Annotated in this window: 49 protein-coding genes, 1 tRNA gene and 1 riboswitch (1 of these 51 cut by a window edge); of the genes, 26 read left to right on the top strand and 24 right to left on the bottom strand. The window is 62.8% G+C overall.

The window, feature by feature from the left end; all coding sequences use genetic code 11:
- Both BHMPCIPO_RS10070 and BHMPCIPO_RS10065 read right to left on the bottom strand, forming a co-directional pair.
- Nucleotides 1–732, bottom strand: partial view of a P1 family peptidase gene (locus BHMPCIPO_RS10070; protein ID WP_173516598.1) — the 5' portion only. It extends 276 nt beyond the left edge of the window; only the first 732 of its 1008 coding nucleotides appear in the window; its start codon is at nt 730–732; its stop codon lies beyond the left edge, outside the window.
- Nucleotides 729–1817 (bottom strand): branched-chain amino acid ABC transporter substrate-binding protein, encoded by a 1089-nt coding sequence (locus BHMPCIPO_RS10065; RefSeq protein ID WP_173516597.1) that lies wholly within the window; start codon nt 1815–1817, stop codon nt 729–731. Before BHMPCIPO_RS10065 ends, BHMPCIPO_RS10070 begins: the two co-directional genes overlap by 4 nt.
- Before the next feature lie 328 nt (nt 1818–2145).
- Between BHMPCIPO_RS10065 and BHMPCIPO_RS10060 the strand changes: the two genes are divergently transcribed.
- From BHMPCIPO_RS10060 to BHMPCIPO_RS10030, 7 genes are all read left to right on the top strand, one after another.
- Nucleotides 2146–2595 (top strand): flavin reductase family protein, encoded by a 450-nt coding sequence (locus BHMPCIPO_RS10060; protein ID WP_173518138.1) that lies wholly within the window; start codon nt 2146–2148, stop codon nt 2593–2595.
- A 126-nt stretch (nt 2596–2721) separates the two neighbouring features.
- Nucleotides 2722–3651, top strand: a complete 930-nt coding sequence (locus BHMPCIPO_RS10055) for an AAA family ATPase (protein WP_173516596.1) — start codon at nt 2722–2724, stop codon at nt 3649–3651.
- Between the two features lies 1 nt (nt 3652).
- Nucleotides 3653–4909, top strand: a complete 1257-nt coding sequence (locus BHMPCIPO_RS10050; protein ID WP_376741632.1) for a vWA domain-containing protein — start codon at nt 3653–3655, stop codon at nt 4907–4909.
- A gap of 23 nt (nt 4910–4932) precedes the next feature.
- Nucleotides 4933–5265 carry an XdhC family protein gene (locus tag BHMPCIPO_RS10045; protein WP_173516595.1) on the top strand — a complete coding sequence of 111 codons (333 nt, stop codon included), beginning with the start codon at nt 4933–4935 and terminating at the stop codon, nt 5263–5265.
- Between the two features lie 2 nt (nt 5266–5267).
- Nucleotides 5268–5975 (top strand): XdhC family protein, encoded by a 708-nt coding sequence (locus tag BHMPCIPO_RS10040; protein WP_173516594.1) that lies wholly within the window; start codon nt 5268–5270, stop codon nt 5973–5975.
- Nucleotides 5972–7588, top strand: coding sequence for an NTP transferase domain-containing protein (locus BHMPCIPO_RS10035; RefSeq protein WP_173516593.1), 1617 nt, complete (start codon nt 5972–5974; stop codon nt 7586–7588). The genes BHMPCIPO_RS10040 and BHMPCIPO_RS10035 overlap by 4 nt, the downstream gene beginning before the upstream one ends.
- Nucleotides 7589–7592: 4 nt before the next feature.
- Nucleotides 7593–7910, top strand: a complete 318-nt coding sequence (locus BHMPCIPO_RS10030) for a TfoX/Sxy family protein (protein WP_173516592.1) — start codon at nt 7593–7595, stop codon at nt 7908–7910.
- A gap of 67 nt (nt 7911–7977) precedes the next feature.
- On the opposite strand, the gene BHMPCIPO_RS10025 is transcribed toward BHMPCIPO_RS10030, so the two are convergent.
- The 5 genes from BHMPCIPO_RS10025 to BHMPCIPO_RS10005 form a co-directional block, all read right to left on the bottom strand.
- On the bottom strand, nt 7978–8409 hold the full coding sequence (locus tag BHMPCIPO_RS10025) for an NUDIX domain-containing protein (RefSeq protein WP_173516591.1): 432 nt from the start codon (nt 8407–8409) through the stop codon (nt 7978–7980).
- A gap of 8 nt (nt 8410–8417) precedes the next feature.
- Entirely contained in the window at nt 8418–9926 is a 1509-nt protein-coding gene (locus tag BHMPCIPO_RS10020) for a DEAD/DEAH box helicase (protein WP_173516590.1), read from the bottom strand.
- Nucleotides 9927–10126: 200 nt separating this feature from the next.
- The gene (locus tag BHMPCIPO_RS10015; protein WP_312033018.1) at nt 10127–11461 is read right to left on the bottom strand and encodes a M23 family metallopeptidase; all 1335 of its coding nucleotides are present in this window, start codon (nt 11459–11461) and stop codon (nt 10127–10129) included.
- Nucleotides 11462–11563: 102 nt separating this feature from the next.
- Nucleotides 11564–12391 carry a ferritin-like domain-containing protein gene (locus BHMPCIPO_RS10010; RefSeq protein ID WP_173516589.1) on the bottom strand — a complete coding sequence of 276 codons (828 nt, stop codon included), beginning with the start codon at nt 12389–12391 and terminating at the stop codon, nt 11564–11566.
- Nucleotides 12388–12867 carry a peroxiredoxin gene (locus tag BHMPCIPO_RS10005; RefSeq protein WP_173516588.1) on the bottom strand — a complete coding sequence of 160 codons (480 nt, stop codon included), beginning with the start codon at nt 12865–12867 and terminating at the stop codon, nt 12388–12390. The genes BHMPCIPO_RS10010 and BHMPCIPO_RS10005 overlap by 4 nt, the downstream gene beginning before the upstream one ends.
- 412 nt (nt 12868–13279) lie before the next feature.
- Between BHMPCIPO_RS10005 and BHMPCIPO_RS10000 the strand changes: the two genes are divergently transcribed.
- The gene (locus tag BHMPCIPO_RS10000; RefSeq protein WP_173516587.1) at nt 13280–16672 is read left to right on the top strand and encodes a YhdP family protein; all 3393 of its coding nucleotides are present in this window, start codon (nt 13280–13282) and stop codon (nt 16670–16672) included.
- Nucleotides 16673–16825: 153 nt separating this feature from the next.
- On the opposite strand, the gene tyrS is transcribed toward BHMPCIPO_RS10000, so the two are convergent.
- A complete protein-coding gene (tyrS, locus tag BHMPCIPO_RS09995) occupies nt 16826–18079 on the bottom strand; it encodes a tyrosine--tRNA ligase (RefSeq protein WP_173516586.1) in 1254 nt (417 codons plus the stop codon).
- A 98-nt stretch (nt 18080–18177) separates the two neighbouring features.
- Between tyrS and BHMPCIPO_RS09990 the strand changes: the two genes are divergently transcribed.
- Together BHMPCIPO_RS09990 and BHMPCIPO_RS09985 are read left to right on the top strand one after the other, a co-directional pair.
- Nucleotides 18178–19326 carry an anhydro-N-acetylmuramic acid kinase gene (locus BHMPCIPO_RS09990; protein ID WP_173516585.1) on the top strand — a complete coding sequence of 383 codons (1149 nt, stop codon included), beginning with the start codon at nt 18178–18180 and terminating at the stop codon, nt 19324–19326.
- 118 nt (nt 19327–19444) lie between these two features.
- On the top strand, nt 19445–20650 hold the full coding sequence (locus BHMPCIPO_RS09985) for a GGDEF domain-containing protein (RefSeq protein ID WP_173518135.1): 1206 nt from the start codon (nt 19445–19447) through the stop codon (nt 20648–20650).
- 65 nt (nt 20651–20715) lie between these two features.
- Here BHMPCIPO_RS09985 and BHMPCIPO_RS09980 read toward each other — a convergent pair whose 3' ends face one another.
- Nucleotides 20716–21393 (bottom strand): alpha/beta hydrolase, encoded by a 678-nt coding sequence (locus BHMPCIPO_RS09980; RefSeq protein WP_173516584.1) that lies wholly within the window; start codon nt 21391–21393, stop codon nt 20716–20718.
- A gap of 224 nt (nt 21394–21617) precedes the next feature.
- Here BHMPCIPO_RS09980 and BHMPCIPO_RS09975 point away from each other — a divergent pair, with 224 nt between their 5' ends.
- From BHMPCIPO_RS09975 to BHMPCIPO_RS09935, 9 genes are all read left to right on the top strand, one after another.
- Nucleotides 21618–22784, top strand: coding sequence for a cysteine desulfurase family protein (locus tag BHMPCIPO_RS09975; protein WP_173516583.1), 1167 nt, complete (start codon nt 21618–21620; stop codon nt 22782–22784).
- Nucleotides 22785–22936: 152 nt separating this feature from the next.
- A complete protein-coding gene (sufB, locus tag BHMPCIPO_RS09970; protein WP_173516582.1) occupies nt 22937–24406 on the top strand; it encodes a Fe-S cluster assembly protein SufB in 1470 nt (489 codons plus the stop codon).
- 78 nt (nt 24407–24484) lie between these two features.
- Nucleotides 24485–25240, top strand: a complete 756-nt coding sequence (sufC, locus tag BHMPCIPO_RS09965) for a Fe-S cluster assembly ATPase SufC (RefSeq protein ID WP_173516581.1) — start codon at nt 24485–24487, stop codon at nt 25238–25240.
- A gap of 22 nt (nt 25241–25262) precedes the next feature.
- Nucleotides 25263–26543: a Fe-S cluster assembly protein SufD gene (sufD, locus tag BHMPCIPO_RS09960; RefSeq protein ID WP_173516580.1), complete on the top strand. Its 1281-nt coding sequence runs from the start codon at nt 25263–25265 to the stop codon at nt 26541–26543.
- A gap of 129 nt (nt 26544–26672) precedes the next feature.
- Nucleotides 26673–27914: a cysteine desulfurase gene (locus tag BHMPCIPO_RS09955; protein WP_173516579.1), complete on the top strand. Its 1242-nt coding sequence runs from the start codon at nt 26673–26675 to the stop codon at nt 27912–27914.
- 69 nt (nt 27915–27983) lie between these two features.
- Nucleotides 27984–28364: an SUF system Fe-S cluster assembly protein gene (locus BHMPCIPO_RS09950; RefSeq protein ID WP_173516578.1), complete on the top strand. Its 381-nt coding sequence runs from the start codon at nt 27984–27986 to the stop codon at nt 28362–28364.
- Nucleotides 28365–28462: 98 nt separating this feature from the next.
- Nucleotides 28463–28855, top strand: a complete 393-nt coding sequence (gene sufA / locus BHMPCIPO_RS09945; RefSeq protein ID WP_173516577.1) for a Fe-S cluster assembly scaffold SufA — start codon at nt 28463–28465, stop codon at nt 28853–28855.
- Between the two features lie 92 nt (nt 28856–28947).
- The gene (locus tag BHMPCIPO_RS09940; RefSeq protein ID WP_173516576.1) at nt 28948–30453 is read left to right on the top strand and encodes a sensor histidine kinase; all 1506 of its coding nucleotides are present in this window, start codon (nt 28948–28950) and stop codon (nt 30451–30453) included.
- 10 nt (nt 30454–30463) lie between these two features.
- Nucleotides 30464–30892, top strand: coding sequence for a response regulator (locus BHMPCIPO_RS09935; protein ID WP_173516575.1), 429 nt, complete (start codon nt 30464–30466; stop codon nt 30890–30892).
- Nucleotides 30893–31059: 167 nt separating this feature from the next.
- Here the strand turns inward: BHMPCIPO_RS09935 and gcvP are convergent, their stop codons facing one another.
- Genes gcvP through gcvT form a run of 3 tightly spaced genes read right to left on the bottom strand, consistent with a single transcriptional unit; the run spans nt 31060 to nt 35442 of the window.
- A complete protein-coding gene (gene gcvP / locus BHMPCIPO_RS09930; protein ID WP_173516574.1) occupies nt 31060–33924 on the bottom strand; it encodes an aminomethyl-transferring glycine dehydrogenase in 2865 nt (954 codons plus the stop codon).
- The gene (gene gcvH, locus BHMPCIPO_RS09925) at nt 33924–34286 is read right to left on the bottom strand and encodes a glycine cleavage system protein GcvH (protein ID WP_173516573.1); all 363 of its coding nucleotides are present in this window, start codon (nt 34284–34286) and stop codon (nt 33924–33926) included. Before gcvH ends, gcvP begins: the two co-directional genes overlap by 1 nt.
- 16 nt (nt 34287–34302) lie before the next feature.
- On the bottom strand, nt 34303–35442 hold the full coding sequence (gene gcvT / locus BHMPCIPO_RS09920) for a glycine cleavage system aminomethyltransferase GcvT (RefSeq protein ID WP_173516572.1): 1140 nt from the start codon (nt 35440–35442) through the stop codon (nt 34303–34305).
- Between the two features lie 141 nt (nt 35443–35583).
- Nucleotides 35584–35671, bottom strand: a riboswitch (glycine riboswitch).
- A gap of 221 nt (nt 35672–35892) precedes the next feature.
- Here gcvT and BHMPCIPO_RS09915 point away from each other — a divergent pair.
- Both BHMPCIPO_RS09915 and BHMPCIPO_RS09910 read left to right on the top strand, forming a co-directional pair.
- The gene (locus BHMPCIPO_RS09915; RefSeq protein WP_173516571.1) at nt 35893–36282 is read left to right on the top strand and encodes a hypothetical protein; all 390 of its coding nucleotides are present in this window, start codon (nt 35893–35895) and stop codon (nt 36280–36282) included.
- 96 nt (nt 36283–36378) lie between these two features.
- The gene (locus tag BHMPCIPO_RS09910; protein WP_173516570.1) at nt 36379–37377 is read left to right on the top strand and encodes a DUF1775 domain-containing protein; all 999 of its coding nucleotides are present in this window, start codon (nt 36379–36381) and stop codon (nt 37375–37377) included.
- A 22-nt stretch (nt 37378–37399) separates the two neighbouring features.
- Here the strand turns inward: BHMPCIPO_RS09910 and BHMPCIPO_RS09905 are convergent, their stop codons facing one another.
- Nucleotides 37400–37756: a hypothetical protein gene (locus BHMPCIPO_RS09905; RefSeq protein ID WP_173516569.1), complete on the bottom strand. Its 357-nt coding sequence runs from the start codon at nt 37754–37756 to the stop codon at nt 37400–37402.
- Nucleotides 37757–37964: 208 nt separating this feature from the next.
- Between BHMPCIPO_RS09905 and BHMPCIPO_RS09900 the strand changes: the two genes are divergently transcribed.
- Nucleotides 37965–38417: a nuclear transport factor 2 family protein gene (locus tag BHMPCIPO_RS09900; RefSeq protein ID WP_173516568.1), complete on the top strand. Its 453-nt coding sequence runs from the start codon at nt 37965–37967 to the stop codon at nt 38415–38417.
- Here BHMPCIPO_RS09900 and BHMPCIPO_RS09895 read toward each other — a convergent pair.
- The gene (locus BHMPCIPO_RS09895) at nt 38381–38695 is read right to left on the bottom strand and encodes a chaperone modulator CbpM (protein WP_173516567.1); all 315 of its coding nucleotides are present in this window, start codon (nt 38693–38695) and stop codon (nt 38381–38383) included. The two genes, BHMPCIPO_RS09900 and BHMPCIPO_RS09895, sit on opposite strands and share 37 nt — an antisense overlap.
- A complete protein-coding gene (locus BHMPCIPO_RS09890) occupies nt 38692–39612 on the bottom strand; it encodes a DnaJ C-terminal domain-containing protein (protein ID WP_173516566.1) in 921 nt (306 codons plus the stop codon). Before BHMPCIPO_RS09890 ends, BHMPCIPO_RS09895 begins: the two co-directional genes overlap by 4 nt.
- Before the next feature lie 267 nt (nt 39613–39879).
- Between BHMPCIPO_RS09890 and BHMPCIPO_RS09885 the strand changes: the two genes are divergently transcribed.
- Both BHMPCIPO_RS09885 and BHMPCIPO_RS33430 read left to right on the top strand, forming a co-directional pair.
- Nucleotides 39880–40122, top strand: coding sequence for a hypothetical protein (locus tag BHMPCIPO_RS09885; RefSeq protein ID WP_173516565.1), 243 nt, complete (start codon nt 39880–39882; stop codon nt 40120–40122).
- Between the two features lie 217 nt (nt 40123–40339).
- Nucleotides 40340–40462, top strand: coding sequence for a hypothetical protein (locus BHMPCIPO_RS33430; RefSeq protein ID WP_282439023.1), 123 nt, complete (start codon nt 40340–40342; stop codon nt 40460–40462).
- Nucleotides 40463–40762: 300 nt separating this feature from the next.
- On the opposite strand, the gene BHMPCIPO_RS09880 is transcribed toward BHMPCIPO_RS33430, so the two are convergent.
- The 6 genes from BHMPCIPO_RS09880 to BHMPCIPO_RS09855 form a co-directional block, all read right to left on the bottom strand.
- Nucleotides 40763–42082, bottom strand: coding sequence for a glucoamylase family protein (locus tag BHMPCIPO_RS09880; RefSeq protein WP_173516564.1), 1320 nt, complete (start codon nt 42080–42082; stop codon nt 40763–40765).
- A gap of 95 nt (nt 42083–42177) precedes the next feature.
- Nucleotides 42178–44640, bottom strand: a complete 2463-nt coding sequence (locus BHMPCIPO_RS09875) for a phosphoketolase family protein (protein ID WP_173516563.1) — start codon at nt 44638–44640, stop codon at nt 42178–42180.
- A 211-nt stretch (nt 44641–44851) separates the two neighbouring features.
- Complete coding sequence (locus tag BHMPCIPO_RS09870) at nt 44852–45517, bottom strand: CBS domain-containing protein (protein ID WP_173516562.1); 666 nt, start codon at nt 45515–45517, stop codon at nt 44852–44854.
- Between the two features lie 230 nt (nt 45518–45747).
- Nucleotides 45748–45823 (bottom strand) — tRNA-Ala (locus BHMPCIPO_RS09865).
- 330 nt (nt 45824–46153) lie between these two features.
- On the bottom strand, nt 46154–46621 hold the full coding sequence (locus tag BHMPCIPO_RS09860) for a hypothetical protein (RefSeq protein WP_173516561.1): 468 nt from the start codon (nt 46619–46621) through the stop codon (nt 46154–46156).
- Nucleotides 46622–46741: 120 nt separating this feature from the next.
- On the bottom strand, nt 46742–50539 hold the full coding sequence (locus BHMPCIPO_RS09855; protein WP_173516560.1) for a vitamin B12-dependent ribonucleotide reductase: 3798 nt from the start codon (nt 50537–50539) through the stop codon (nt 46742–46744).
- A gap of 246 nt (nt 50540–50785) precedes the next feature.
- Between BHMPCIPO_RS09855 and BHMPCIPO_RS09850 the strand changes: the two genes are divergently transcribed.
- Complete coding sequence (locus BHMPCIPO_RS09850; protein WP_173516559.1) at nt 50786–50938, top strand: hypothetical protein; 153 nt, start codon at nt 50786–50788, stop codon at nt 50936–50938.
- 384 nt (nt 50939–51322) lie between these two features.
- Here the strand turns inward: BHMPCIPO_RS09850 and BHMPCIPO_RS09845 are convergent, their stop codons facing one another.
- The 3 genes from BHMPCIPO_RS09845 to uvrA are packed head-to-tail and all read right to left on the bottom strand — an operon-like array spanning nt 51323 to nt 55588.
- The gene (locus BHMPCIPO_RS09845; protein ID WP_173516558.1) at nt 51323–52126 is read right to left on the bottom strand and encodes a DUF72 domain-containing protein; all 804 of its coding nucleotides are present in this window, start codon (nt 52124–52126) and stop codon (nt 51323–51325) included.
- Between the two features lie 42 nt (nt 52127–52168).
- On the bottom strand, nt 52169–52621 hold the full coding sequence (locus BHMPCIPO_RS09840; RefSeq protein WP_173518134.1) for a GNAT family N-acetyltransferase: 453 nt from the start codon (nt 52619–52621) through the stop codon (nt 52169–52171).
- Between the two features lie 45 nt (nt 52622–52666).
- Nucleotides 52667–55588 (bottom strand): excinuclease ABC subunit UvrA, encoded by a 2922-nt coding sequence (gene uvrA / locus BHMPCIPO_RS09835; protein ID WP_173516557.1) that lies wholly within the window; start codon nt 55586–55588, stop codon nt 52667–52669.
- A 279-nt stretch (nt 55589–55867) separates the two neighbouring features.
- On the opposite strand from uvrA, the gene BHMPCIPO_RS09830 reads away from it, so the two are divergent.
- Nucleotides 55868–56416, top strand: coding sequence for a single-stranded DNA-binding protein (locus BHMPCIPO_RS09830; protein ID WP_173516556.1), 549 nt, complete (start codon nt 55868–55870; stop codon nt 56414–56416).

The raw sequence follows: 56416 nt of genomic DNA, 5'->3' as shown, positions 1-56416 counted from the left end.
CGCGATCACGGCGATGGTCGTATTCGCCGCCGCGGACTGCCGGTCGCGGAACTTGATGCGAATGTCAGCGGCGTCGGCGGGCAGGGGATGCGGCAGGCCAAGCGCACCGAATTCACCGTCCATCTCGAAGGGCGCGGACCAGAAGTGCCTGCCGTCACCGACGGTTGCCGAACCGAGCGCGTTGACGGCAACGAGCGCGCCAATGGTGATACCGTTTGGCAGGACGGTCGACGCCGAGCCGAGACCGCCCTTGAAGGTGGCGGTCAGGGCGCCGGTTCCGGCGCCCGCGGTCCCGGTTGCGAACTTGGGGCCGGCGCGGCGAACCGCCTCGAAGCCGAGCTCGCGATAGGGCGGGTAGCGTCCCCAATCCTTGTCGCCGCCATTGATCAGGTCGAACAGGATGGCGGTCGGCACGATCGGTATCCGGTGCGGACCGACGGCAAAGCCACGGCCCATTTCTCTCAGCGCTGCCTGGGCCCCGGACGCGGCGTCGAGGCCGAAGGCCGAACCACCCGAAAGCACGAGGGCGTCGACCGTCTGCACCGTGTTGTGCGGGTCGAGCAGATCGGTCTCACGCGTTCCCGGCGCACCGCCCAGGACCTGAACCGCAGCCGTCGCCGGCGGGTCGCAGACGATGGCGGTGACGCCCGATTTCAGCCGGTGATCCTCGGCATTGCCGACCGCCAGGCCCGCGACGTCGGTAATCAGGTTCAGCGGTCCGGTACGCATCATCGGGCGGCTCCTTCGGCGGGCGCCAGCACGAAGCGGCTGCCTTGCCACTGCATCAGGCGATAGGGATTTTCGGCGCGCTCGTGCTGCGCATTGAAGGCAATGGGGCCGAGCACGGTCGGGTAGGGTCCCTTGGCGAATGCGTCGAGCAGGGGCTTGTCGTCCTTCTCGGCCTGGTCCTTGGCCTGTTCGAGCAGGGAGACGGCGGCAAAGGCCGGCAAGACGTAGCCATCCGGCTCGGTTCCGGCGGCGCGAAGCGCATCCGCGACCGGCTTGCCCTCCGGCGATTGCGATGCGTCCGGCAGGGTTACGGCAAGCACGCCATCGGCAAGCGGCACAGTGAGATCGGCGGCGTTCAGCGTGTCGCCGCCGAGCAGAGTGAGGCTCGCGCCTTGGCCCTGCGCATCGCGCGCGATCACCGCCGTGTCCTGTCTGTCGCCACCAGTAAAGACATGCGTCGCGCCGCTCTTCACCAGTCGCCGCACCAGGCTGATCTGCTGCTCCTGAGCGGGCCGATAGGTGTCGGTGAAGACCGGGGTCAGTCCTATGTCGCCGAGGGCAGAACGAACGCTCTCGACCAGTTCCCTGCTGTGGATGGTGCCGTCGTCGATCAATGCGATCGGCTTGCCCTTCCAACGTTGAGTGATGGTGTCGACGATGCTCGAAGCCTCGGCATTACCGCTCGGCGCAAGGCGGAAGAGCGGCCACTTCTTCTTCAGCGCATCTTCCATCAGGATGTCGGAACGCACGCTGAGAGTGATGGCGGGAAGGCCCGCTTCGGCGAGCGCCGGAAGCGTGGCGTCGAGGCTTTCGGTGCAGAGGAACCCGATCGCCGCTTCGGCGCCGGCCGCAAGCAACGCCTTCGTCAGTGCCTCGTTGCCGGCGGTATCGCAGGTCTCGGGAATGACGACGATCTCACTGCCGCGATCACCGGCCTGGAACGCGGCACCATCGATAATCTGCTTGCCGAGAAGCGCAAACGGACCTTCGACCGGTGCGACGACCGCGACCTTGATACCGGCTGCCGCGGCAGGTGCGGCCTGTACCAGTCCGGCCACGACGAGGCTGGCGACGATCGATCGAAGCATTCACTTTCTCCGCTGCCGCATCTTCCGGATCGGAGGGATCCTGAATCCACGGCGAGCCCAAACATTGCCTTATCCGTGCCGGTTACCACGGGCGCGCGGCACGGTAGTGGCCGCATGTTTTAAGGATGTGCCCTGCCGCGTCAAAGGAAAAGATGTGACTTCGGATGCGGATGGCACTATCCGCGTCGCAGCCATGTCGCAGATCTGCAAGATTCTCCTTGCAGCGGGTTTCATATTTTCCGGTACTGTCTATGTATGTGGCTGACTTCGCTCGGAGAAAGAAGTGTTGGACAAGACCAGGCTGGACCCCATCAGTTTCCGCGACGCGATGAGTCGCCTGGCCGGTCACGTGCAGATCATCACCGTGGCGGACGGCGCCGAGCGCCGCGGTGTCACCGTCACCGCATCCTGCTCCGTGTCCGACAGTCCGCCGACGGTTCTCGCCTGCCTGAACGGCGCCAACCCGCGCAACGAGATCTTCACGCGCAGCGACAGTTTCGCGCTCAACCTGCTGGGTGACGAGCATCGCGCCGTGGCACACGCCTTTTCAGGCCGTGACCAGCTCGACATGGAATTGCGCTTTGCCCTTGCGCGGTGGACCAAGTTGACGACAGGCTCTCCGATCCTCGCCAACGCGATCGCTTCGTTCGATTGCCGGCTCATCGAAGTAAAGACGATCGCCACACATCTGGTGCTCTTCGGCGAGGTCGTTGATGTCGCGATCGGGCCGCCGCGGCCACCGCTCATTTATGTGGACCGCGGATACCACTCGCTATAAGTTTTACGTGGCGAGGTTTCGTGCCCATCGCGACATGAAAAGATCGCCGTAAGTCTTTGAGTTGGCCGGGCGAATTCATTCTCTCGCCAGCATCGAGCGATCGATTCGAGCCATCGCGGAGGAGACATGGCGACACAGGCGACAACAGGCCTGCCGCAGTCCATCGAAGAGACGATGGCGCTTCTGGAGGCGCACGACTATCTTGCCGGCACGGCGCTCGCGACCGTGCTGTTTCTCGCGCTCAGGATGAAGCGCCCGCTATTTCTCGAGGGCGAAGCCGGCGTCGGCAAGACCGAGATCGCCAAGGTTCTGGCAAAGGCGCTCGATCGGCCGCTGATCCGGCTGCAATGCTACGAGGGCCTCGATGTCGCCTCGGCCGTCTACGAATGGAACTATCCGGCACAGATGCTGGAAATCCGCCTGTCGGAAGCAACCGGCAAGGTCGACCGCAAGCGCGTCGAAAGCGATATCTTTTCCGAACGTTTCCTGATCCGCCGCCCGGTTCTCCAGGCAATTTCGTCCAATGCGGGCCGCGCACCGGTCTTTCTCATCGACGAGCTCGACCGGACAGATGAAGCCTTCGAAGCCTTCCTGCTGGAAGTTTTGTCCGATTTCCAGGTCACCATACCGGAACTCGGCACGATCCGGGCGGACGAACCGCCAATCGTCATCATCACGACCAACCGCACGCGCGAAATCCATGACGCGCTCAAGCGGCGCTGCCTCTATCATTGGGTCGATTACCCCAAGGCGGCGCAGGAGCTGGAAATCATCCGCCGCAAGGTTCCCGGCTGCAACGCGACACTCTCGCGGGAAGTGATCGCCTATGTACAGCGGCTGCGCACGATCGATCTTTTCAAGAACCCGGGCGTCGCCGAAACGATCGATTGGGCAACGGCGCTGACGGAGCTCGACCGGCTGGCGCTGGACCCGGAGACGATTGCCGATACGCTCGGAACGTTGCTCAAGTACCAGGACGACATCGCCAGGATAGAGGGGGCCGAAGGGCGCAAGCTGCTCGCCGAAGTCAAGGCGGAATTGCTGGCGGCGGGCTGACATGGAGGAGCGGGAGCAGCACAGGGATGGCGCCATTCTCCCGCCGATGGGGGGAGGTGACGGGCGGCTCGCCGACAACATCGTCTTCTTTGCGCGGGCGCTGCGTCGCGCCGGCATCAAGATCGGGCCCGGGGCGATTGCCGACGCCATCGATGCGGTGGCGCTGATCGGCATCGGCGGCCGGGACGCCTTCTACGCCGCGCTGCAATGTGTCTTCGTGAAGCGCCATGAGGACCAGCCGGTGTTCGATGAGGCTTTTCGGCTGTTCTGGCGCTCACGTGGCCTCGTCGAGAAGATGATCGCGATGATGTCGCCGCTGGCGCCCGAGCGCGAGAGCGAGCGGCAACAGCGGCGGGCGGGTGAGACCCGCGTCAGTGATGCGCTGCTTTCCGGGCACGAAATGGATCGGCCATCGCGTGACGAGCCCGAGATCGATATCGACGCGCGCTTCACGGTTTCGGGCCACGAACTGTTGCGCAGGGCCGATTTCGCCCAGATGAGCGCTGCCGAGCTCGCCGAGGCGAAGCGCGCGCTTGCGGCGCTGACGCTGCCGCTGGACCGGGTCGTCACGCGCCGCTTTCGTCCGTCGACGCGGCAGATCCGCATCGACCCTCGCACCACCATGCGCGACGCCATGCGTTTCGGCGGGGAACTGATCCTTCCGCGCTTCCGGGAGCGGCGTGTCGTGCACCCGCCGCTCGTCGTGCTTGCCGATATCTCCGGCTCGATGAGCCAGTACACCCGCATCTTTCTGCATTTCCTGCACGCGCTGACCGAGGAGCGGCGGCGGGTGCACACCTTCCTGTTCGGCACACGGCTGACGAACGTCACCCGCCAGTTACGCAATCGCGATCCCGATGCCGCAATCGACGACTGCGTTGCCGCAGTCAGGGACTGGTCGGGCGGCACGCGCATCGGCGAAACGCTGCATGAATTCAACAGACGCTGGTCGCGGCGTGTCCTTGGGCAAGGCGCCATCGTGCTGATGATCACCGATGGCCTCGAGCGTGACGACGTCGGCGATCTTGAAGTCGAAATCGACCGGTTGCACCGGTCCTGCCGTCGGCTGATCTGGCTCAATCCGTTGCTGCGCTTCGAGGGCTTCGAGGCCCGTGCTCGCGGCGTCAGGGCGATGCTGCCGCATGTTGACGAATTCCGGGCGGTGCACAATCTTGAATCGATTGGGGAACTGGTGAAGGCGCTTTCCGGGCGAAGCTCCCGGCAGGCAGACCCGCGGCGGTTCCTCGGATCACGGTGATCGATCCGGCGGGAGGGTGGAAGATGCTGGCAGCTAAAAATGTTCTGGATCCCCTCGATATCGCCGAAGCCTGGGTGAGGGAGGGGCGGGAGGTGGCGATTGCGACCGTGATCGAAACCTGGGGTTCGGCGCCGCGTCCCGTCGGCAGCCATCTGGTGATCGACGGCGAGGGCAATTTTCAGGGCTCGGTTTCCGGCGGCTGCGTCGAAGGCGCCGTCATCACCGAAGCGGCAGACGTGATCGCTTCGGGCGCGCCAAAGGTTCTCGACTTCGGCGTCGCCGATGAGACCGCCTGGCGCGTCGGGCTTTCCTGCGGCGGCCGAATCCGGGTCCTTGTCGAACGGGTCGATGGTTAGCAATGGAACGGAAGATCCTCGAGGCACTCAATGCGGCGCGTTCGGCGCGTCGGGCCGCCGTTACCGTCAGCGACCTCGCCGGCGGCAGCGGCCTGATCTATCTTGAGGGCGATGACTGTCCCGAAACCTGGCGCGCCGCGGTCGGGCGCGCTCTGCAATCCGGCAAGGCCGGGATCGTGGACACGGAGCAGGGCTCCTTCTTTCTCAACGTCTATTTGCCGCCGCCACGCATTGTCGTCATCGGCGCCGTCCATATTTCGCAAGCCTTGGCGCAACTGGCGCCGGTTGCCGGTTTCGACCTGACAATCATCGACCCGCGCACGGCCTTCGCAACGCCGGAACGCTTCGCAGGCGTCGAACTCATCGCCGAATGGCCCGAGGATGCCTTGAAGGAGAGGCCGCTTGATCGCTTCACTGCGCTCGTGGCCGTCACCCATGATCCGAAGATCGATGACGAGCCGATCCGCGCGGCCCTTGCAGCGGGCTGCTTCTACGTCGGCGCGCTCGGAAGCCGGAAAACCCATGCGACGCGGGTCGAGCGGTTGCGGCGGGCCGGCGCTTCCGATGCCGAGATCGGCCGCATCCGTGCGCCGATCGGCCTCGATATCGCTGCGGCGAGCCCGGCCGAGATCGCCGTCGCAATCCTCGCCGAGATCATCGAAGCGCTACGGCGCCGTGATACCAGCCAGATCAAAGGAGCGATCGCGTGAGGTTCGGGCCGGTCAAGACCAGCGAAGCGGAGGGCGCCATCCTGGCGCATGCGGTGAAAACCGATGAATCCCGGCTGGCGAAGGGCCGCCGGCTTTCGTCCGCCGATGTCGCCGCCTTGACCGCTTGCGGCACGCTGGAAGTGGTCGTCGCGCGCCTCGATGCCGGCGACCTCATGGAAGACGAGGCCGCCACGCGCATTGCAGCGGCAATTGCACCCGATCACCTGCGTTTCTCCCAGGCGGCGACCGGGCGGGTCAACGTCTACTCACGGGTTGCCGGCCTCTTCGTCGCCATACGCGAGACCGTCGACCGATTGAACCGCATCGATCCGGCGATCACGCTTGCCTGCCTTGCCGACCATGTGCCGGTGCAGGCCGGCGATATGGTCGCGACGATCAAGATCATTCCGCTCGCAGTCGCCGGTCGTTTCGTCGAGGAAGCCCAGAGATTGCTCCGGAGCCATGCCGCTTTCGAGGTGAAACCCTTCGCGGCGCGGCGGGCGGCCCTGATTGCAACTCAGTTGCCGACGCTGAAGCCTCAAGTGATGGACAAGACGAAAGCCATCCTGGCAGCGCGCCTGCGGCAATCTGGAAGCGAGCTTCTGACCGAGCGGCGCGTCGCCCACACCGAGAGCGCGGTCGCCGCGGCAATCGACGAGTTGCAGGCGGATCATGACCTGCTGGTGGTCTTCGGCGCTTCCGCCGTCGCCGACCCGGACGATGTGATTCCCGCGGCCGTCCGGCGGGTAGGCGGCATCGTCGATCACGTCGGCATGCCCGTCGATCCGGGCAATCTTCTCGTACTTGGCCGTGTCGGCGAGATCCCGGTGATCGGCGCGCCCGGATGCGCCCGCAGCCCGCGTGAAAACGGCTTTGACTGGATTCTCGACCGCATTCTCGCAGGCGAGTGGCCGAGCTTCGACGACATTACCGGCCTTGGCGTCGGTGGCTTGCTGGGCGAAATTCCGACCCGACCGCAACCGCGCGAAAAAGCAACGGCGTTGCCGACAGGGCCGGTCGAGATCGTGGTTCTGGCTGCCGGCCGCGCCAGCCGCATGGGAGCGGACTGTGGACACAAGCTGCTGGCGACCTTTGACGGCGTGCCGCTGGTCCGCCGCAGTGTCGAGGCGGCGATCGCAGCCGCGCCCGGCAGGGTTATCGTGGTCACCGGCCGTCGCGAGACCGATATCCGCGCCGCGCTGGAGAACCTGCCGGCGAAGTTCGTCTCGAATCCCGACTACTTATCCGGGATGGCCTCCTCTCTGACGGCCGGTCTTTCGGCGATCGACGAGCGGGCCGCCGGCATGTTGGTGATGCTTGCCGACATGCCAGATGTCTCCACCGACGACCTGCGTAAGCTCCTCAATCGTTTTTCTGCCGAAGGCGGCCGTGCCGTCATTCGGGCAACGGCCGACGGCCAACGCGGCAATCCGGTCATCCTGCCGAGACAAACCTTCTCCGCCGTCAGGCAGTTGGTTGGAGACGTTGGCGCAAGGCACATCATCGAGAAATGCGGCCTACCGGTCATCGATGTCGAGCTGGGTCCGGCCGCCCGCCTTGACCTCGACACGCCGGAGCAAATCATGGCTGCGGGCGGTATCCTGGAGGAATGAACGCGTGGACAATGCTGCGATCGAGGAGATGTTCGAGACGCTCGGCCCGGTGACCATCAAACGGATGTTTGGTGGCAAGGGCATCTATTGCCAAGGCGTGATCTTCGCCCTCGAAGTCGACGGTGAAATCCTGCTGAAAGGCGACGAGCAGACGGCCCCAACCTTCGAAGCGGCCGGTTCCCGGCAATGGGCCTATGAAGGCAAGGGGAAGCCGGTGAAGATGCCCTATTGGAGCATCCCGGACGACGCCCTCGACGATCCCGACGAAATGGCGCGCTGGGCGCGGCGTGCCTATGACGCGGCGCTACGATCGAAAAAGTAGAGCGATCAGCCTTGGGTCGCGCTTGCGGTCCGGTTCCAGGAAAGCCATTGGCTCAGACAACGTCTGGTTAGGTGGTAGCGCCGCGTTCCGTCTTCCGCAGCGCATCGACGGCATCGGCCGCAAAACGTGACAGCGGCTGGGGCAGGGCATCGAGGTCGAACCAGCCGAAAGCGGAGAGCTTGTGCGGCTCGGTAAGTTCAGGCTCGCCGGCAAAATCCCGGGACACGTAGATCATCGAAATCCAGTGCTGGCGGTCAGCCTCGATCACCTGTTCGCTGAGGCACAGGAACTCGCTCGAACGGATATTGAGGCCGCTTTCCTCTTCGGCCTCGCGCCGCGCGGCGGCGTCCGAGCGCTCCATGTGATCGACCTTGCCGCCGACGATGTTCCAATGTTCGGCTTCCGGCGCGTTAACGCGCTTGTAAAGCAGGATTTTGCCATCGCGCACGATCGCAAGTCCGCAGCCGAAACCCGGAAAATCGATGCCCGGCAGGCCCATGGGATCAATCAGGCCTTGCCGGCAATCAGCATGAAGGCGGGGATTTCGTCGCCGAATCCGACCGGAGTCGGGCCGTCGTCATAGTCGCGGCGGTGACGGTTGCGGCGGTCGCGATTGTCATCATTGGCAGGGTTCGATGCGCGCACCGGACGATCGGCGCGGTTGTTCTGTCCCTGCTTGTTTTCTGTGCTGCGTGCCGGTTTCACCGATTCCGCCCTTTCCGCGACTGTTTCAATTTCGGCCTCACTATCGGCACGCACGGTATCGGATTTATGATCGGGACGGCCCTTCGAGCCGCGATCCCCATCTTTTTTCCGGTCCCTGCGACCATCGCGGCCGCGATCACGCCGGCCGGTGTCGTGGCTTTCCATCGGCTCGGGCAGATTGGAAAGGTCGCCGTTCAGCCATTCGACCTTCTGGCCGATCAGCTTCTCGATGGCGTCGGAGAACTTCGTGTCGCGCTTCGTCACCAGCGTGAAGGAGGCGCCCGAACGACCGGCACGGCCGGTGCGGCCGATGCGGTGAACATAGTCTTCCGCATGGATCGGAACGTCGAAATTGAAGACGTGACTGACATCGGGGATATCGAGACCGCGGGCTGCGACGTCGGAGGCGACCAACAGCTTGATGTTGCCGTCCTTGAAGTTCGCGAGCATCGTCATGCGCGAACGCTGGTCCATGTCGCCGTGCAGCGCGCCCACGGAGAAGCCGTGGCGGTCGAGCGAACGGAAGAGGTCGGCGACATCCTTCTTGCGGTTGCAGAAGATGATCGCGTTCTTCAGTTCGTCCTGGGCGCGAATCAGATCGCGCAGCACCGCACGCTTCTCATAGTCTTTGGCGTGCGCCGCCACGAAGCGCTGCGTCACCGTCTGCGCCGTCGAAGACGGGCGGGCGACTTCGATGCGTTCCGGGTTCTGCAGGAAGCGGTCGGCGAGCTTCTGGATTTCCGGCGGCATCGTCGCCGAGAAGAACAGCGTCTGGCGCGTGAACGGAATAAGCTTGGCGATGCGCTCGATATCGGGAATGAAGCCCATGTCGAGCATGCGGTCGGCTTCGTCGATGACCAGGATTTCGACGCCGGTCATCAGGAGCTTGCCGCGTTCGAAATGATCGAGCAGACGGCCGGGCGTGCAGATCAGCACGTCGGCGCCGCGCTCGAGCTTGCGATCCTGCTCGTCGAACGAAACGCCGCCGATCAGAAGCGCGATGTTGAGCTTGTGGTTCTTGCCGTACTTGTCGAAGTTCTCTGCGACCTGGGCGGCGAGCTCGCGCGTCGGCTCCAGGATGAGCGTGCGCGGCATGCGGGCGCGAGCGCGGCCCTTTTCGAGCAGCGTCAGCATCGGCAGCACGAACGAAGCCGTCTTGCCCGTACCCGTCTGGGCGATGCCCAGAATGTCACGACGCTGCAGGGCCGGCGGGATGGCGCCAGCCTGGATCGGGGTCGGGGTTGTGTAGCCCGCATCGGTGACAGCGGAGAGAACTTTTTGGCTCAGGCCAAGGTCAGCAAAATTGGTCAAAGGGAAATCTGTTTCCGTTCCGGTTCAATAGAACACTGATCGATCGATGGAAAACGCACGAGCACGTGGCCGCGCTCTTAAGCTGAACGTCGCTGAAAGTCAAGAAATCCAGCACGTTGAAGCAGCAAAAGGTAAATAGTGGCGAATCTGTCGCATTTCTTGTCAAGCCGCGCAAGACCCGCGCACAGCCGAACGAGCGGTCAGTTCATGTAGGAGGCGAGCTTCCGGCTGGCGTCGAGAAACCGCGTGGGATCCACCGCCTCGCCATTCAGGCGGATTTCATAGTGCAGGTGCGGACCGGTGGAGCGACCCGTATTGCCGGACTTGGCAATGACCTCGCCTTCCGTCACCTGGTCGCCGACCTTCACCAGGACCGTGGAGAGGTGGGCATAGCGGCTCGACACACCGTTGCCGTGGTCGATCTCGACCATGTTTCCATAACCACCGGTCAAGCCGGCATTCGTCACGGTGCCGGGCGCGGTCGCGCGGATGCGCGTGCCGACGGTCGCGCGGAAGTCGATGCCGGCATGGAGCGCCAGGCGACCGAGGAACGGATCGAGACGGTTGCCGAAGTCGCTGGTGATGTCGCTCGCCGGCGAAGGGTTGCCGAAGGGCAGAGCGCGGACCTGCGCCCGCGTCCGCTCCAGTTCCAGAAGCGCGGTATCGAGGGCAGCCAGGGAACGGCCGAATTCGTCATCGGCTGCCGGTTCGACGAAGGGGCCGCCAATGGCGGTCTCGGAAGAGCCCGAAGGCGTGGCAGCCGGGACCATTTCGGCAACGTCGCTGACGGGCAGGTCGACGCCGACCCTCCCGATGATCGAGCGAATCGCGTCCGACGTCCTTGCTGCGCCATCCGTCAGTTGTTTCAGTCGCGCCATTTGCTCCAGCTCGACGTCCTTCAACGAGAGCGTCACCTTCGAGAAGATCCGGTCGGCGCGGTCGGAGGTCGATTCGCCGGCGTCGGGTGCGGCATAGGCGAGGGGGGTGGCCCGAGCGGCAGCTGACAAGGAGGCGCTGTTCAGCCCCATCAGCTTCTCGATCGCCTTCACGCCGCCGGTGTTCGCGTCGGCTCGTTTCTCATAGGCGAGAGGTTCGATCTCCGGGGTCTCGCTGCTTTCCGTCGTCAGGCCGGAATTTTCGGCCCTTTCGACCAGAGCGCCGAACTTTCCGTTGCGCGAGGTTAATGCCATCTGCTGGCGAAGCAGCTTCTCGACTTTCTCCTCGACCACTTGCTGGTCGAGCAACTGACGGCTGGTAACGCGATCGACCTGCGCCCTAAGCGCCGTGATTCGATCCTCGTATTCGTGCTGCATCCGCGCCTGGCGCGCAATCGTGCCGCCAATGAGATCGTCGCGCAGGACGAGGTAGGATGTCGCCGCGAGATAGCCGATGCTGCAGACGCCGGCGAAGGATAGGGCTATTGCCGCCATCCAGGGGCGAACCGTCATATGGCGGACCTTGTCGCCACTGGCCAATATCAGAACGTGATGTTCCTTACGTTTTCCGAAGGCACGATTTGCCGAACGTCCAGACACCCGTTCTCTCCCGCCATGTGCGCGTTGCCTCGCATCACCTGCGGATCATTACACTTCGTTAGGGTTAACAATTGGTTAGGCTGAGTGCGGTGCGCGATGCGGCTATCGGTTGGTCGAGGCGGTCATCGAGCGATAGAAGGACGGCGTCAGTCCGGCCTCGGCGCGGGCAATGTCGTTGAACGGCGCCTTCAGTGGTCCACGGAAATTGGCGCGCACCAGCGCCTGGAAAGTCGCCGCCGGGTCCTTCTTCTCTCGGGCGCAGAGAAACCGGAACCATTTGGCGCCGACGGCGACGTGGCCCTTTTCGTCCTCATAGATAACATCGAGCACCGCGGCACTCTCGAAGTCGCCGGTTTCGCGCATCTTCGCCTGCAGCGCCGGCGTCACGTCGAGACCGCGCGCTTCGAGAATGAGCGGCACCACGGCAAGGCGCGCCGTGAGGTCATTGCGGGTATCGTGCGCCGCCTGCCAGAGCCCGTCATGGGCAGGCAGGTCGCCATAGTCCGCACCGAGATCGTTCAGTCGCTGGCGGACCAGCCGGAAGTGCTTGGCCTCTTCGAAGGCCACACGCATCCAGCCGTCGAAGAAGGAATTGGGCACCGGCTCCGTGGCAAAGCGGGCAACGATATCGAGGGCAAGGTCGACGGCGTTCAACTCGATATGGGCGATCGAGTGCAGCAAGGCGATGCGCCCCTTGAGGGAGCCGAGCGATCGCCTTTTCACCTGCGTCGGCGGGGTCAGCACCGGCTTGTCGGGCCGCCCGGGGCGAACCGGCACGGGTCGGTCGAGCGGCGAGCGCAGCGACAGGGTGCGGCGCTGCCAGCGCCTGGCCGCCTCCTGCGCGAGCGCCGTCTTGACCTCGAGGTCCGCCGCGCGAATCGCTTCGACGGCACCGCCTCGCAGGCTGTGAAACGCGGGCAATTCGGTCATGGCTTTCCGCAGAGGGCCTGTGCCGCGGCCAGGACCTCCTGGGCATGGCCATCGACCTTCACCTTTTCCCATACCCTGACGACAACGCCGTCGGCGCCGATCAGGAAAGTGCTGCGTTCGACGCCCATGTATTTCCTGCCGTACATCATCTTCTCGACCCAGACGCCGTAGGCGTTCACGACCGCCTTTTCCTCGTCGGCGGCGAGCGTCACCGTGAGGTTGTGCTTCTTGGCGAAGCGATCGTGCTTCTTCACCGAATCAGGCGAGAGCCCGATCAGCGTGATGCCGGCCGCGGCAAATTCGTCGGCAAGCTCGGAAAACGAGATCGCTTCCAACGTGCAAGCCTGGGTGTCGTCCTTCGGATAGAAGAAGAGCACCACGGGGCGACCGCGAAAGGCCGAAAGCGAGATCGTACCGCCGCCATCACGCGGCAACGTGAAGTCGGGAGCGACATCTCCGGGAGCGGGTCTTGCCATGATTAAACCTTCCTTCTGCCAAGTTTTGCAGACAATCGGACGCTACTGCATGCTGACCTGGCCGTCGCCGATCGATGGGCAAAACATGCGGTAACTCAAGCGCTGCAGCGAGCTTTACACGTCTCGCAAAGACTTGCGGCGCTTAAGGGCATATCGAAAATCGTCGACTGCCGTCCAGCGCATTTGTGCTAGATTCGACAGCTTTCGGACGGCACAGGCCGCTACGAAACATTGCTGTCGCCCGCACGCGCAATTCCCGTTGCAGGTGGTGGCTTTCCACAGCAACTCCCGGGTCGCTTGGTGACTCGGTACGACGATATGTGGTCTACAAGAAGCGAGAAACGGCCGTCCCAAAGCATCAGCAAAAGGGGACGGCGAACAAGCTCGTATCGAACGGAGGACGTCCGCGCTGATGAGTGAGATCCGCGGCGAAAAAGTCGGCTTTCGCAAGAAAGACATCGTCGCGCTGCATGCGTTGCCCTCGGCGCAGGCTCTCGATCCCATTATCGTGCACGCACCGCGCAAGAGCTCTCCCTTGCGTCTCTGCGCCAAGATTGTCCTGTCGATATCGCTGCTTGCCTTCATCCTGGGCGCGATCCTCGTAACCGTGATCGAAAGCGGTATGATGGACAGCACGCTGAACGCGCGTGCCCGGACCGCCCTCAATGCCGCGCTCGGGAGCGCCTACCGCGCCGACGTCGGCAGCACGGTGGTGCGCATGACGGCAAGCGGCGCGATTGCGCTCAAGGCGCGGGAGGTAGCTCTCAGCGAAACGGCAACCGGCCAACCCGTCGCAAAGCTTCGTTCGATCTCGATCGCACTCGACCCGCTGTCACTGATGACGGGCCATATCGCCGTTTCCCGCCTGGAAGCGGAAGGTGGCGATTTCGATACCGGCCTGCTTCCACGCGGCGAGCCGCTCGATCTCACCAAGATCCGCATCGCCGATGTCGGTGATGCTCTCGAGGCCCTGTTTTCCCATGTCGACCGCATGTCGCGGATGGCGGCCGGGAGAGGCAGCCAGACCGTAACGCTCTCCGACTTCAGCTTCTCCGTCGTCGGCGCGCGCAATCGCGTCGTTCCGGTCGTCGCCTCCGCGCTCGAATTCAACCGTGACGCAAGCGGCTCCATGAGCGTGCAGGGCAGCGCCATCGTCGATGGCGTCACGGTCGATATCAAAGCCGATGCGCTTGGCCAAAGTGGGCACGTGACGGGCTTCGAGGCGGCGATCACCAACCTGCCGCTCGCGCCGTTCTTCTATCACGGCAAGTCGGGTGCGGAGCAGGCCTTTGGCATCGACGCAGCCGCAGGACTGACGCTGAAGGCGACACGGGCAGCCGGGGAGGCGAAGCCGGATCTGCGCGTAGCGGTGCGTACCTCCAAGGGTGCATTCCACGCTGGCGGCCTCGTCTCGACACTCAATCCGTCGCAAATGGACATCGCCTATGATTTCGAGCGCGCCTCGGTCGAGATCCTGCCGTCGGTGGTCAAGATCGGTCGTTCGACCTTTCCGTTTACCGGCGCCGTCATCGACCTCGACAAACTTGCCGGCGGCACGGACAAGGGCTTCGCTATCGATCTGCTTCTAAAGAACGCCAGCACGGCTCCGGAAGATGTCGCCGAGCAGCCGCTGATCTTCGATGCCAAGGCAAGCGGCCGGTTCACTTCGGACAGCCACCGGCTGATCTTCGACCAGCTCGCGGTGTCGAGCCCGCTCGGCTCGATGTACGGTTCGCTTTCGGTCGCTTTCGGCAAGACCTCGCCGCGGGTCAGCTTTGCCGCCGTCAGCGATCGCATGGAGGCGACGGCGGTCAAGCAATTGTGGCCGTGGTGGATCGCGAAGGGCGCTCGCCGCTGGGCGATCGGCAACCTCTTCGGCGGTATCGTCACCAATGCGCGCATCGAAGTGTCGGTTGCCGAAGGACGGATTGCCAATAACGAAGGGGAGTTGAAGCTCAACGAGCAGGAGCTCAACATCAACTTCGACATCGACGACACCCGTATCAACATAACCGGCGAGATACCGCCGCTGCGCGACACTTCCGGCAAGTTCAAGCTGAGCGGCCAGCGCATGACGGTTCAAGTGGGGAAGGGCACCGCCTATTTCCCGTCGGGACGGTCCGTGGCGCTCAACGGCGGCGACTTCATCCTTCCCGACGTATACACGAAGCCGCTGATGGCGGAGATGAAGATCGAGGTTGGAGGTGCCGCGGATGCGATCGCCGAGCTCGTCACCTACAAGCCGATCCAGGCATTGCAAAAGACATCGTTGCTGCCCGAGGACTTCAGCGGTCCTCTCACCGCCCTTGTCGGCGCGCGCTTCGGCCTGATCTCGGACCAGCATCCGCCCAAGCCGCTGTGGCAGGTGGAGATGCAATTGGACAAGGTCAGCGTCAACAGGGCGTTCTACGGCCGGCCCGTTTCCGACCTCGTCGGGACGTTCCGGGTCGATAACCAGCAGGCCGTGCTCGATGCCGACGCGCGCCTGGAGGGTGCGAAGGTCAGCATCGCCTTGACGGAGCCGGTCGACAGCGATTCGAAGGTCAAACGCTCGCGTCAGATTTCGGGCATCCTGGACCAAGATGTCTGGCAGAAGCTGGCGCCGGGCCTGGCGAAGATCGTGTCCGGGCCGATCAGCGCCGACGTGACGATTGGCGATCAGGATCGTGTAGAGGCGAAGATCGGGCTCGCAAAGGCCGCTCTGTCCCTGCCATGGATCGGCTGGAGCAAGGGAGCGGGGATCCCGGCGGAAGCACGATTCACGGCGAGCAAATCCGATGAGACCGTTGTCATCGACGATTTTGCCGTCGCGGGAGACGGCTTCGGGGCACGGGGTGGCCTGCAGGTGGATGGCGGCGGACTGGTCTCCGCCCGCCTCGACAACGTCCGTCTGGCCCAGGGCGACGATTTCAGGGTCTCGGTCGACCGCCGCAAGGGTGGCTATACGGCGACGCTCAGCGGCGCGGCGGCGGACATCAGACCGATTCTTGCGCAGATGAAGGCGGGAAGCGACCAGAGCCGGGGCGGAGGCGACGACATCACGATCAAGGCCCAGCTCGATCGCGTCACCGGCTTCAATGGCGAGGCGCTGTCGAATGTGAACCTGGTCTACGCAGAGCGCGGCAGCCAGATCGAGGATGTCAACCTTTCGGCGGTTACCGGTAGCGGCCAGGCGCTCGTCGCCCGGCTCACCAAGGCCGGCGCCGACAACACGCTCGAGCTGACTGCAGGCGACGCCGGCGCGCTGGCGCGCTTCGCCGACATCTACCAGAACATGCGCGGCGGCTTGCTCAATCTGAAACTGCGTGATCGTGGGGGACGTTCCTGGCGCGGCAGCGTCGACATCCGCAAATTCCAGCTCGTCGGCGAGCAACGGCTGCAATCGATGGTGTCGACGCCGACGGGCGCCGATGGGCGGAGCCTCAACCAGGCCGTTCGCCGCGACATCGACGTGAGTTCGGCGCGATTCGAGCGCGGCTTTGCCCAGCTCGCCCTCGACCGCGGCGCGATCCGCGTCGATGGCGGCGTGTTGCGCGGTACCGACGTCGGCGCGACGTTCCAGGGAACGGTGCGCGACACCAACGGCATCATGGACATGACCGGCACCTTCATGCCGGCCTACGGCTTGAACCGCATCTTCGGCGAACTGCCGCTGATCGGCGTTTTGCTCGGCAATGGCCGCGACCGTGGCCTGCTCGGTATCACCTTCAAGCTCAACGGTCCCTTCAATCAGCCGAAGTTGACGATCAACCCCCTGTCGATCATCGCGCCGGGCGTCTTCCGCAGCATCTTCGAGTTCCAATGAAAAAGGCCGGCGCACTGCATGTTCCTTAAATCGTCGCCGATTTAAGGACAAAACATGCAGCACTTCAAAGTGCTACAGCGACCTTTGCGCGTCTTACAAAGACGCGCGGCGCTGTAGGGCCGGCCTCTTGAATCGATTGCTGAGAATGTAGGCTCAGGCCGGGCGCACGAGGATGTGCTTCTTCTTGCCGAGCGACAGCTTGACGACATTGTCGGCGGTCACGTCGCCGGTGCCGATCACGCGGCGCTCATCGCTGACAGCCTCGTCGTTGATCTTGACGGCGCCGCCCTGCACATGGCGACGCGCCTCGCCATTGGACGCAGCGAGGCCGGCGCGCACGATCAGCGTCAGCAGGCCCAGGCCCGCCTCCAGCTCAGCGGTCGGGATCTCGACCGAAGGCAGGTTCTCGGCCAGCGCACCTTCCTCGAAGGTCTTGCGGGCGGTCTCCGCCGCCTGCTCGGCGGCCGGGCGGCCGTGCAGCATGGCGGTGATTTCCGTCGCCAGGATCTTCTTGACCTCGTTGATCTCCGCGCCGCCGAGCTTCGAAAGCCGCTCGATCTCTGCCATCGGCAGGGTCGTGTAGAGCTTCAGGAAGCGGGTGACGTCGGCATCTTCGGTGTTGCGCCAGTACTGCCAGAAGTCATAGGCCGACAGCATATCCGGGTTCAGCCAGATCGCGCCGTTGACCGATTTGCCCATCTTGGCGCCCGACGACGTCGTCAGCAGCGGCGAGGTCAGCGCATAAAGCTGCTCAGTGCCCATGCGGTGGCCGAGGTCGATGCCGTTGACGATGTTGCCCCACTGGTCCGAGCCGCCCATCTGCAAGCGGCAGCCGGTGCGCTTGTACAGCTCGACGAAGTCATAGGCCTGCAGGATCATGTAGTTGAACTCGAGGAACGACAGCGACTGTTCGCGATCGAGCCGCATCTTGACGCTGTCGAAGGACAGCATGCGGTTGACCGAGAAGTGGCGGCCGACGTCGCGCAGGAATTCGAGGTAGTTGATGCCGAGCAGCCAGTCGGCATTGTTGATCATCAACGCGTCCTTCGGGCCTTCGCCATAGGTCAGGTAGTTGGAGAAGACCGTCTTGATGCTGGCGATGTTGGCTTCAATCGTCGCCGGCGTCATCAGTTGCCGCGCCTCGTCCTTGAAGGACGGGTCGCCGACCATGCCGGTGCCGCCGCCCATCAGCGAGATCGGGCGATGGCCGGTCGCCTGCATCCAGTGCAGCATCATGATCTGGATGAGACCGCCGGCGTGAAGGCTCGGTGCGGTCGGGTCGAAGCCGATATAGGCCGTCACGGTTTCCTTCCGGAACAGTTCATCCAGGCCAGACTCGTCGGAGATCTGGTGGATGAAGCCACGCTCGCTGAGGGTGTGAAGGAAATCGGACTTGAAACCGGACATAATCTGTCTCTCTTGCGGGGAAGTTTTTGAACGAACGGGCGTTTAGCACTGTTTCCGCGCATAATCACTCCAAAAGTGATTCTGGAAACGTTGACGGCATGGCACAGACAAGAACGGCAATCGGCCTGATGAGCGGCACGAGCATGGACGGCATCGATGTCGCGCTGCTCAAGACCGATGGCGACGCCATCGTCGAGCGGGGCCCCTCTGCTGGCTTTGCCTATGACGCCCGCTTTCGCGACCGGCTGAAGCAGGGGTTGGTCGATGCGAAAGCGATCACGCAGCGGGACCAGAGACCCGGCGCGCTGCCGGAGCTTGAGCGCGACCTGACGCTGCGGCATGCCGAAGCGGTCAAAACCTTCCTGCAGCAAAACAACCTGTCGCCGGCGGATATCGACGTGATCGGCTTCCACGGTCAAACCGTTCTGCATCGCCCTGACGAGGCCCTGACGGTGCAGATCGGTGACGGCCCGCTGCTTGCGCGCGAAACCGGTATCGACGTCGTCTACGACATGCGCGCCAACGACATGGTGCATGGCGGGCAGGGTGCGCCGCTCATCCCCGCCTATCACGCCGCTCTGGTGCGTGGCGCCGCCGGCCTTTCGGCGCCGGTCGTCTTCGTCAACATCGGCGGCATCTCCAACCTGACCTTCATCGGCGCCGGCGAGACGCTCGTCGCCTATGACAGCGGCCCGGGCAACACGCTGATCGATCAATGGGTGGAAGCCCATGCCGGCATTCCCTTCGACCAGGGCGGCATGGTCGCGAGCGAAGGGACCGTTCTTCCCGATCTTGCAGAGCGCTATCTCGCCAATCCGTTTTTCACCGCGAAACAGCGCCGCTCGCTCGACCGAAACGATTTCGTGCCGCCGGCGGGAAGCGACGCCGGCCTCGCCGACGGCGCCCGCACGCTTGCCCATGTGACCGCGGCGGCCATCCTCAAGTCGGCCGGACACCTGCCGCAGCGGCCATCCACCTACATCGTCTGCGGCGGAGGCCGCCTCAATCCGGTGATCATGCGCGACCTCGCAGCGCTCGCCGAGGCGGAGGGCGCTACGGTTCTGCCGGCGGAGGACGCCGGCTTCAATGGTGATTCCATGGAGGCAGAGGCCTGGGCGTACCTTGCCGTACGCTCGCTGCAGGGCCTGCCGCTGACCTATCCGGGAACGACCGGTGTCCGCCGGCCGGTCACAGGTGGAAAACAAGCCGCCAGACCTCTTCGCGGAGAGGCCCGAAACAGTGTATAGGCTATCCACCGAACGGATTAATCAAATTTTCGCATCGGCCAATTAGCATCGGCAACCGCTACCGTCGGAGGTGGCGAAAGGCGGCTTGCCCCGCAATACGAAGGTTTCGGGTTCTTCGATGGGTGGTGCGATTTCTCTGCTGGCTGTGAACTTCATCATCGCGCAGATTTTCACGGTCGCATTCCTCACCATTGCTGTGAAGAGCCGTCAGCGTCCCGCGGCATTGTGGTGTGCGGCCGGTTTTGTCGTCGCCTCGCTTTCGGCCGTTTGTGAAGCGATCGTTCCTTTCTCGTCCACGCCACGGCTCTTCGCCATCGGTGCCTTCGCGTCTGTGCTCGGCGGCCTCTGTCTGCTGCGTTTTGGTCTCGGCCGCTTTTATGAGGTTCCGGTGCGCTGGACCGTGCTTTGCGCGTGTTTCCTCGCCGGCGTCGCGCTGGACGTGGCAATCTACGACCTGCCGCGCGGCACCTGGCAGCACGCGATCCCCTACCAGATGCCCTTCTTTCTGATCCAGGCGTGGACCGCATCCGTGGTAATCCGCTCGGGACGCCGCTCCTTTTTCGACCGGGTGCTCTTCGGGCTGTTGGCTTTGTCCGCGGCCTACTATCTCGTGAAGATCTATGCCGCCGTTGCCGCCGGCTCGGGCGCCACCGCCCAGGATTATGTCTCGAGCCCTTTTGCGCTCATTTCCCAGGCGCTTGGTGCGATGCTGATCGTCGGGGCAGGCCTGGCCATGCTCGGCGTCATGGTCAAGGACATCGTCGACGACGCGCAGGCCCGCTCGGAAATCGATCTTCTTTCGGGACTCTACAATCGTCGCGGCTTCATGGACCGCGTCATACCGCTCCTGCATGCACGCGACACCCAGATGCCGGGCACGCTGATCCTCGCCGACCTCGATCGCTTCAAGCTAGTCAACGACACCTACGGCCACCTTGCTGGCGACGAGGTGATCCGCCGTTTCGCGCGGGTGCTGAAGGACGTCATGCCGAACCGTGCCGTGGCCGGTCGCCTCGGCGGTGAGGAGTTCGCGGTGTTTCTGCCCTGTACGGAGCTGTCGGAAGCGCGTGTCGTCGCCCATGGCATGCGCGCCGCCATCATGTCCCAGCAGATTGCCGGCCTGCCGGAAGCGGCGCGCGTGACGGCAAGCTTCGGCGTCACCGCCGCCGGTAGCGGCGAGGCTCTGGATCCCGTGATGCAGCGCGCCGACAAGGCGCTGTACGCGGCCAAGGCAAACGGACGCAACCGGGTCGAATGCGGCGAGACGCCGGGCACGGTCGTCAATCCGTCCGTGCCGCAGTGGGTCGGCCGCCCGCAAAGCTGATCTGAAACGAAAAGAGCCGCGCAATCCGAAGAACGCGCGGCTCTTTTGTTCAATTCATGAAACGATCAGCGAATGCGCTTGGCGGCCGGTTCCGGCGTCAACTCGCCATTCAGGCGACGGTCGAGGTAATCCTCGCATTCCGACATCAGGTTTTCGACCTGGCCGTTGAAGAAGTGGTTGGCGCCGGGAACGGTGCGGTGGGTGATGAGAATGCCCTTCTGGGCTTTAAGCTTCTCGACGAGACCGTTCACGTCCTTCTCCGGCGCGACCTTGTCGGAATCGCCGTTGATGATCAGGCCGGACGACGGGCAGGGCGCCAGGAACGAGAAGTCGTAGATGTTCGGCTGCGGTGCCACGGCCATGAAGCCCTCGATTTCCGGACGGCGCATCAGGAGCTGCATGCCGATCCAGGCGCCGAAGGAGTAGCCGGCAACCCAGCAGCTCTTCGAATCCGGATGCAGGCTCTGCACCCAGTCGAGCGCGGACGCCGCATCCGACAGTTCGCCGGCGCCATGGTCGAACTCACCCTGGCTGCGGCCTATGCCACGGAAGTTGAAACGGAGCGTGGTGAAGCCGCGCTTCTGGAACATATAGAAGAGCTGGTAGACGATCTGGTTGTTCATCGTGCCGCCGAACTGCGGGTGCGGGTGCAGGATGATGGCGATCGGCGCGCTCTTTTGCTTCGAAGGCTGATAGCGGCCTTCGAGGCGGCCAGCGGGTCCGTTGAAGATAATTTCGGGCATTGGCTCTCCGGGAGTGTTCCTGGTTCGAATCTTGGTTTCAGATCGCGATCAGTCTTGACGAAAGCAGTCAGCTTTTCTAAAACCTAGTTTAGAACCGTTCAAAACTTCTGTGCGGGCATTCCGCCTTGTGCTTCGTCTCATAAGGCAAGCGACGCGGAAAATTCAAGGAAAATGCATCGCCAGAGGTTGCCGGGTCGCAGCCTGTTGTTCTAGCGAAGGAAATCATGTCGGGTTCGCGCATCTACATGGACTGGAACGCCACGGCGCCGCTTCTGACCGAAGCGCGCGAGGCCTGCCTGTCGGCGCTCGACCTCGTCGGCAACCCTTCTTCCGTCCACGGCGAAGGCCGGGCGCTGCGCACGCTGATCGAAAACGCCCGCCGCGATGTGGCCGCCCTTTGCGGGGCAAAAGCGGCAAGCGTCATCTTCACCAGCGGCGCGACGGAAGCGGCCAACCTGGTGCTGACGCCCGATTTCCGCATGGGCCGCACACCGCTCAAGATCGGCCGGCTCTATGCTTCGGCGATCGAACATCCGGCAGTGCGCGAAGGCGGACGCTTTTCTCACGACGCCGTTTGCGAAATCCCGGTGACGCCTGCCGGCATCGTCGATCTCCAGGCGCTTCGTGAGCTGTTGACGGCACATGACCGCCAGCTCGGTCTGCCGATGGTTGCCGTCATGCTGGTCAACAACGAGACCGGCATCATCCAGCCGATCGCCGAGATCGCCGAGATCGTTCGCGCCAATGGTGGTATACTTGTCGTCGACGCGGTGCAGGCCGCCGGCCGGTTGCCGCTTGCGATCGAAGAGCTGGGCGCCGATTTCCTCATTCTCTCCTCGCACAAGATCGGTGGCCCGAAGGGCGCCGGCGCGCTGGTGGCGCGCGGCGAGGTGATGATGCCCGCACCACTGATCCGCGGCGGTGGTCAGGAAAAGGGGCACCGTTCCGGCACCGAAAATTCGGTGGCGATTGCCGGCTTTGCCGCAGCCGCCCGGAAGGTCGGCGAAGGTGTCGGCCAACGGATGAGCATGATTGCCGCGTTGCGCGACAAGCTTGAAAACGCGATGCTGGCGGCGGCTGCCGATGTGGTCATTCACGGCCGTGACGTTTCGCGTGTTGGCAACACGACATTCTTCACGCTTCCTGGCCTGAAGGCGGAAACGGGGCAGATCGCCTTCGACCTTGAAGGCGTCGCGCTTTCGGCCGGATCGGCATGTTCGTCCGGCAAGGTGGGGCAAAGCCACGTGCTGACGGCGATGGGCTACGATCCACGCCAGGGCGCGCTCAGAATTTCGATCGGCGAGCTGACGACGGCGGCTGAAATCGAACGTTGCGCCGCCGCTTTCGCAAAGGTAGCAGCAAGACGCCGGGCGCCGGGACGGGCGGCCTGAAGCGGGATGATGGGATGAAATTGCGGAAAAGCAATTTTCCGCTTGGCAAACAGGGTGAAAAGCGCCTTTTAGCCATTACATAAGCGGTGCGCCACGTTCGCATCGTGTTGACAAGCTGCCGGACCTTGGATCCGGCAAGATTGGAGAACGACATGCCTGCCGTGCAGGAAACCATTGATCAGGTCCGTCAGATCGACGTCGACCAGTACAAATACGGGTTCGAGACGCATATCGAAGTCGAGAAGGCGCCGAAGGGCCTTTCGGAAGACATCATTCGCTTCATTTCGGCGAAGAAGAATGAGCCGGAATGGATGCTCGAGTGGCGTCTTGGCGCCTATCGCCGTTGGCTGACGCTCGAAGAGCCGACCTGGGCCCGTGTCAGCTATCCGAAGATCGACTTCAACGAGATCTACTACTATGCCGCGCCGAAGGGCACGGCGGGTCCGAAGTCGCTCGACGAGGTCGATCCCGAAATCCTCAAGGTCTACGAGAAGCTCGGCATTCCGCTGAAGGAACAGGAAATCCTCGCGGGCGTCGAGAAGTCGAAGATCGCCGTCGACGCCGTCTTCGACAGCGTCTCGGTCGTCACCACCTTCAAGGAAGAGCTGAAGAAGGCCGGCGTGATCTTCATGTCGATCTCGGAGGCGATCCGCGAACATCCCGAGCTCGTGCAGAAGTATCTCGGCTCCGTCGTTCCGACGACCGATAACTACTATGCGACGCTGAACTCCGCGGTCTTCACCGACGGTTCCTTCGTCTATGTGCCGAAGGGCGTGCGTTGCCCGATGGAGCTCTCGACCTACTTCCGCATCAACGAGAAGAACACCGGCCAGTTCGAGCGCACGCTGATCATCGCCGACGAGGGCGCCTATGTGTCCTATCTCGAAGGCTGCACCGCGCCGCAGCGCGACGAGAACCAGCTTCACGCCGCCGTCGTCGAGCTCGTCGCGCTCGATGATGCCGAGATCAAGTATTCGACGGTGCAGAACTGGTATCCGGGCGACAAGGACGGCAAGGGCGGCATCTACAACTTCGTCACCAAGCGTGGCGATTGCCGCGGCAAGAACTCCAAGATCTCCTGGACGCAGGTCGAAACCGGTTCGGCGATCACCTGGAAATATCCGTCCTGCATCCTGCGCGGCGACAATTCGCGCGGCGAGTTCTATTCGATCGCGGTCTCGAACGGCCACCAGCAGATCGACTCGGGCACCAAGATGATCCACCTCGGCAAGAACACGTCGAGCCGCATTATCTCCAAGGGTATCGCTGCCGGCGTCTCGGAAAACACCTATCGCGGCCAGGTTTCGGCCCACCGCAAGGCCGAGAACGCCCGCAACTTCACCCAGTGCGACTCCTTGTTGATCGGCGACAAGTGCGGCGCGCACACCGTGCCCTATATCGAGGCGAAGAACTCGACGGCACAGTTCGAGCACGAGGCGACCACGTCGAAGATTTCCGAGGACCAGCTGTTCTACTGCCTGCAGCGCGGGATTCCGGAGGAAGCGGCGATCGCGCTGATCGTCAACGGCTTCGTCAAGGAAGTGATCCAGGAGCTGCCGATGGAATTCGCCGTCGAAGCGCAGAAGCTGATCGGCATCTCGCTCGAAGGCTCGGTCGGCTAAGGCCTTGAACTGAATATTGAATGGCGCGCATCGCGTTTGCGCGCGAACAGACATTCGCTTCCCAAGAGGACGATAGAAATGCTTGAAATCAAGAACCTGCACGCCCGTATCGCCGAAGACGGCACCGAAATCATCCGTGGCCTGAACCTGACCGTGAAGGCCGGCGAAGTTGCCGCCATCATGGGCCCGAACGGCTCCGGCAAGTCGACGCTTTCCTATATCCTCTCGGGCCGCGAAGACTACGAAGTCACCGAAGGCGACATCCTCTATAACGGCGAGAGCATCCTCGAGCTCGACGCTTCCGAGCGTGCGGCCAAGGGCATCTTCCTCGCCTTCCAGTATCCGGTCGAAATCCCCGGCGTTGCCACCATGCAGTTCCTCAAGGTGGCGATGAACGAGCAGCGCAAGTATCGCGGCGAAGACGAACTGACGACGCCGGAATTCATGCGCCGCGTCAAGGAAGCCGCAGCGGAACTGAAGATCGCGCCGGAAATGCTGCGTCGTCCGCTGAACGTCGGCTTCTCGGGTGGCGAAAAGAAGCGCGCCGAGATCCTGCAGATGTCGCTGCTTGAGCCGAAGCTGTGCGTGCTCGACGAAACCGACTCCGGCCTCGACATTGACGCGCTGAAGGTCGTCGCCGACGGCGTCAATGCGCTGCGTTCACCGGACCGCGCCGTCGTGGTCATCACCCACTACCAGCGCCTGCTCGACTATATCGTTCCCGACACCGTGCACGTGCTCTACAAGGGCCAGGTCATCAAGTCGGGCGACAAGACGCTGGCGCACGAACTCGAAGCCAACGGCTACGCGGACATCATCGGGGCCGCGGCCTGACGCCTGTTGAAGGAGTGTTCGAATGAATATGCAACAGGCAATCAAGATGACGGCCGCCGAAACGGCGCTTGTCGATGCCTATACGACGCAGATCGGCGATCTGCCGGGTGATGGCTCGGTGCTCTCGGTGCGCGACACGCTGGTGCACGAACTCAGGACCGCCGGCCTGCCGACCCGCCGGGTCGAATCCTGGCACTATACCGACCTGCGGACGTTGCTGCGTGCCGTGCCGGACGCGGATCCGACGGCCTTTGCCGACCGCGTTGACGCGCTGGTTCCGGGCTCGACCGTGCTTTCCGTCCGCAACGGCGGCGCCGAGGTCAAGGGCAGCCTGCCTGAAGGTGTGATCGTCCGTTCCTACGTCGACAGCCTGCTCGACGGTTCGGCGGCAGCCGGCCTCGCCGTGCTCGGCTTTGACGACGCGATCGGCCGCATCAATGGCGGCCTCGTTCGCGGCGGTCTCGAAATCGACGTCGCCGCTGAAACGGCACTCGAAGATCCGCTGGAAATCCAGCTGGTGCAGAGCCTGGGCCAGGCGCACACGCGCTTCCCGGTGACCTTCGGGGCGGGTGTCACGGCAACGGTGATCGAACGGCATCTTTCAACTGATGACGCCGAAAGCTTCGTCTCGTCGGTCAGCGACGTGACGCTTGCCGAAGATGCCGATGTCATCTGGATCATCCTGCAGCAGCAGGGCGCTGCCGATACCCATCTCGGCCAGATCCGCTTCGACCTCGGCAAGAACGCCAAGTTGCATCTCTTCGTGATCAATGCCGGCGGCAAGCTGGTGCGCCAGGAGATCCACGGCAAGACGAGCGGCGAGGGCGCGGATTTCAAGCTGCGCGGCATCAACCTGCTTGGCGGCGAAAGCCACACGGACGTGACCTTCACGCTCGGCCACAACGTGCCGCACACGACCTCGACCGAGATCATCCGCAACGTCGTCTTCGATCGCGCCAAGGGCGTTTTCCAGGGCAAGATCCTGGTGGCCAAGGACGCCCAGAAGACGGACGCGAGGATGGCGTGCAACACGCTGCTCCTCTCCGACGATGCCGACCTGTCGGCAAAGCCGGAGCTGGAGATCTTCGCGGACGACGTTCAGTGCGGTCACGGCGCGACGGTTGCCGACATCGACCACACCCAGCTCTTCTACATGCTGGCGCGCGGCATTCCGGAGAACAAGGCACGGGCGATGCTCGTCAACGCCTTCGTCGCCGAGATCGTCGAAGAGCTGGAAGACCACGAAGCGGTGGTCGAGGCACTCGAAGGCGTCATTTCGACCTGGCTCGACAAGCACGCCTGAGCGTGCTCCTGCGTAATTCCTTAATTCGGCATCGATTTGGGGATAAATTATGCAGCAGTTCAACAAGTTACAGCGGCCTGGCGCGTCCTGGAAGGCGCACGGCGCTGTAGGGCAATTGGATTGAAAGACATGGAACACTCTGTACCGGTGCCCGCCTACGACGTCGAAGCGATCCGCAAGGATTTCCCGATCCTGTCGCGAACCGTCTACGGCAAGCCGCTTGTCTATCTCGACAACGGCGCATCGGCGCAGAAACCGCAGGCGGTGATCGACGCGGTGGCCCATGCCTATGCCAACGAATATGCCAATGTCCATCGTGGCCTGCATTTCCTGTCGAACGCGGCGACGGAAGCCTATGAGGCAGCGCGCGAGAAAGTGCGTCGCTTCCTGAACGCCCCTTCGCCCGACAACATTATCTTCACCAAATCCTCGACGGAAGCGATCAACACCGTCGCCTATGGCTACGGCATGCCAAAGCTCGGCGAGGGCGACGAGATCGTGCTGTCGATCATGGAGCACCACTCCAACATCGTTCCCTGGCACTTCATCCGCGAGCGACAGGGCGCCAAGCTCGTCTGGGCGCCGGTGGACGATGACGGCGCGTTCCACGTCGAAGATTTCGTCAAGTGCCTGACAGACCGCACCAGGCTCATCGCTATCACCCATATGTCGAATGCGCTTGGCACCGTGGTTCCGATCAAGGAGATCTGCAGAATTGCCCGTGAGCGCGGCATTCCGGTTCTGGTCGACGGCAGCCAGGGCGCCGTTCACATGCCGGTCGATGTCCAGGACATCGATTGCGACTGGTACGTGATGACCGGCCACAAGCTCTACGGTCCCTCCGGCGTCGGCGTGCTCTACGGCAAGATGGACCGGTTGAAGGAGATGCGGCCGTTCCTCGGCGGCGGCGAGATGATCGAGGTGGTGACCGAGGATTACGTCACCTACAACGATCCGCCGCATCGCTTCGAGGCCGGAACGCCGCCGATCGTCCAGGCGATCGGCCTCGGATACGCGCTGGACTACATGGACAAGCTCGGCCGCGCAGCGATCCAGGCGCATGAGGCTGACCTGACCGCCTATGCGCGCGAGCGTCTTTCGGCCGTCAATTCACTGCGGGTCTTCGGCGATGCGCCTGGTAAGGGCAGCATCTTTGCCTTCGAGATCGAAGGCATCCATTCGCACGACGTGTCGATGGTGATCGACCGCGCAGGCGTCGCCGTTCGCGCCGGCACCCATTGCGCCCAGCCGCTCTTGAAACGCTTCGGTGTCACCTCCACATGCCGTGCATCTTTCGGCCTCTATAATACAAGGGCCGAAGTGGACGCACTGGCGGACGCGCTGGAGCATGCGCGCAAGTTCTTCGCCTAAGAAATTGCTAAAAGGTTCAAAGAGTTCCAGGATTTTTTTGAACCAAAAAAGAAAACCCAGGAGGCCTGTATGAGCCTTGATGCTACGGAAGAAAAGGTCGATGTTCGCGAGGGCATCGTGCATTCGGCAATCCCGGCCGAGGAACTGGCGCGTCTCAGCGACGATATCATCGCCGCACTGAAGACCGTCTACGATCCGGAAATTCCGGCCGATATCTTCGAGCTCGGCCTCGTCTACAAGATCGACATCGAAGATGACCGCATGGTCAAGATCGACATGACGCTGACCGCGCCGGGCTGCCCCGTGGCCGGCGAAATGCCGGGCTGGGTCGAGAATGCGGTCGGTGCGGTCGAGGGCGTATCGGGCGTCGAAGTCTCGATGACCTTCGATCCGCCGTGGACACCGGACCGCATGTCCGAGGAGGCACAGGTCGCGGTCGGCTGGTACTGAGCCGTCCACCGCGTATTGATCCGTCAAGGCACGGATACTACATTGGATTCTGTAAGGCGCCGGGCCTTTACCCCGGTGACGACAAGGAGAATGAGCCCATGGGCTTTGCCGTTATGAGCCTGACCGATGCTGCCGCCGACCGCGTCCGTTCGATTGTCGAAGGCGCCGGCGCCGATGCCAAGGGCATTCGCGTCAGCATCAAGAAGGGCGGTTGCGCCGGCATGGAGTATGCCGTCGATCTGGTGACCGAGCCCAATGCGAAGGACGACATGATCGAACATCAGGGCGCCAGGGTCTGGGTCGCGCCAGAGGCCGTGCTCTACCTGCTCGGCACACAGATGGATTTCGAAGTCACGGCGCTGCGTTCCGGCTTCACCTTCAACAACCCGAACCAGACGTCCGCCTGCGGCTGCGGCGAATCGGTCGAGCTGAAGCCCGCCGACCTCGCGGCACTCGCCGCTCGCGGTGATGCCGTGGTGCGCGCCAACTAATTTTCTCTGTTCCTTCAAACGGATAGGTCGGCCCGGTTTTCGCCGGGCCTTTTTTCTGCTGAGATGCGCTGACATGGAACAGGGGATCGGGCATGGCGGCGTTCAATGAGGATCTCGTCTTCAAGGCGCTCTACGAGGCCTTTCCCGATCCCGTGATCATCATCGACGCCGAGCGGATTATCCGCTCCGCAAACAATGCCGCCCTTCGCCAGTTCGGTTATCCCGCCGAAGAGTTCATCGACCGCTCGGTGCGGCTGATCTACGCCAGCGACAAGGAATATGAGAAGCGCCTGCGGAATCGCGCGGCCCGCGTCGATGAAACCGCCGCCCGGACGTCGAACTATCTCTATGTCAGGCGCGACGGATCAACCTTTTCCGGCCACCTTCGCACGACGCCGCTGCTCGACGACCAGGGCGAGGAACTGGCGCTCATCGGCATCATCCGCGATGTTTCGGATCTGACGGAGGCTATGGGCGAGCGGCAGAAGGCTTCCGACATGCTCAATGCAGCACTGGAAGCGATGCCCGAGGGCTTTGCCATCTTCGACCGGCAGGAGCGGCTGGTCGTCTACAACAGGGCCTATCAGGCCATCTGCGGGCCGGCAGGAGCCGCACTGAAGCCCGGTATCACCGCCGAAGAGATCCTCCTTCTGGGGCGACAGGGCGGCCACTATCCCGATGCCTTGCCGGGCACCCGCGAGGGCGACGAGTGGATCGCCTCGCGCCTGCGCGATTTCCGTCACCCCGATGGTCGTCCCAAAATCTACCGCTATGCCGAAGATCGCTGGCTGCGCGTGGAGAACATCAAGGCGAAGGATGGCAATACCGTCGTCGCGCGCGTCGACGTCACCGATCTCAAGCGCGCCGAACTGGCGCTCGAGCGCCAGCGACAGGAACTCGAGCACAAGAACGAGGCGCTCGATCAATTCACGGCTACGGTGTCTCACGATCTGAAGGCGCCGCTCAGACACATCTCCATGTTCTCGGAAATGATCGAGGACGATCTGGCGGCAGGAGACCAGGCCGAACTCGCCGAGAATGCGCGTCATCTGCGCGACAGCGTGAAGCGGATGAACAGGGTGATCGACAGCCTGCTCGACTATGCGCAGATCGCGCACCGGATCAGCCATTGGACGAAGGTGCGACTGGCGGACGTCGTTTCCGAGACGCTGACGATGCTTGCCAGCGACGTGCAGGAGGCGCAGGCAACCTTCGAGGTCGGCGAGTTGCCGGAGGTGGACGGGGATCCGGAACTGCTCCGCCGCCTGGTCCAGAACCTGATCGGCAATGCGATCAAGTATCGGCACGCCGACCGCCAACCGGTGATCCGCATTCAGGGCGGCGTCGCCGACCAGATCGTCGAGCTGGTGGTCGAGGACAACGGCATCGGCATCGACCCGCGCTTTTCGACACGGATCTTCGAGGTGTTCCAGCGGCTGCACAAGGATGAATCCGTCTATGGCGGCACGGGGATCGGTCTGGCTCTTGCCAAACGCATAGCCGAAAGTCACGACGGCTCGATCCGACTTGACACCACCTTCCGCGAAGGCGCACGTTTCATCGTGCTTCTTCCGAGGCGGCTACGGAAGGCAAACTAGGGCGGAACAGGTGGTCTCGACGCCAAAGCGACTGCTCTTGGTCGAGGACGACGCGCACGACGCGCGCTTCGTGATGCGTGCCTTCGCGCAGGTGGACGAGACGATCGATCTGGTGCTGGCGGCGGATGCAGACCAAGCGATCGGTGAGCTTGCTCATGCCCATTTCGACTATGTGCTCCTGGATATCAAGTTGCCCGGCAGCGACGGTATCGAGCTTCTGCGGCGTATCCGCAGGGGACAGGCGACCGTCCTTATTCCCGTCATCGTGCTGACGTCGTCCAGCAATCCGGCCGACGTGCTCCATTGCTATCGCGCCGGTGCCAATGCCTATGTGGCCAAGCCTGCCTCGGTCGCCGGCTACCGGCACTTTGCCGAAGCCTTCGTGCGCTTCTGGATTGAAAACTCCATCCCGCCTCCCGGAATGAGCTCGCGTCGGTAAGTGCGCGGTCCGCAAGGACGCCGCGGATGAACGCTTCACGTCCTGGTGCCGATCTTTCTCTGCTTCGGAAACGAATCTGGATGAGGGGCGCGTGGGGCGCGCTGTCACGCTCGCCGGATGGCGTGGGGGGAAACCGGCGGAGCGAGGCCCCGCCGGTTCGTTTGACGTTACTCTGCCGCTTCCGCGTAGCTTTCCAGCGGCGGGCAGGTGCAGACGAGGTTGCGGTCGCCATAGACGTTGTCGACGCGGTTGACCGGCGACCAATACTTGTCGACGCGGAAGGCGCCCGGCGGGAAGCAGGCCTGCTCGCGCGAATAGGGACGATCCCAATCGCCGACCAGGTCTTCGACCGTGTGCGGAGCGTTCTTCAGCGGGTTGTTGACCTTGTCCATGCGACCTTCCTCGATCGCGCGGGCTTCCTCGCGGATCGCCAGCATCGCATCGCAGAAGCGGTCGATTTCAGCCTTGGTCTCCGATTCCGTCGGCTCGATCATCAGCGTGCCGGCAACCGGCCAGCTCATGGTCGGGGCGTGGAAGCCGCAGTCGATCAGGCGCTTGGCAACATCGTCGACCGTGACGCCGGCGCTTTCGACCAGCGGACGGGTGTCGATGATGCACTCATGCGCGACACGGCCCTTCGACGACTTGTAGAGCACTTCGTAGGCCCCCTTCAGCCGTGCGGCGATGTAATTGGCGTTGAGGATCGCCACCTTCGTCGCCTGGGTCAGGCCTTCGCCGCCCATCATCAGGCAGTAGCTCCAGGAGATCGGCAGGATCGAAGCCGAGCCGAGGGGAGCTGCCGAGACCGCGCCCTCGTGTCCGTCCGTTTCCGGATGGCCGGGGAGGTAAGGGGCCAGATGCGCCTTGACGCCGATCGGGCCCATGCCGGGACCGCCGCCGCCATGCGGGATGCAGAAGGTCTTGTGCAGGTTCAGGTGGCTGACGTCGGAGCCGATGTCGCCGGGACGGGCAAGGCCGACCATGGCGTTCATGTTGGCACCGTCCATATAGACCTGACCGCCATGCTTGTGAACGATCTCGCAGACCTCACGCACGTTCTCCTCGAACACGCCATGGGTCGACGGATAGGTGATCATGCAGCAGGAGAGGTTTTCCGCGTACTGCTCTGCTTTCGCACGGAAATCTTCCATGTCGATATCGCCGTTGTCGCTGACCTTGACGACGACGACTTTCATGCCGGCCATCTGGGCAGAGGCAGGATTGGTGCCGTGCGCCGAGGTCGGGATCAGGCAGACGTCACGATGGCCGTTACCATTGGCGATGTGGTAGGCGCGGATCGTGAGGAGACCTGCATATTCACCTTGCGCACCGGAGTTCGGCTGCATCGAAATTGCGTCATAGCCGGTGACGGCGCAGAGCTTTTCCGAGAAGTCCTCGATCATGTGCTGGTAGCCAGCCGCCTGATCCTTCGGCACGAAGGGATGGATCTCCGAGAATTCCGGCCAGGTGATCGGCAGCATTTCCGCCGTGGCGTTCAGCTTCATCGTGCAGGATCCGAGCGGGATCATCGCCCGGTCAAGCGCGAGGTCACGGTCGGCCAGACGACGAATATAACGCGTCATCTCGCTCTCGGCGCGGTTCATGTGGAAGATCGGGTGTGTCAGATATTCGCTGGTGCGCAGCAGCGGCTGCGGCAGGCGGTAATCCGGCTCGAATTCTTCCACCTTGAAATCGCCGCCGAAGGCCCGCCAGACCGCCTCCAGCGTAACCGGCCGCGAACGTTCATCAAGGCTGATGCCGATCTTCGTGTCGCCGATCTTGCGCAGGTTCACTTCCTCGGCAACTGCGGTCTTGAGGATGATGCCCTGCAGCTTGCCGACCTCGACGGTGATCGTGTCGAAGAACACGTCGGGCTCGACGGTATAGCCGAGCTTTTCGAGGCCCATGGCAAGACGAACGGTCTTCTGGTGAACGCTCTGGGCGATCGCCTTGATGCCCTTCGGGCCGTGGAAGACGGCATACATCGAGGCCATGACGGCGAGCAGCACCTGCGCGGTGCAGATGTTCGACGTCGCCTTTTCGCGGCGGATATGCTGTTCGCGGGTCTGCAGCGACAGGCGATAGGCGCGGTTGCCGCGCGCATCGACCGATACGCCGACGAGGCGGCCGGGCATGGAGCGCTTGTGCGCGTCCTTGACCGCCATATAGGCCGCATGCGGACCACCGTAACCGACCGGGACACCGAAGCGCTGGGTGCAGCCGATGGCGATGTCTGCGCCCATTTCGCCGGGCGACTTCAGGAGCGCCAGCGCCAGCGGATCGGCGGCGACCGTGGCGATCGCCCCGGTCTGGTGCAGGCGGGCGATCAGTCCGGTGAAATCGTGCACGTGGCCGTAGGTGCCCGGATATTGGAAGATGGCGCCGAAAACGTCGACCGGATCGAGGTCGGTGAACGGATTGCCGACGACGATCTGCCAGCCGAGCGGCTCGGCGCGCGTTTTCAAGAGAGCAATCGTCTGCGGGTGGCAGTTTTCGTCGACAAAGAAGGTCTTGGCCTTCGACTTCGAGACACGCTCGGCCATCGCCATGGCTTCGGCGGCGGCGGTCGCTTCATCGAGCAGCGAAGCATTGGCAACGTCGAGGCCGGTCAGGTCGCAGACCATGGTCTGGTAGTTGAGCAGCGCTTCGAGACGGCCCTGGCTGATTTCCGGCTGGTAGGGCGTATAGGCCGTGTACCAGGCCGGGTTTTCCAGGATGTTGCGCTGGATGACCGGCGGCGTGATCGTGCCGTAGTAGCCCTGGCCGATCAGCGAGACGAGCTTCTGGTTGCGGTTGGCCGTTTCGCGCATCTTGTCGAGCGCTTCGCGCTCGGTCATCGGCGCGCCCCAGGAGAGCGGGGTCTTCTGGCGGATCGACGGCGGGACGGTGTCGTCGATCAGTGCATCGAGCGTCGGATAGCCGACGACCTTCAGCATCTCGTCCATTTCGGCCGGCGACGGGCCGATATGACGCCGGTTGGCGAAGTCATACGGCTTGTAGTCGGTAAAGGTGAAATCCTTGGGCATGCTCATCAGGCGACGAGCTCCTTATAGGCTTTTTCATCGAGAAGGGCGTCGGCATCGCCGGGATTGGTGAGCTTGAGCTTGAAGAACCAGGCAGCCCCCTGCGGGTCGCTGTTGACCAGCGACGGATCGTCAACGATCGCCTGGTTCACTTCGACGACTTCGCCGTCAAGCGGACAATAGACGTCGGAAGCTGCCTTGACGGACTCGACGGTGGCAGCGGAATCGCCCTTCGAGAAGGTCGAGCCGGTTTCCGGCAGTTCAACGAAGACGAGGTCGCCAAGCTGGCCGGCGGCGTGCTCGGTGATGCCGACGGTTGCGACACCAGCTTCGATCTTCAGCCACTCGTGTTCCTCAGTGAACTTCAACATGTGCGCTCTCTCCTGATCAGCGTTTGTAGGTTTGTTTGACAAAGGGCAGGGCGGCGACCGCTACAGGCAGGTATTTGCCGCGCACTTCCGCAAAAAGGGTGGTGCCGTTTTCGACATGGCCGGCGTCGACGTAGCCCATGGCAACAGGACCATCGAGGGAAGGGCCGAAACCACCCGAAGTCACCTGGCCGACCGGGGTCTTGCCCTCGGCGTCGGCGAAGAGCTTGGCGCCGCCGCGAACCGGCGCGCGTCCCTCCGGCTTCAGCCCGACGCGACGGCGCGAGGCGCCCTCGGCCAACTGCCCGAGGATGCGATCGGCACCGGGGAAGCCGCCTTCGCGGGCGCCACCGGCGCGGCGCGCCTTCTGCATCGCCCATTCGAGCGCTGCTTCCACCGGGGTCGTGGTGGTGTCGATGTCGTTTCCGTAGAGACAAAGGCCGGCTTCGAGGCGCAGCGAATCGCGGGCGCCGAGACCGATCGGCTTGACATCTGGATGTTCCAGCAGGCGCTGGGTCACATCGACGGCGGAGACGACGGGAATGGAGATCTCGAAGCCGTCTTCGCCGGTATAGCCCGAGCGAGAGATGATGCAGGTGACGTCGTGCAGGTCCGCCTCGGTAACATCCATGAAGCGCATGTCGGAGACATCGGCCCAGAGTTCGCCAAGAACAGCTTCGGCACGCGGCCCCTGAAGCGCGATCAGTGCCCGATCCGCGATCATCGTTACGTCGCAGGTGTCGGAAAGACCCTTCTTCAGCAGCTCGAAGTCGGCGTCCTTGCAGGCGGCGTTGACGACGAGGAACAGATGGTCGCCGCGATTGGTAATCATCAGATCGTCGAGGATGCCGCCTTCTGCATTGGTGAAGAGGCCATAACGCTGGCGTCCTTCGGCAAGGCCGAGCACATCGACCGGCACCAGCTTTTCGAGTGCCAGCGCCGCGTCTTCGATCTTGCCGGACTTCGGCCGGACGATGACCTGCCCCATATGCGAGACATCGAAGAGGCCGGCGGCAACGCGGGTATGCTGGTGTTCCTTCATCACGCCATCAGGGTACTGCACCGGCATTTCGTAGCCAGCAAAGGGCACCATGCGCGCGCCCAGGGAAAGGTGCAGCGCATGCAGCGGCGTATGTTTCAAATGAGGATTGTCTTCCAAATCCGGCCTCCAGGTCTGGCGCTCCCGCGCCGGCTCACACTTCCGGCGTCAATCGCCGTCGATTCGAGCCCCCTCTGTCCCTTTGCCTGAGATTGTTATCCCTTCGGCGAGCGCAAAAGCGCTTCTCTCCAGAGTCCTACCGGCACCTTGCTGGTCCTTTGGCCTGAGAGTTTCCGGGGCGGTTGCTCCTTCGGCACCGGAGTGAACCGGTTTCTCCCAACAAGATCGTCTCCAGATAACGGCGAAGGCGGGAGCTTGGCAAGAGGGCGGTGTCGCGGTGAAACATATTTTTGTCGCATGACCAAAAGACGCAGCCGACGCCGCTGCGGCAATTCTGCCTTTGCTTTCTTCTCCGGTTGAGGATAACCCAAGATCGATACGAGAGCGGGATGGGAAATATCTGTGCGGTTTTCCATCCGCATCCCGCTCTAACCCATAAGAGTCGATCGGATGACAGGGCGCGAAGGCAAATTCGGGATAGCAGTGCGGCTGATCGCCGTATTTGCGCTCGTCTTCCTGACCTTTGCCCACAAGCCGCTCAGCGCCAAGACGCTGACACCGGCCGAGATCGCGGCCTATCAACTGCCCGACGGTACGCTCGCCGAAATCTGCTTCGGCATGGACGGAGTCGATCACCAAAGAGGCAAGGGCCGATCCATGGCCCCGGTCTGCGAAGCCTGCCGTCTTTCGGGCGCGATCCTTCTGCCGGTTCCGCCGGTGGAAAACGTTCGCGCCGATACGGGCACATGGCTCGTTTCGCCTATCCTGACAGAAAACGATGCTGCCCATCAGCGTTTGCGCCTGTTGCCGCCGTCGCGCGGGCCGCCGGCGCATTCGTAATCCTTCCTCCCGCTTTCCCATTACAATTCGCCGCTTTGGGCGGCTTGGACCACTGGCAGACGGGCAAAGGCCCGCGCGTGGTCAGGAGATTACGATATGACGAAAACCAGGATCGCTTCGCTTTCGCTCGGCCTTACCCTTGCCGCAAGCGGGATTGCCCACGCGCACGCGACGTTTGAAAACGACACGGCGCGGGTTGGGACCACCTTCAAGGCGGTGCTGCAGGTACCGCATGGCTGCGACGGCAAGCCGACGACGGAAGTTCAGATCAAGCTGCCGGAAGGCTTCGTCTTCGCCAAGCCGCAGCCGAAGCCCGGCTGGGAACTCGAGGTAATCAAGGGCGACTATAAGGAGACCTACGACAATCACGGCGAAAAGGTCTCGTCCGGACCGGTGGAAATCCGCTGGAAGGGCGGCAGCCTGCCGGACGAATACTACGACACCTTCGTCGTCCGCGGCAAAGTTTCGGGCTTCGACACGGAGACCGTGCTTGCATTCCCGACCACGCAGCTTTGCGGGACCGACGGCAAGGTCGTCTGGGACCAGGTGCCGGCCGAAGGCCAGAATGCGCATGACCTGAAGAGCCCGGCGCCGACCGTGACGGTAACGATGGCCGATGCCGCCGATCCCCATGCCGGCCATGGGGGGCATATGGGCGGGCATATGGCTGCTGCCGACGGGTCGGCAAAGATTGGCGACCTCGATATTTCGGACGGGTCGCTGAAGGCAATGCTGCCCGGCGCCAAGGTCGGTGGCGGCTTCCTGACGATCAAGAATGGGGGGGCAAGCGAAGACCGGCTGGTGGCCGTCGAGAGCCCCGCGGCCGCACGCGTCGAGATCCACGAGATGAAGATGGAAAACGACGTGATGAAGATGCGCAAGCTCGATGACGGCGTTGCGCTGCCGGCCGGAGAAACGGTCCAGCTCAAGGCCGGCGGCCTGCACCTGATGTTCATGGACGTGAAGACGCCGTTCAAGGAGGGCGATGCCGTTCCCGTCACGCTCGTCTTCGAAAAGGCCGGCAAGGTCGATGCGATGTTCCCGGTCGGCTCCGCCAAGGGCGGCGAAGCGGCTGGCGGCCACAAGCATCAGTGATTAAGATACTGCGACGCCCGCCTCAGGCGGCGTCGCTCTCATCCTCTTGGCCGCCGGGTTCCTCCTGCCGGCCTTCGTTTTCCTGCCTCTCGGCGCCGTCGTCATCATCACGCATGAATTCGAGATAGCGGCGCAGGGCTTCGGCCTCCGAGCGCTCCGGCAAGCGGCCATCGGCGCTTGCCAGCATGAAGGCGAGGGGCAGGGCACCCCTGGTCTTGGGGACGGAGACCGCCGTCAGCCGGGGCTCCTCGGGGCGCCGGATCGAAAGCAGCGTGATCGCCTCGTCGGTCGGACCGTCACCACCTACGCGTGCCGACGGCTTCAGCGCTTCCGCTGCATAGGCCGCCATCGTCGCGGATACTGTGACGACCTGTGTCACGTCATTCCTGCCTTCCCGTTGTCAATCCTTTCTTGTCGCTCAATTCCACTTGCAGGCGTGTAAAAACCGGCGGCCAAATTTTAAGAAAATCCTAACGATAGCGGAATGGCAGCACTTGCCGCCAAAGAATCCCGAAGCACAACCTCATACTTGCGATATCGCTAAAGTGCGCGCGCACTCGCCCTGGTAGAAAACGGGGAGGCCTCCCATGACCGAGCGCAGCGTGCTGGAAAGCAGGGTGCGGGCCCTTTACAGCGCCCGCAATGTCAACGACCTCGATACCATAATGGCGCTGCTCGATCCCGACTTCAGCTTCCGCATCGTCGGGAACGCCAGGCTTGGCACGATGGCGCTCGCGGTCAACACGCCCGAGACCGTGCGCGGCAGTTTCCAGGCGCTCATAGAAAACTGGGACTTGAGCGAGATGGAGATGGTCGGCGCCTATGCTGACGGCGACACCATCGTCGTTCACCGCGCCGGCGTCGTTTGCTTCGTTCCCTCGCAAACCCGCGAACGGACCGAAATCATCGACAAGTTCACGTTCCGAAACGGCCGGATCATCGATCTGACGGAGTTCGTCGACACCTTGTTCGTCGCCGAAACGGTCGGGCTGCTGGACAGGGACTATTCGCCCTCAACCCTCGACAGGATGAGCCTTTGAACCTCCGGCTCCTGGGAGCGGATGGCGTCCATCAACTCGGCGAGGCGGCTGCGCAGGCCGTGGATCTGGTCGAGCAGCCGCATGGCGACGTCGACGCCGTTGTCGTTGACACCCATCGGGCCCGTCAGATCCTGGATCAGCCGGGCGCGGGCGAGGTCGGCCTCCTCGAAGAGCCAGCCGGCTTCAGCCTCACGCGGCATTAGCCAGCGCTGCTCGACCCAGATGCGCAGGACCTTCGCCTCGATATCCAGGTGTTCGCAGAATTCACGGTCGTTCATGCGTGCCCTCCCATGCCTTTGCGCGGGTCTTCCGTCTTTCCGGCTGCCCAGCTTTCGACGAAAGCGGACAACGCCGGGTCGGGGGTCTGCGGCAGCACGATCTTCAGGCTGACATAGGCGTCGCCATGGCCGCCGCCCGGCTTGTGCAGGCCCTTGCCCTTCAATCGCAGGGTCTTGCCGGTGTTGGAGTGCGGCGGGATCGTGACATTGACCGCCCCGTCGATCGTCGGAACCCGGATCTTGCCGCCAAGCACCGCTTCACTGAGTGAGATCGGCACCTCGTAGCGGACGTCGTCGCCATCGGCCGTAAACAGAGGATGGGGCCTGACGCGAATATCGATCAACGCATCGCCTGCCGGCGCGCCGTTGAACCCGGGCTCACCCTTGCCACGCAGCCGCAGCGTCTGGCCGTCGCGCGTGCCGGGCGGGATGGTAAGTTCGAGCGCCGGTCCGCCGCCCGGCAGGCTGATCTCGGTCTTGGTACCGTTGGCCGCATCGAGAAAGCCGATCTCCATGGAAAAGTGCTGATCGCGGCCGCGTCGACGTTGCTGCTGGCCGCCGCTGCGACGAGAAAAGAAGCTCGAGAAAATATCGTCCGCGTCGGCGAAATCCGAGAAACCATGCGCGTTCTCGTAGCGTCCCGCCGTATCGCCGGACGAGGCGTATTCGCGATAGTAGTGGCGGGGCGCAGTCTCCGCACCCGTCTCGTCAATTTCGCCGCGATCATATTTGCCGCGTTTCTCCTCGTCGCTGAGGAGGGCATAGGCTGCCGAAACCGCCTTGAAGCGGTCCTCCGCCCCTTTGTCTCCCGGGTTTAGGTCCGGGTGCAATTTCTTGGCGAGCTTGCGATAGGCGCTCTGGATGTCCTTCAGTGTCGCATCGCGGCTGACGCCGAGCGTTTCGTATGGGCTCGTCATGCGGTCTCCCTCAGGCGGCAACGATCGAGGGCGCATTGCCGACGCCCTGCGCGAACGGCCGCCATGCGTCTTCGATCACTCGCCTAAGAGCATAGGGCGGATTTTCCCGTGCGACAGGGGCAACGCGCTGTACGTGACGCATTGTCGCCGGCGCAGCCCGTGCGGCCGTGCCCTCGCGCCATTTCGCTTATTCGCGATCCCTGATAAAATCGGCGGCGGGAATTTCGTTCGAGGTGCGATGTGGCCTCGAAGCTCGGGGAGGTCGAAATGTCCGTCCGCCTGCAACTCGCCATCATGGTCGGCCTGATGATCAATGCGATTCTGTTCGGGATCGGCATCGTGACGGTTTTGTCGATCCCGGTGCTCGCCGATAACGCCAAGTATGCGATCCCGACGCTGGTCGTCGCCTGCTTTGTCACGACGCCATTCGTCGCCTGGATCATGGCGCCGCGGCTTCGCCTCAGATATTGGCAGGAGCGGGAGCAGGGGAACAAGCAGCAGTCGATCTAGTCCTCGCGCTCATCGATCGTTGACCACGTTTCACGTTCATCCATGAATTTCCGGGTGCGCGAGGCGCCAAGCGGATGCCGGCAAAATTTACATCTTCAACGATCAAGCGTTTTGTTATACCACCGACTGGATGCCGCTTGTCCCTTACGCTAAGCCTTATATACCCCACTAGTCTCAAGGACATAGCTGCCGCCAAGGCCCGAAAGGAATCGACTTCATGAGAACGATCGTATTGCTGCTCGCACTCGCCACTCTGGCCGCTTGCTCGCAGACCGGTGGTGGCCCGCGTTATGTTGGCGGTGACGGCGATTACTACCAGGGCATCGTCGCCCCCCGCTAAGAGCGACCGTTTTCCATCGATCCGTTGGCTGCTCCAAGCGTGCCTTCGCAAGAGGGAAAGGTCTGGGACAGCCTCTTTCAGGGGCCGGCGCTGGCCAGGCCGAAGTGGCAGGCTCCTGCGGTCTTCCGCGCACCGCGCCTGAGGCTGCACCGCGGAGCCCGGCGCAAGACGAACCGCTCAGTTGGGTGATGCGTCCAACGGCCATTCTCCCGGCAATCCAATATGGCTTCATAGAGGCCACACACAGCGCCTTCTGGTCGGCACTGGCTGTCCAGCCGAGTACCTTCGTTGGATTGGCCTTCAGAGCCAGCCGCCGGAGAAACCGGCTCGCCTCAACCCCACCACCAGCGGCCCGCATCGGCGCATGATGTTCCACAGCAGGCCGGTTCGGTAGTTCTCGATCATCAGGACAACCGGGCCCTGGTCGATGCCGAAGTGATAGGGGCTGACCCACCAGCCGGCTTCGGTTCCTTCCACCGGAAAGCTTCGATTGAAGGACGGCTTGAAGCCATAAAGCCTGGTCATGCCGAGATTCATGCGGGCAAAGTTCCGGACCGTCGGGATGACGATCTCCGGCGCGAACGGCAGCGAGGCGACGACGGCCCAGGGTGACACGGTCCCATCATCCGGGCCGAAGGGCGCGCCGCGGGCGAGGTAATCGAAGAACTCCCTTTCGCTGCCGTTCACGGTGCGCTTGGTCCAGCCCGGTCCGTCGCTTGCCGTGAAGCCCCAGCAATGCTCGCCGTAGCCGACGAAATTCAGCGGGTTGCGGATGGCATATTGCTGCTGGACGAAGGTCGCGTGCCGGCTGTTCTGGAAGTAGTCGCTGTTGTGCTCGCGCATGAAGGCGTCACGGATACCGCGGAAATCGATCCACATATGTGACAGCTGGTGCGTGAAGAGTGGGCCCGAATAGAGGAGCTCGCGACCATAGAGGTTCCGCCAGTCGTAGCTTTCGGTATAGGCGGTGTAGGCTTCCGCCGGCAGCGGATGGGTGGGGGAACCGAGGCCCAGGATGTAGAGAAGCAGGCCCTCGTCGTAACCGCGCCAGCGATAGGGAATGAAGCCGCTTTCCGGCCGCCAGCCATGCGTCAGCGTAAGTCCGTGATCGCAGGCCCAGTTCCAGTCGGCCCGTTCATAGAGCGCATTTGCCGAGCGGCGGATTTCGACTTCGTCCGCCGCATCGCCATCAAAATAAGCGGCGACCGTCAGCGCACCAGCAAAAAGGAAGGCGGAGTCGATCGTCGACAATTCGCATTCCCAAACGCGCCTGCCGGTCTCGATATCAAGGAAGTGATAGAAGAAGCCCTTGTAGCCCGAGGCGTCCGGCTCCGGCCCCTGCGGGCATTGCAGCAGAAACTGCAGCCGTCGACGCGCGATCTTCGCGGCGAACTTGCGAATGACGATGCCCCGCTCGACCAGCACGGGGATCGTCGCAAGCGCCATGCCGATCGCCGCGATACTTGCGGGCGCATCTTCCTGAGTCTTGTCGCGCACGAGCCCGTTATCGGGATTGGTGCAATGCAGGTAGTAGAGCAGGGTCGTGAACTGCAACCGGGCAAGGTCCTGCTCGGTCGGCATCCGGTTCAGTTCGGGATCTGTTGACAGCAATTCCGACATGGCCAGCCAGCCGCGATTACGACGAGGTTCATTCACCTAATGTGACCGAGACGCCCCTGCGGAGCGCCCCGGTCATCGATCTGGCAGCGCGCGCCTTAGACGTTATCGCCTTCCGTCGATGTCGTCGGCTTTACCTGCTGCGCATCCTTGGCGCCCCATTTCCAGCCGCTGATCGACGGCATGTCGTCGCCATGCTTTTCGATATATTCCCGATGCTCGATCAGCTTGGCTTGTATCGCCTGCTTGAAATAGGCGGCGCGGGCGCCGAGTTGCGGCAGGCGGTCGATGACGTCGCCGGCGAGATGGAAACGATCGAGCTCGTTCAGCACCACCATGTCGAAAGGCGTCGTCGTCGTGCCTTCCTCCTTGTAACCGCGCACATGCAGGTTGTCGTGGTTGGTACGGCGGTAGGTGAGGCGATGGATCAGCCACGGATAGCCATGGAAGGCAAAGATGATCGGCTTGTCCCTGGTGAAGATGCCATCGAAATCGCGGTCGGAGAGGCCATGGGGGTGCTCTTCCGCCGGCTGCAGCTTCATCAGATTGACGACGTTGACGACCCGGACCTTCACTTCGGGAAGATGCTCTCGCAGCAATTGGACCGCGGCCAGCGTTTCGAGCGTCGGAACGTCGCCGCAGCAGGCCATGACGACGTCCGGCTCGCTGTTGGCATCGTTGCTGGCCCAATCCCATATGCTGACGCCCATGCTGCAATGGCGCACGGCCTGCTCCATCGTCAGCCATTGCGGCCCCGGTTGCTTGCCGGCGACGACGACATTGATGTAGTTGCGGCTGCGCAGGCAGTGGTCGGTGACGGAGAGCAGCGTGTTGGCATCCGGCGGCAGGTAGACGCGGATGACGTCGGCCTTCTTGTTGACGACGTGATCGATGAAGCCCGGATCCTGATGGCTGAAGCCGTTGTGGTCCTGCCGCCAGACATGGGAACTCAAGAAGTAGTTCAGCGACGCGACGGGCCGGCGCCAGGGAATCTCGTTGCAGACCTTCAGCCACTTGGCATGCTGGTTGAACATCGAATCGATGATGTGAATGAAGGCTTCGTAGCAGGAGAAGAAGCCGTGGCGGCCGGTCAAGAGATAGCCTTCGAGCCAGCCCTGGCACTGGTGTTCGCTTAAGACCTCCATGATGCGGCCATCCGGTGAGAGGTGATCGTCCTCCGGATAGATCTCGGCCATGTAGCAGCGATTGGTGACCTCCAGCACGTCCTGCCAGCGGTTGGAATTGTTTTCGTCCGGGCTGAACAGACGGAAGTTCCTGGAGTCCATGTTGGACTTCATGACGTCGCGCAGGAACTTGCCCATGACACGGGCGGCCTCCACGGTCGTCGCACCCGGACGCGGAACGTCGACGGCATAATTCCGGAACGCCGGCATCTTCAGGTCGCGCAGCAGCAGGCCGCCATTGGCGTGCGGATTGTCGCTCATGCGGCGATGCCCCGTCGGCGCCAGCGCTGCGATTTCGGGCTTCAACCGGCCCTCGTCGCTGAAAAGCTCCTCGGGGCGATAGCTCTTCATCCACTGCTCGAGGATGCGGATGTGCTCGGGCTTGTCCATTTCGCCCATCGGCACCTGGTGCGAGCGCCAGTAATCCTCGCATTTCTTGCCGTCGATCTCCTTCGGGCAGGTCCAGCCCTTGGGCGTGCGGAAGATGATCATCGGCCAGGCCGGCCGCTTCAGGTTGCCCCTCACGCGGGCGTCGTCCCAGATCTGCCGGATCTCGGCCATGGCCGTATCGAGCACGCCGGCCAGTTGCTGGTGCACGCTTTCCGGATCATGCCCTTCGACGAAATAGGGCTTGTAGCCCATGCCCTCGAAGAACTTCTGCAACTCGTCACGCGGGATGCGGGCGAGGAAGCACGGGTTGGCGATCTTGTAGCCGTTCAAATGCAGGATCGGCAGGACGCAGCCGTCGCGGGCGGGGTTCAGGAACTTGTTGCTTTGCCAACCGGTGGCAAGCGGCCCGGTCTCGGCCTCGCCATCGCCGACAATGCAGGCGACGACGAGGTCCGGGTTGTCGAAGGCCGCGCCATAGGCGTGGCTCAGCGCATAGCCGAGCTCGCCGCCTTCATGGATGCTGCCGGGCGTTTCCGGCGCCACGTGGCTCGGTATGCCGCCCGGAAAGCTGAACTGCTTGAAGAGCCGCTGCATGCCCTCGGCGTCTTCGCCGATATCCGGATAGAACTCGCTATAGGTGCCTTCGAGATAGGCATGCGCCACCAGCGACGGTCCGCCGTGCCCCGGCCCGATGATATAGATCATGTTGAGATCGTCGCGCTTGATCACGCGGTTGAGATGCACATAGAGCATGTTGAGGCCGGGCGAGGTGCCCCAATGGCCGAGCAGGCGTGGCTTGATGTGTTCGCGTTTCAGCGGCTCGCGCAGCAGCGGATTGTCGAGCAGATAGATCTGGCCGACGGAAAGGTAGTTGGAGGCTCGCCAATAGGCGTCCATCAGGCGGAGTTCGTCCGATGACAACGGAGCTGCTGAATGCGATTTTCCGGATGCCGTCTCTTTCATCGATGCCGTTTCAGGCGAAACCATCTGAACCTCCCGATCATTAGGACATTGCCTGGATTTCTCAGGCTTGCGGTGGTGCAAGCCACTGCAGTCTTCTGAATTCGCTTCGGTCGATGCTGTCTCCCGGCGGCGGGCGGAAGGGTGGAACGCCTGTCTTCGAACGACAGCGGCAGGGATCGTCTTGCTATTTCAGCGCCGCGAACATCTGCGTGCCGCGGCGGTGTCAGGATGCGCTCTATTGCGGATATGGTTCCGAGAAATGCTCGACCACGGCCCGAACGCCGCGGACATTTTCCGCAACGATCCGTGCGGCTCTCCGGCACTCGGCCGTCTCCACATTGCCCCAGAGATGGACGATGCCGTCGGTCACAGCGACCTTTATATCCAGCCCTTCGACGCCGGTATTCTCGCCGAGGCGCACGAGAATGCTGCGCCGGATGGCTTCATCGCCTGCGGCCGTCTCGTCCTGTTTCGCTGACAAAACCGCCTGCAGCAGGTCGGCGCGGCTGACGATGCCGACCAGAATGCCGTTTCTGAGGACGGGAATGCGCTTGATGCCGCGCTCCTGCATGACCGCCGCCACACGCGCCACGGACGCACCCTCATCGATCGTCACCGGATCGACTGTCATCGCGTCGCCGACCCGCCAGGAGGACCGCCGCACATAGGCGTTGGCGCGCGCGTCGGCGGCGATCGTGGCGTCCACCATCGGCACGCCGCCCCCGAGTTCCGTCCGGCGGATGAGATCACCCTCGCTGATCAAGCCCACCAGCCGGCCCTCATCGTCAACGACGGGGAGGCCGCTGACGTGATTGTCGAGCATGATCCGGGCTGCCTGTCTGACGCTGTTGTCAGGGGATAGCTTGACGACCGATGTCGTCATTACATCTTTGACGCGCATGTCGATCCAACCCCGAAAAGGACCTTGGTACCGTCACCAGCGGGCGTAGGGTAAACCTATCGCGATTGTTCGACAACCGGTTCGCGGGATGCAATTGAGGAAGGCAGGAACAAGCTGCATCTTCCAGGCGAAGAGACATTCTGCCGGCGCTCACTATGAGAGCACGAGGTTGTCACCTATGTCTTAGGGACAAACTGTTACCTATGTCTCCGGGTCGGACAGGGGCGAGATGGTGGAGCCGAAGGGAGTCGAACCCTCGACCTCCGCAGTGCGATTGCGGCGCTCTCCCAACTGAGCTACGGCCCCATCCCAAGTGGGATCATGTACAAATCTACGGTCTTTGCAAGGGCAACGGCAGCAGACCTTGGTCCGTTCAGAACGTAAGAGGGCGAGGCGGGTCATCCGCCGATCGTGGCGTTGGTCTCAGAGTCACGTAGCAGGACGGCAAAAGCGGGCAGGCCCGCCATGCCGCTATGCGTGTCGTTATAGCGTCCAGCGTGGCGACGATGCCGCGGAGGTCGTCCGGGTCTTCGAGAATGATATCAATGATCGGGGTGGACATCCTGAGAACTCGGTTCGCAACTGAAATCGGCGGCCGACTCGGCCACCTTCGCGTCGATCAACAAACTCGGGGTATCAAACCGGACTTAATCTCTTAGAGGTTGCTAGGGCTGCTACTGTCATAAGTATGGCAGGAAAAACACCATAGACGACACCAACAAGAACGTCTTCGATATTATAATCACCTGAAAATAATTGCGGCAGACTATAGTCTGAAAAATCGTATGTGATGTAGCAAGGAGTGGCGCCTGTAGCTAATACACCCCAGGCGAGGCCTCTATTAATAAAGAGCAATAAAAATGATACGCAGAAGGTGCCTATATTACATCCCAGCTCTTTCGTGGACCATTTGTATGGTCGCGGCCTCATGAAGCCGAAGTAACAAAAGATTGCTATCGGAATAATCAAAAAGGGGGCGCTCAGCATTGCCCCAACTTGGAAGCTACCTGTGTCCCCTTGCGTGCAGGTCTCGGAATAGCCGAGCGCTTGCAGAACACACGCCACCACTGTTGATACGAATGCTGCCCCCATCCACAAGCTCACGACCTCGCCTCTGCCGAGCAGCGCGTGACATTTTTAACGGCTCAATCTGTCTCGCACTATGGGCTCCGTGACATTTGTACGGAGCCCACCATCCTCCACCCACACTCGTCTGCGATCTGCTTAGCTGCAGCCGCTCGTCGCGCCGCAGGTGTCGCACTTCTCGCAGGTGCCGTTGCGCACCATCGTGAAGTTCTGGCACTCGGTGCACATGTTGCCGGTGTAGCCCTGCATGATCGAGCGGGCGCGGCGTTCGGCTTCCACCTTCTTGGCATCCGTCTTGGCCGATGCAGCTTCGGCGGCTGCCTTGTCGGAGAAGAGGGCAGTCACTTCCTGCTCGACTTCGCCGGCGATCTCTTCCGCCAGTTCCGCGGCGCGCTCTTCATACTCGCGCTTGAAGGCGACGATCTCCGAGGTTGCAACGGCCGTTGCCGGCTCCAGCTTGCGGGCCGCGTTGCCGGCAATCGCCGTCACCGTCGCGCCGGAAGATGCGCGGGCAGGGGCTGCCGTGGACGAGCCCTTGGGCTCGCTGGCGGTCCGGTCGCCGGTGCCGCCGACGATCGTCGGCTTGTAGCCGCGGGTCCAGCCGGTGGAGATCAGGTTGGTCTTGCCTTCCTGGATGCCCTTGCCGAGCGCGGTGTTGCCGAAGTCGGAGGTGTCGACATGGGCGAGGTCGTGACGGCCGAGGTAGGAGACCGCCAGTTCGCGGAAGACATAGTCGAGGATCGACGTCGCGTTCTTGATCGCGTCGTTGCCCTGCACCATGCCGGCCGGCTCGAACTTGGTGAAAGTGAAAGCCTCCACGTATTCTTCGAGCGGCACGCCGTATTGCAGGCCGAGCGAGATGGCGATGGCGAAGTTGTTCATCATCGCACGGAAGGCAGCACCTTCCTTGTGCATGTCGATGAAGATCTCGCCGAGGCGGCCGTCACCGAATTCGCCGGTGCGCAGATACACCTTGTGACCGCCGACGACGGCCTTCTGGGTGTAGCCCTGGCGGCGGTTCGGCAGTTTCTCGCGGGCGCGGATCACCTTTTCGATGACGCGCTCGACGATCTTCTCGGTGATCGTGACGGCCTGGGCGGCGGCCGGCGCCTGGATCAGGTCTTCCAGTGCATCCTCGTCCTTGTCGTCCTCGATCAGCGAGGCATTCAGCGGCTGCGACAGCTTCGAGCCGTCACGGTAGAGGGCGTTCGCCTTCAGCGCCAGCTTCCAGGAGAGCATATAGGCGTTCTTGCAATCCTCGACGGTCGCCTCGTTCGGCATGTTGATCGTCTTGGAAATGGCACCCGAGATGAACGGCTGGGCGGCAGCCATCATGCGGATGTGGCTTTCGACCGAGAGGTAGCGCTTGCCGATCTTGCCGCAGGGGTTGGCGCAATCGAAGACCGGCAGGTGCTCGTTCTTCAGGAACGGCGCGCCTTCGAGCGTCATGGCGCCGCAGACGTGGATGTTGGCCGCTTCGATGTCCTTCTTCGAGAAGCCCATGTGCTCCAGCAGGTTGAAGTCCATCGCGCCGAGCTGCTCGTCGGTGACCTTCAGCGTGCCCTTGAGGAAGTCGGCGCCGAGTGTCCACTGGTTGAAGACGAACTTGATGTCGAAGGCGCTCTTCAGCGCGGCGTTGACGGCTTCCACCTTCTCGTCGGTGAAGCCCTTGGCCTTCAGCGTCGTCGGGTTGATCGCCGGCGCCTGGTTCAGGTTGCCGTGGCCGACTGCGTAGGCTTCGATCTCGGCGATCTGGCTCTCGCTATAGCCGAGCGAACGCAGTGCTTCCGGAACGGCGCGGTTGATGATCTTGAAGTAGCCGCCGCCGGCGAGCTTCTTGAACTTCACCAGCGCGAAGTCGGGTTCGATGCCAGTCGTGTCGCAGTCCATGACGAGGCCGATCGTGCCGGTGGGCGCAATCACGGTCGCCTGGGCGTTGCGGTAGCCGTGCTTCTCGCCGAGTTCCAGCGCCTTGTCCCAGGCGCTCATGGCGTGGATGACGAGGTCCTGGTCCGGATTATCGGCGTGGATGAGCGCGACCGGGTTGACCGAAAGTGCCTCGTAGCCGGTCGTCTCGCCATAGGCGGCGCGGCGATGGTTGCGGATGACGCGAAGCATGTTTTCGCGATTCGGCGCAAAGCCCGGGAACGGGCCCAGCTTCTCAGCCATCTCGGCGGAGGTAGCGTAGGAAATGCCGGTCATGATCGCAGTGAGGGCACCGGCGATGGCGCGGCCCTCGGCGCTGTCATAGGGGATGCCCGAGGACATCAAGAGACCGCCGATATTGGCGTAGCCGAGGCCGAGCGTGCGGTATTCGTAGGAAAGCTCGGCAATCTCGCGGGACGGGAACTGCGCCATCATCACCGAGATTTCGAGAACGATGGTCCACAGGCGCACGGCATGTTCGTAGTCGGCGATGTTGATGCGCTTGGTCGCCGCATCCTTGAACATCATCAGGTTCAGCGAGGCGAGGTTGCAGGCGGTGTCGTCGAGGAACATGTATTCCGAGCACGGGTTCGACGCGCGGATCGGGCCGGCGGCGGGGCTCGTGTGCCAGTCGTTCATCGTCGTGTTGAAGTGCAGGCCCGGATCAGCGGACGCCCAGGCGGCGTAGGAGATCGACTCCCAGAGGTCACGAGCCTTCAGCGTCTTCAGGACGCGGCCGTCCTTGCGGGCGGTCAGGTGCCAGTCGCCATCAGCCTCGACGGCGCGCAGGAAGTCGTCCTTGATCGAGACCGAGTTGTTGGAGTTCTGGCCCGAAACCGTGAGGTAGGCTTCCGAATCCCAATCGGTGTCGTAGGTCTTGAATTCGAGGTCCTTGTAGCCCTGCTTGGCGAACTGGATGACGCGCTGGACGTAGTTTTCCGGAACCAGGGCCTGCTTGGCAGCGCGGATCTCGCGCTTCAGCGCCGGGTTCTGCTTCGGGTCATAGCAGGCGTCGTCGGTGCCGTCGCAGTTGACGCAGGCCTTCATGATCGCCTTCAGATGCTTGGCGACGACCTTGGAGCCGGTGACGAGGGCGGCAACCTTCTGCTCTTCCTTGACCTTCCAGTTGATGTATTCCTCGATATCCGGATGGTCGATGTCGACGACGACCATCTTGGCGGCGCGACGGGTGGTGCCGCCCGACTTGATGGCGCCGGCGGCGCGGTCGCCGATCTTCAGGAACGACATCAGGCCGGAGGACTTGCCGCCACCCGACAGCTTTTCGCCTTCGCTGCGCAGGTGCGAGAAGTTGGAGCCGGTGCCGGAGCCGTACTTGAACAGGCGCGCTTCGCGCACCCACAGGTCCATGATGCCGCCTTCGTTGACGAGATCGTCGGCGACCGACTGGATGAAGCAGGCGTGCGGCTGCGGGTGCTCGTAGGCGGACTTGGACTTCGTCAGCTTGCCGGTGAAGGGGTCGACATAGAAGTGGCCCTGGCCGGGGCCGTCAATACCATAGGCCCAGTGCAGGCCGGTGTTGAACCATTGCGGCGAGTTCGGCGCAACGCGCTGGGTGGCGAGCATGTAGGCGAGTTCGTCGCGGAAGGCGGAGGCGTCTTCTTCCGTGTCGAAGTAGCCGCCCTTCCAACCCCAATAGGCCCAGGTGCCGGCCAGGCGATCGAAGACCTGGCGGGCATCGGTTTCGGAACCGTATTGCTCTTCCTTCGGCAGCGCCTTCAGCGCATCCTGATCGGGAACCGAGCGCCAGAGGAAGGAGGGGACATCGTTCTCCTCGACGCGCTTCATCTTGGCGGGAACGCCAGCCTTGCGGAAATACTTCTGGGCGAGAATGTCGGCAGCGACCTGGCTGAACTGCGCCGGGACGTCGATATCGGCAAGGCGGAAAACGATCGAACCATCGGGGTTCTTGATCTCACTCGTAGCCTTGCGGAATTCGATCTCCGCATAGGCGGATTGCCCGGCCTTGGTGAAACGACGTTCGATCTTCATTGTCCCTGGTCCTTCGTGTTGCCTAGCGCCCGCCACAGGCGCAATTGTCCCCGCCCGGCCGCGAGGGGCATCCCGCAGCCAGTCTCAGCTTCCGTCATTGGAGAGAAACCCATAACTGGGTGACCCTGTATCTTGTGAGATAGGCTGACTGCAAGCACTAAATATAGTGTTAACAGCTGATTTATGCCAGCCAATTGTTGCTCAAGCGGGCCACAAAGATCGCACAACAATCCTCACGGCGACCGCATGGTGAAATCCATGACTGCCGCCTGTCAGAACCGACGATTTGGTGAGATGAACCGGGCGCTCAACAATCCGGTCCGCCGCCGTCGCAACGTGAAATCCATTAACCGTGAATCGTCCGGGGGCGTCAAGGGGTGGTTTGTGACGGAAGTTTGAGCGCTAGATGTTGTGTGGGCCGACTGTGGAAAACGGGGACATCGGCCAACCCCATGAAAATCAGGCACTTCCAGAGGTTGCCTGCGAGACTGCCGCAACGGCGAGCGCGAAATCAAAAAATTGACGGGTAAAAAACTGCATAAATACCATCCCCAACGGTACCCTCGGTTGCACTTGCGGAAGCGATGTGGGGTGAACGTGGTGATTCGCGTCTTGCGCCTTGAGGCCGTTGGGCTTTTTGGCTCCCGCGGCGCAACGCCGACACCGCTTGGAGCGGCTGTTCCGGCCTCGCTGCGCGCCGATGACGCCGGCCCGGGCACAAGGACTGGTAGGTTGGCGACGGGTGAGCGGGATCAGGCACGTGCACTGATCCCGCCTTGGACCTCAATCGACGCGTTTCTGCAACTCACGGGCACCGTTCGGCGCATTCACCTTGCCCTCGGTGATGAAGTAGGCGAACACGTCGCGCGGCTCCTTCGCGACCTTGCGCTCCGGAGCGCTCTTGTCGAGCCCGCTCGGCTCGTCGCCGCTTGCGAAGGCCTTGGCGCGCTCGGCCCAGAGGTCGAGCTTGTCGGCCGCATAGCAGGTCTCGATGTCGTCGCTGCCCTTCTGCAGGCGGAGATAGACGAAATCGGCGGTAACGTCGGCGATCATCGGATAATCCGCGTGTTCGGCGAGCACCACGGCAACGCCGTATTTCTCCAGCAGGGCCACGAATTCCGGAACCTGGAAGGTGGGATTGCGGACCTCGACCACGTGGCGCAGCGCAAGCCCGTCCTGCTTCTCGGGCAGAAGTTTCAGAAAACCCTCGAAGTCGTCGGGTTCGAACTTCTTTGTCGGCGCGAACTGCCAGAGGATCGGCCCGAGATGGGGGCCGAGTTCGGTCAAGCCTTGCGTCAGGAATCGCTCCATGGATTCACCGGCTTCCGAGAGAACCTTGCGGTTGGTGACGAAACGGCTCGCCTTCAACGAAAAGATGAAATCCTCGGGCACTTCGGAGGCCCACTTGGCGAAGGTCTCGGGCTTTTGCGAGGAGTAATAGGTGCCGTTCACCTCGATCGCGCGAAGCTGTTTGCTTGCGTATTCGAGCTGGCGCTTCTTCGCGAGCCCGCTCGGATAGAAGGTGCCCTCCCAGGGCTCGAAGGTCCAGCCGCCGATACCAACGCGGATCTTTCCGGATTTTGCCATGCCATCCTCCTCGACAACGGTCATCGCTTGACCGCGTGCTTTTCAGTCTTTGATCGATTTCGTCATGTCCACGAGCGTCCACCCTGGACGATAGGGATTGGGTCTGCGACCCGTTTCTTGAAATCCATAGGCGCGATAGAGCGCGATGTTTCGCTCCATGCGTGAATTGGTATAGAGCCGCACCTCCGGCAAGTTCCACTCGGCGGCCTTGCCATCCAGGAATTGCAGGAGTTCGATACCGAGCCCCTGGCCCTGACAGCCAGGCGCGACGGCAATGCTGAAGATCAGCAGGTGATCGGCGTGCCGCTCGAAGACGGCAAGCGCCACGACAACATCATCTCGCTCCCGAAGCCAAACCTCGCCGCTGACAATGCGTGGGCCGTAGTCCTCGGTGACCGGGAGCGGCGGCCCGCCAAGAAGCGCCCGGTAGGGCTCGTAGGCCGCCTCGGTCAGGCTTTGCACAGCAGCCAGATCCTCCAGACGAGCAGGCCGCATCATGCCGCGATCACTCCTTGCGGTTGTCGATCGGCGTCGAGGCGATCACTCCGCCGCCTCGACCTTCTTCATCGGCCGGCGCTCGAGAAGCTCCTTGAGGAACTGGCCGGTATAGGAGCGCTTCTCCTTGACCACCTCCTCAGGCGTACCCTTGGCGATGACCTCGCCGCCGCCATCGCCACCTTCGGGACCGAAGTCGATGATCCAGTCGGCGGTCTTGATGACCTCGAGATTGTGCTCGATGACGACGACGGAATTGCCCTGGTTCACAAGTTCATGCAGAACTTCAAGAAGCTTGGCTACGTCATGGAAATGCAAGCCGGTTGTCGGCTCGTCGAGAATGTAGAGCGTACGGCCGGTGGAGCGCTTCGACAGTTCCTTCGCCAGCTTGACGCGCTGGGCTTCACCGCCTGAAAGCGTGTTTGCCTGCTGCCCGACCTTGATGTAGCCGAGGCCCACCTGGTTCAGCGTCACCAGCTTGTCGCGCACGGCGGGGACGGCGGCAAAGAACTCCACGCCTTCCTCGACCGTCATGTCGAGCACGTCGGCAATGGACTTGCCCTTGAAGTGCACGTCGAGCGTTTCGCGGTTGTAACGCTTGCCGTGGCAGACGTCGCAGGTGACGTAGACGTCCGGAAGGAAGTGCATTTCGATCTTGATGACGCCGTCGCCCTGACAGGCCTCGCAGCGGCCACCCTTGACGTTGAACGAGAAGCGGCCCGGCTGGTAGCCGCGTGCCTTGGCCTCCGGCAGACCGGCAAACCAGTCGCGGATCGGCGTGAAGGCGCCGGTATAGGTCGCCGGGTTGGAGCGCGGCGTGCGGCCGATCGGCGACTGGTCGATGTCGATCACCTTGTCGATATGCTCGAAGCCATCGATGCGGTCGTGCTCCGCCGGGTTCTCGCGCGCGCCCATGATACGGCGGGCAGCGGCCTTGTAGAGCGTTTCGATCAGGAAGGTCGACTTGCCGCCGCCGGACACACCGGTCACGGCGGTGAAGACACCGAGCGGGATCGAGGCGGTGACGTTCTTCAGGTTGTTGGCGCGGGCGCCGACGACGGTGATTTCCTTCTTCTTCTTCGGCTTACGACGTTCCGAGGGAACCGCGACCGAAAGCTCGCCGGAAAGATACTTGCCGGTCAGCGATTTCGGATTGGCCATGATGTCCGACGGAGACCCTTGCGCGATGACCTCGCCGCCATGGATGCCCGCGGCCGGGCCGATGTCGACGACATAATCGGCCGTCAGGATCGCGTCCTCGTCGTGCTCGACGACGATCACGGTATTGCCGATATCGCGCAGATGCCGGAGCGTTTCGAGCAGGCGGGCGTTGTCGCGCTGGTGCAGCCCGATCGACGGTTCGTCGAGCACGTAGAGCACGCCCGTGAGGCCCGAGCCGATCTGCGAGGCAAGCCGGATACGCTGGCTTTCACCGCCCGAGAGGGTGCCGGAGTTGCGCGACAGGCTGAGATATTCGAGGCCGACGTCGTTGAGGAAGCGCAGACGGTCGCGGATCTCCTTGAGGATGCGGACGGCGATTTCGTTCTGCTTGGTATTGAGATGCGCCGGCAGCGCCTCGAACCAGTCGCGCGCAACGCGGATCGACATCTCGGTGACCTGACCGATGTGCAGCTTGTCGATCTTGACCGCCAGCGCCTCGGGCTTCAGGCGGAAACCGGCGCAGGCCGGGCAGGGGGCGGCCGACATGTAACGTTCGATCTCTTCGCGCGCCCAGGCGCTATCGGTTTCCTTCCAGCGGCGCTCGAGATTGGGCACGATGCCTTCGAAATTCTTGGTGGTGTTGTAGGAGCGGGCGCCGTCCTCATAGTGGAAGACGATCTTCTCTTCCGTTCCGTGCAGGATCGCATTCTGCGCGGCCGAAGACAATTCGTTCCAACGGTTACCGAGCTTGAAGCCGAAGGCCTTGCCGAGCGCCTCCAGCGTCTGGTTGTAGTAGGGCGAGGACGACTTGGCCCAGGGCGCGATCGCGCCGTCGCGCAAGGTCCTGTGCTCCTCCGGAACGATCAGCGCCACGTCGATCTTCTGCTGGCTGCCGAGACCGTCACAGGTCGGGCAGGCGCCGAAAGGATTGTTGAACGAGAACAGGCGCGGCTCGATCTCGGAGATCGTGAAACCGGAGACCGGGCAGGCGAATTTTTCCGAAAACAACACGCGCTCGTGGGTCTCGTTCAGCGACTTGTTGGCCGAGCCGCCTGCAGCCGTTTCTTCCGGCGGCAGCGGCTTGTCGGCGAATTCGGCAATCGCAAGCCCGTCGGCCAGCGTCAGGCAGGTCTCGAGGCTGTCGGCGAGGCGCGAAGCGAGATCCGGCCGCACGACGACGCGGTCGACCACGACGTCGATGTCGTGCTTGTACTTCTTGTCGAGCGCCGGAACTTCGGCGATCTCGTAGAAGGTGCCGTCGACCTTGACGCGCTGAAAGCCCTTCTTCATCAGCTCGGCGAGTTCCTTCTTGTACTCGCCCTTGCGGCCGCGAACGAGCGGCGCGAGGATATAAAGACGCGTGCCTTCGCCGAACTCCAGCACCCGATCGACCATCTGGCTGACCGTCTGGCTCTCGATCGGCAGGCCCGTCGCCGGCGAATAGGGCACGCCGACGCGCGCGAAGAGCAGGCGCATATAGTCGTAGATTTCCGTGACCGTGCCGACCGTCGAACGCGGGTTGCGCGAGGTCGTCTTCTGCTCGATAGAAATCGCCGGCGACAGGCCGTCGATCTGGTCGACATCCGGCTTCTGCATCATCTCGAGGAACTGGCGCGCATAGGCCGACAGGCTCTCGACATAGCGACGCTGCCCCTCGGCATAGATCGTATCGAAGGCGAGCGAGGACTTGCCAGAGCCGGATAGGCCGGTCATCACGATCAGCTTGTTGCGCGGCAGATCGAGGTCGATGCCTTTCAGATTGTGCTCACGCGCACCACGAATGGAGATGGTCTTGAGTTCACTCATCGGAAGCCAGCTTTTGCATGTCGGTTGAAAGCCCCCTATGTAATGACGCTAACGCCCATGTCGAGGCGCAATCGGCAAAAGAGGCGGCCAATTCGAGTCGGTTGACAGGATCATAGCCAAATACTAGAACAAAGAAAGAACAAATCGCCCATAAAACGACCAAAACTGTTGTGGATTATGTGCGAGGCGGGGCGTATCGGCGGCATCTGGCCGCTAAGATGCGCGCTCTTGAAATTCCAAGCCGGGCCTAAGGTCCGGTGAAACCACGGGAAAAGCAACATGGCTGGAAGCGTCAACAAGGTGATCTTGATCGGAAATGTCGGGGCAGACCCGGAAATCCGGCGCACGCAGGACGGCCGGCCGATCGCCAACCTGCGCATCGCAACCTCGGAATCCTGGCGCGACCGCAACAGCGGCGAGCGTCGTGAGAAGACCGAATGGCACACCGTCGTGGTCTTCAACGAGGGCCTCTGCAAGGTCGTCGAGCAATATGTGAAGAAGGGCGCCAAGCTCTACATCGAAGGCGCGCTGCAGACCCGCAAGTGGCAAGACCAGAACGGCAACGACCGCTATTCCACGGAAGTCGTGCTGCAGGGCTTCAACTCGACGCTGACGATGCTTGACGGCCGCGGCGAGGGCGGCGGCTCCGGCGTCAGCCGTGGTGGCGGCGGCGACTTCGGCGGCAGCAGCTACGGCGGTGGCGGCGGCGGTTACGACGATTACGATCAGCCGCGCCAGTCGTCCGGCGGCGGACGCTCCGGCGGCCAGGGTGGCCAGGGCCAGGGCGGCGGCTTCTCGCGCGATATGGACGACGATATTCCGTTCTGA

The organism is Ensifer sesbaniae (genome assembly GCF_013283665.1).
Lineage (GTDB): Bacteria > Pseudomonadota > Alphaproteobacteria > Rhizobiales > Rhizobiaceae > Ensifer > Ensifer sesbaniae.
This window is presented reverse-complemented; position numbering and strand designations above follow the sequence as displayed.

Excerpts from the sequence above, each read along its gene's own strand:
- BHMPCIPO_RS09855 (WP_173516560.1), bottom strand. The coding sequence starts at position 50,539 with ATGAAGATCGAACGTCGTTTCACCAAGGCCGGGCAATCCGCCTATGCG.
- BHMPCIPO_RS09845 (WP_173516558.1), bottom strand. The coding sequence starts at position 52,126 with ATGGCAAAATCCGGAAAGATCCGCGTTGGTATCGGCGGCTGGACCTTC.
- BHMPCIPO_RS09915 (WP_173516571.1), top strand. The coding sequence starts at position 35,893 with ATGACAGGGCGCGAAGGCAAATTCGGGATAGCAGTGCGGCTGATCGCC.
- BHMPCIPO_RS10040 (WP_173516594.1), top strand. The coding sequence starts at position 5,268 with ATGGAACGGAAGATCCTCGAGGCACTCAATGCGGCGCGTTCGGCGCGT.
- gcvH (WP_173516573.1), bottom strand. The coding sequence starts at position 34,286 with ATGTTGAAGTTCACTGAGGAACACGAGTGGCTGAAGATCGAAGCTGGT.
- BHMPCIPO_RS09840 (WP_173518134.1), bottom strand. The coding sequence starts at position 52,621 with ATGCGGCCTGCTCGTCTGGAGGATCTGGCTGCTGTGCAAAGCCTGACC.
- BHMPCIPO_RS09975 (WP_173516583.1), top strand. The coding sequence starts at position 21,618 with ATGTCGGGTTCGCGCATCTACATGGACTGGAACGCCACGGCGCCGCTT.
- BHMPCIPO_RS10060 (WP_173518138.1), top strand. The coding sequence starts at position 2,146 with ATGAGTCGCCTGGCCGGTCACGTGCAGATCATCACCGTGGCGGACGGC.
- BHMPCIPO_RS10045 (WP_173516595.1), top strand. The coding sequence starts at position 4,933 with ATGCTGGCAGCTAAAAATGTTCTGGATCCCCTCGATATCGCCGAAGCC.
- uvrA (WP_173516557.1), bottom strand. The coding sequence starts at position 55,588 with ATGAGTGAACTCAAGACCATCTCCATTCGTGGTGCGCGTGAGCACAAT.
- BHMPCIPO_RS33430 (WP_282439023.1), top strand. The coding sequence starts at position 40,340 with ATGAGAACGATCGTATTGCTGCTCGCACTCGCCACTCTGGCCGCTTGC.
- BHMPCIPO_RS10055 (WP_173516596.1), top strand. The coding sequence starts at position 2,722 with ATGGCGACACAGGCGACAACAGGCCTGCCGCAGTCCATCGAAGAGACG.
- BHMPCIPO_RS09895 (WP_173516567.1), bottom strand. The coding sequence starts at position 38,695 with ATGAACGACCGTGAATTCTGCGAACACCTGGATATCGAGGCGAAGGTC.
- BHMPCIPO_RS10050 (WP_376741632.1), top strand. The coding sequence starts at position 3,653 with ATGGAGGAGCGGGAGCAGCACAGGGATGGCGCCATTCTCCCGCCGATG.
- BHMPCIPO_RS09985 (WP_173518135.1), top strand. The coding sequence starts at position 19,445 with ATGGGTGGTGCGATTTCTCTGCTGGCTGTGAACTTCATCATCGCGCAG.
- BHMPCIPO_RS09950 (WP_173516578.1), top strand. The coding sequence starts at position 27,984 with ATGAGCCTTGATGCTACGGAAGAAAAGGTCGATGTTCGCGAGGGCATC.
- BHMPCIPO_RS10005 (WP_173516588.1), bottom strand. The coding sequence starts at position 12,867 with ATGGCAAGACCCGCTCCCGGAGATGTCGCTCCCGACTTCACGTTGCCG.
- sufA (WP_173516577.1), top strand. The coding sequence starts at position 28,463 with ATGGGCTTTGCCGTTATGAGCCTGACCGATGCTGCCGCCGACCGCGTC.
- BHMPCIPO_RS09850 (WP_173516559.1), top strand. The coding sequence starts at position 50,786 with ATGGTGAAATCCATGACTGCCGCCTGTCAGAACCGACGATTTGGTGAG.
- BHMPCIPO_RS10065 (WP_173516597.1), bottom strand. The coding sequence starts at position 1,817 with ATGCTTCGATCGATCGTCGCCAGCCTCGTCGTGGCCGGACTGGTACAG.
- BHMPCIPO_RS09955 (WP_173516579.1), top strand. The coding sequence starts at position 26,673 with ATGGAACACTCTGTACCGGTGCCCGCCTACGACGTCGAAGCGATCCGC.
- BHMPCIPO_RS10025 (WP_173516591.1), bottom strand. The coding sequence starts at position 8,409 with ATGGGCCTGCCGGGCATCGATTTTCCGGGTTTCGGCTGCGGACTTGCG.
- BHMPCIPO_RS09890 (WP_173516566.1), bottom strand. The coding sequence starts at position 39,612 with ATGACGAGCCCATACGAAACGCTCGGCGTCAGCCGCGATGCGACACTG.
- tyrS (WP_173516586.1), bottom strand. The coding sequence starts at position 18,079 with ATGTCCGGTTTCAAGTCCGATTTCCTTCACACCCTCAGCGAGCGTGGC.
- gcvP (WP_173516574.1), bottom strand. The coding sequence starts at position 33,924 with ATGAGCATGCCCAAGGATTTCACCTTTACCGACTACAAGCCGTATGAC.
- BHMPCIPO_RS09875 (WP_173516563.1), bottom strand. The coding sequence starts at position 44,640 with ATGGTTTCGCCTGAAACGGCATCGATGAAAGAGACGGCATCCGGAAAA.
- BHMPCIPO_RS09990 (WP_173516585.1), top strand. The coding sequence starts at position 18,178 with ATGGCACAGACAAGAACGGCAATCGGCCTGATGAGCGGCACGAGCATG.
- BHMPCIPO_RS09885 (WP_173516565.1), top strand. The coding sequence starts at position 39,880 with ATGTCCGTCCGCCTGCAACTCGCCATCATGGTCGGCCTGATGATCAAT.
- BHMPCIPO_RS09980 (WP_173516584.1), bottom strand. The coding sequence starts at position 21,393 with ATGCCCGAAATTATCTTCAACGGACCCGCTGGCCGCCTCGAAGGCCGC.
- sufC (WP_173516581.1), top strand. The coding sequence starts at position 24,485 with ATGCTTGAAATCAAGAACCTGCACGCCCGTATCGCCGAAGACGGCACC.
- BHMPCIPO_RS09830 (WP_173516556.1), top strand. The coding sequence starts at position 55,868 with ATGGCTGGAAGCGTCAACAAGGTGATCTTGATCGGAAATGTCGGGGCA.
- sufD (WP_173516580.1), top strand. The coding sequence starts at position 25,263 with ATGAATATGCAACAGGCAATCAAGATGACGGCCGCCGAAACGGCGCTT.
- BHMPCIPO_RS10000 (WP_173516587.1), top strand. The coding sequence starts at position 13,280 with ATGAGTGAGATCCGCGGCGAAAAAGTCGGCTTTCGCAAGAAAGACATC.
- BHMPCIPO_RS09910 (WP_173516570.1), top strand. The coding sequence starts at position 36,379 with ATGACGAAAACCAGGATCGCTTCGCTTTCGCTCGGCCTTACCCTTGCC.
- BHMPCIPO_RS09880 (WP_173516564.1), bottom strand. The coding sequence starts at position 42,082 with ATGTCGGAATTGCTGTCAACAGATCCCGAACTGAACCGGATGCCGACC.
- BHMPCIPO_RS09900 (WP_173516568.1), top strand. The coding sequence starts at position 37,965 with ATGACCGAGCGCAGCGTGCTGGAAAGCAGGGTGCGGGCCCTTTACAGC.
- sufB (WP_173516582.1), top strand. The coding sequence starts at position 22,937 with ATGCCTGCCGTGCAGGAAACCATTGATCAGGTCCGTCAGATCGACGTC.
- BHMPCIPO_RS10010 (WP_173516589.1), bottom strand. The coding sequence starts at position 12,391 with ATGACCGAATTGCCCGCGTTTCACAGCCTGCGAGGCGGTGCCGTCGAA.
- BHMPCIPO_RS09870 (WP_173516562.1), bottom strand. The coding sequence starts at position 45,517 with ATGCGCGTCAAAGATGTAATGACGACATCGGTCGTCAAGCTATCCCCT.
- BHMPCIPO_RS09940 (WP_173516576.1), top strand. The coding sequence starts at position 28,948 with ATGGCGGCGTTCAATGAGGATCTCGTCTTCAAGGCGCTCTACGAGGCC.